The sequence below is a fragment of the Caproiciproducens galactitolivorans genome (genome assembly GCF_026672255.1).
Lineage (GTDB): Bacteria > Bacillota > Clostridia > Oscillospirales > Acutalibacteraceae > Caproiciproducens > Caproiciproducens galactitolivorans_A.
In genome coordinates this window covers 57,672-115,342 of record NZ_JAPOHA010000007.1, presented here as the reverse complement: position 1 = coordinate 115,342, position 57,671 = coordinate 57,672, and the positions used below count along the sequence as shown (strand labels likewise).

The window sequence follows — 57,671 nt, the reverse complement described above, 5'->3', positions numbered from 1 at the left end:
CAGCTTACGGCGGAAGCGCAGGCACCGGTCCCGCAGGCCCATGTTTCGCCTGAGCCGCGTTCCCAAACGCGCATTTTCGCTTCGCCGGAATTCAATACCTGTACAAATTCGATATTTGCCCTGTCCGGAAAAATCGGATTATGCTCCATTTTGGGGCCGATTTTTTCAATCGCAATCCTCTCAACGTCGTCTGCAAACAAGATACAATGCGGGTTGCCCATAGATACACAGGTTATTCGGTATTCGACTCCGTCAACGGTAATCGGCTCATCAATCACCGTTTCTTTCGGAAACTGAACCGGAATCGCAGCGGAACGGAAAACCGGTTTCCCCATATCGACTTTTACGGAACGCACGATTCCGTTTTTTACGTCCAGATACAGCGTTTTCACGCCGCTCATGGTATCGACTTTCAGCACGTCCTTTTTTATAAGGCCGCGTTCGTAAACATACTTTCCTACACAGCGTATGCCGTTGCCGCACATCATTGCACGGGAGCCGTCGGCATTGTAGATATCCATTCGGCAGTCGGCCCTGTCGGACGGTTCAATTAAAATAATCCCATCGGAGCCAACGCCAAAATGACGGTCGCTTAGTTTTATCGAAAGTTCGGATGGATTTTCAATTTTCTCCTCAAAGCAGTTAAAATAGAGATAATCGTTTCCTATTCCCTGCATTTTGGTGAATTTCATTCGTATCCTCCTTACATATCCAGAATAATCATTGCCGTTTCAATCATTTTTTTCCCGGAATCCATGCTTTTTTTCTGTATAAACCGATGCGCCTGCGCTTCCGTAAAATGATTGCGCGCCATAATCCGGTTTTTCGCCTGCCCGATCACCTGTTTTTCATCAAAATTTCCTTCCGCCAGCTTCTTTTTGATGGTGAGGCTGCTGGAATCGGAGAGATTCAAAAGCATATTCACGGAGGAAATCAAATCCATACGGTTAACCGGCAGGATCAGGCTGGCGCAGGAAAGCGTTTCGGAAACATTCGCCTGCTGTGATTTCAGCAGGAATAGAAAATCATAATTCGGCCCTATAATCTCCGGAAGGTTCAGCGCGGACATATCCGTTAATTTCGCGCTGCAAACAATCACCCCTCCATGATAATGCCGGTTGGCAAAATCGATTGTCTGTGAACCGGTTGTACAAACGCAGCCGACATTCAAACCGGAAGTCCGGAGTACGGCGGCAATTTTTTTAGCGCTATCCGCGATGGCATTCGCTACAAGAACACTGCTCATATGCCGTCAAAATTTATTCAGATATTGGTCAAGCTCCCATTGCGTAACCGTGGTTGAATATTCATACCATTCCTTTTCCTTCGCTTCAACATATTTGTTGAAGACATGGTCTCCCAGCACTTCACGGATAAACGGGTCCGCCTTCATTTCATCAATTGCATTTTTCAAATCAGAAGGCAGCGCGTCAATTCCCGCGGCCTTTCTTTCCTGCTCATCAATATCGTAAATGTTGGTTGTCACCGCATCCGGGGGCGTCAGATTGTTTTTGATTCCGTCAAGCCCCGCCGCCAGAAGGACGGCAAGCTCCAGATAAGGGTTGCAGGCTGAATCCGGATTGCGCAGTTCCACGCGGGTGCCGAGGCCTCTTGTGGCGGGCACGCGGATTAATGCGCTGCGGTTGCTTAACGTCCACGCAATATTGCACGGCGCTTCATAGCCGGGAACCAGCCGTTTATAGGAATTAACCAGCGGATTCGTAAGCGCACACATGCCCTTAATATGCTTCATAATGCCCGCGATAAAATGATAAGCAATCTGGCTCAGTCCGGACTCGCTTTTCGGATCGTAGAAAACATTTTCTCCGTTTTTAAACAGAGACATATTCGTATGCATTCCGGAACCGTCGCGGCCATAAACCGGCTTCGGCATAAAGGTAGCGCAAAGCCCGTGCGAATCCGCACAGGATTTTACAACCATCTTAAAGGTAAGGATATTATCCGCGGCGGAAAGCGCCTCGCTGTATTTAAAATCGATCTCATGCTGCGCAATCGCCACTTCATGGTGGGAAGCTTCAATCTCAAAGCCCATTTCCTCAAGGTTCAGGCAGATATCCCTGCGCGCGCTTTCCCCCAAATCGGAGGGGCCAAGGTCAAAATATCCGGCGGTGTCGTGGGTAATGGTCGTAGGATGTCCGAATTCATCCGTGTTAAACAGGAAGAACTCACACTCCGGCCCGACATTGAAGGTATAGCCCATGTCCGCCGCTTCTTTAAGCGCTCTTTTCAGAACATAACGGGGGTCGCCCTCAAACGGGTTCCCGTCGGGGGTGTAAATATCGCATATCAGGCGGGCGACTCTGCCGTGCTGGGTATGCCACGGAAAAATAACAAACGAGTCAAAATCCGGCCTCAGGTACATGTCCGACTCTTCAATCCGCACAAAGCCTTCAATAGAGGATCCGTCGAACATACATTTATTATCCAGAGCCTTTTCAATCTGGCTGGTTGTAATCGCAACATTTTTCAAGGTACCGAATATATCCGTAAACTGAAGACGAATGAATCGTACGTTATTCTCTTCGATCATACTGATAATATCATTTTTTGTATATTTACTCAAACCGACACCTCCCCAAAAATAAAATAACAAGGCTGGTCTTTTGCGAAAACCTCCTTGTCATCGTAATTTGATATTAGTTATATTCTATTCTATTTGGCATTACGTGTCAATCATTTTTGAATTGAAAGGTTCATTTCATTTTTATGCACAAATTTTTTATTGATACCGATGATTTTCCGTCTTTTTGCAGTATTCAAGTTTGAATCTTGCAAATCAGAAGCTATTTTTAGGAAAAATCAGCAAAAAAATATTGAAATATACAATTTAATGTGCTAAACTATTCAATTGAAAAAGGTATTATGCTTTGAATAATATCGTTTCCTAAATTTTATATAGGAGGATATTCCCATGTCTTACGTTGACGAACAGCTCGCAAATGTAATCCGGTTAAATGCAAACGAACCTGAATTTATTCAGGCGGTAACGGAAGTTTTAAAGTCTTTGGCCCCGGTTATTGAACAAAACCCACAGTATGAAAAGGCCGGCATACTTGAAAGGCTGACGGAGCCGGACCGGCAGTTAAAGTTCCGTGTTTCCTGGCTGGATGACAACGGCAATGTCCGCGTGAACCGCGGTTACCGCGTTCAGTTCAACAATGCCATTGGGCCTTACAAGGGCGGCCTTCGCCTGCATCCGTCTGTAAACATCGGCATTCTGAAATTTTTAGGATTTGAGCAGGTCTTCAAGAACTCTCTGACAGGTTTGCCGATCGGCGGCGGCAAGGGCGGTTCCGACTTCGACCCGAAAGGCAAGTCCGACCGCGAAATCATGACGTTCTGCCAAAGCTTTATGACGGAGCTTTACAGACATATCGGCCCCGATACCGACGTTCCCGCAGGGGATATCGGCGTAGGCGGACGTGAAATCGGATACCTGTTCGGGCAGTATAAGCGCCTTCGCAATGAGTATACCGGCATCCTGACCGGCAAGGGGCTTCCTTACGGCGGCTCGCTTGCGCGTACGGAGGCAACCGGCTTTGGTCTGCTTTATTTCACCGACGCCATGCTCCGTAAAAACGGCAAATCCATTGAAGGCAAGACAATCGTAATTTCCGGCTCCGGCAATGTTGCGATTTACGCATGCCAGAAGGCACAGGAACTGGGCGGCAAGGTTGTTACTATGAGCGACTCCACCGGCTGGATTTACGACGCCGAAGGAATTGATCTGAAAGCCATTAAGGAAATCAAGGAAGTCAAGCGCGGCCGTCTCTCCGAATACAAATCCTACCGTCCGAACGCCGTATACCACGAGGGCAAGGGTGTTTGGAGTACTCCCTGCGATATCGCTCTTCCGTGCGCAACGCAGAATGAACTGCTCATTGATGACGCGAAAATGCTCGTAAAGAACGGCGTGTTCGCCGTTGCGGAAGGCGCCAATATGCCGACCAGCATTGAAGCGACCGAATACTTTCAGGCAAACGGCGTCCTGTTTGCACCGGGCAAAGCGTCCAACGCGGGCGGCGTAGCGACATCCGCTCTTGAAATGAGCCAGAACAGCATGCGCCTTTCCTGGACATTTGAAGAAGTTGACGCGAAACTGAAGGACATCATGGAAAATATCTTCCATAATGCATCCGACGCTGCGGAACAATACGGTTGCCCGAAGAACTATGTTGTCGGTGCCAACATCGCAGGCTTCGTAAAAGTTGCCGATGCCATGCTCGCACAGGGTGCTGTTTAACTCAAATTTACTTGCATATAAAAACCGGCTGGAAATTCAGAAATTCTGAAAATCCAGCCGGTTTTTTATTTATGATATTTTCCATGACTGTTAATCTGAAACGCACGGTATACCTGTTCACAAAGCATTACACGCGCGAGCTGATGCGGAAAAGTCATCGGCGACATGGATAATTTAAAATCGGCTTTTTTCTTTAATTCTTCGGAAAGCCCGAAGGAACTTCCGATAATGAAAGAAATCGTACTGGTTCCGTTCACTGCAAGACCGTTTATTTTTTCGGCAAGCTGTTCCGAGGAAAGCAAGCGGCCTTCAATACAAAGCGCGAACAGAGATGAATTTCCAGCCACAGAAAGAATCTTCTCTCCTTCTGTCTGCAATGCGGCGGTAATCTGCGCCTGGGACGGACTGTCCGGCAGGCGGCATTCCGGAATTTCATGAATGGAAAAAGTGCAGAATGCATGAAGCCTTTTTTCATATTCCGCGCAGGCCTGCCGCCAATAGGCTTCCTTTAATTTTCCAACACAAATAATTTTTACGTTCAGCATAGCTTCCCCTAAAAAATCATAACTTTTCCCGCGGTATTCTCCTTTGGAGCAACGAAAAGCTGATAATCCACTCCTTCTTTCAGTCCCGCCAGAGAAAGAGAACAGAGCGAAGTCTGGTACGCAAGTTCCGGTGTATTATTTTCGGAACTGAGATGCGCAAGTACAAAACGGGTTGTCCCGGCCTGCGCAAGTCCATAAAGCTCGTTGGCGCACGCCTGATTGGAAAGATGACCCGTATCCGACAGAATTCTTCGTTTCAGCGGGTACGGATAAGGCCCGTTTTGCAGCATACCGACATCATGATTGGACTCCAATACCACCAGATCCGCTCCCGTCAGTTCCCTTCGCACCGAATCGGAGAATATCCCCAGATCGGTGGAAAACCCCACAATGCGGCCGTCGCGGGTCTGAATACGGTATCCCACGCTTTCCGCGCTGTCGTGTGAAGTGCGGAACGGTTTAATAAACATATCGGCACATTCCAGTCCTTTTTCATCAATCACATCGGCCGGAAATTTGTCGTTGATACATCCCATTTCTTCAAGCGCGCACAGCGTGCCGGAGGAAGCATAAACGGGAATATGGCGGCGCGACGCGAATACCCGCAATCCCTTTACGTGATCGGAGTGTTCGTGTGTAACAAAAATCGCCTTTACGGCGTCAAATTCAATACCGCAAAATTCCAGCATCGCATTGAGCTGCTTTGCGGTTCTGCCGGCGTCAATCAAAATTCCTGCAAACGCCGAACCTATGTAATAACTGTTCCCGCTGCTTCCGCTGAACAGCGGACATATTCTTGCCATATAAGGCCCCCTATGTATAAAAAAAGGGAAAGACCGCCGTCAATTCCCTTTCGAACGTCCTACTTATTTAGATTGCCTGAGCAACCGCCGGTTCCGGAATATGAACCCGCCGGATATCCGCACCCATGGAAAGGAGTTTCTCTTCCACATTTTCATAACCGCGTTCAATATGATTGATTTCTTCGATCTGTGTCGTACCCACCGCGGCAAGCGCCGCGATCAGCATGGCCGCTCCCGCGCGAAGATCCGTTGCTTTTACCGGAGCCGCATTTAAATGGTCTACGCCTTCGATTACCGCCAGTTTACCGTCAACCGAGATCTGCGCTCCCATCCGCTTTAATTCTTCCACATAGCGGAAACGGTTATCCCAAACGCTTTCGTTTATAATACTGGTACCGTTTGCAATGGAAAGCAGCACCGCAATCTGAGGCTGCATGTCGGTTGGAAAACCCGGATGCGGCATTGTTTTAATGTTGCATTTATTGAGGGCACCCGTGCGGCTTACACGAACCGCATCGTCGAATTCCTCAATCTGCACACCCATTTCCTCCAGCTTGGCGGAAATGGACTCCAAGTGCTTCGGTATTACGTTTTTTACAAGGACATCCCCACCGGTTGCAGCAGCAGCGACCATATAGGTACCCGCTTCAATCTGATCCGGAATAATCGAATACGTGGTGCCGATCAAGCGGTCCACACCGTAAATTTTAATGACATCGGTACCGGCGCCGCGGACATCCGCGCCCATTGAGTTCAAAAAGTTGGCAAGGTCTACAATATGTGGCTCTTTCGCCGCATTTTCAATAACGGTCATGCCTTTTGCCTTTACAGCGGCAAGCATGATATTGACCGTTGCGCCGACGGAAACGACGTCCAGATAAATGTTTGCGCCCTTCAGGGAATCCGCACGGACGTCAACCATTCCGCCTTCCAGTTTATACGTCGCGCCCAAAGCGGCAAAGCCCTTTAAATGCTGGTCGATGGGACGGACGCCGAAATCGCATCCGCCGGGCATGGTAACGACAGCATGGTTAAATCTGCCCAATAAGGCGCCTAACAAATAATATGACCCGCGTATATGACGCGCAAGTTCGTAAGAAGCAATGTGGGTATGAATCGGTCTGGGGTCGATTTCCAAAGTAGATTTGTTTACATTTCGTATCTTTGCACCCATATCGTAAAGGATTCTTGTAATGGAAGCAACATCGGTTATATTTGGAACATTTTCAATAATACACACATCATCTGCCAGGATTGCTGCCGGTATAATCGCGATCGCGGCATTTTTAGCCCCGCTGATGTTGACTTCTCCGGTAAGACGATTGCCACCTTTAATAACGAACTTGTCCAATGCGGCACGCTCCAATCTAAAGTTAAACAATAATATTATTACATTTTTACGCGGATTATATGGCGTTTCTATTGAATAAATTATTGTAAATATTTTTTAATTAATTCTACTAATAATAGAAAAATATTTCTGTAAAAAAAGCATTAAGAAATTATCATTGCATACTTTATGATAATAATACACAAACTTTCAAAAGTCAAGAACTCGCGCTGGAAATAGCGGGTATTTCCAGTAATTCACCTTAATTTTCTAAGGAATAAAAGCTTTTTTCTTCACTTTAAAAAGAACGTTTACGAAAATCACCTGCCGACATACCCTAACGGATTCACTTTGGTACCGTTTTTAATCACTTCAAAATGGCAATGCGGACCCGTGGAATTTCCTGTACTGCCGATGAGAGCGATTGCTTGCCCCTTTGTTACCCGCTGCCCGGGCGATACCAAAACTCTGCTTGCATGGCCGTATAAAGTCACCAGACCGTTTCGGTGGTTGATTCTTACGCAGTTGCCGTAACCGCCGCTGTCCCAGCCGGCCGAAATAACAACGCCGCCGTCCGAAGCAACAATCGTCCTTCCGTAAGCACCGCCGCCGGAAATGTCGATTCCGGTATGGAAGCTTCCCCAGCGCCATGTGAAGTAGGTCGTAATGGTGTGCAGGGACGGCACCGGCCACATCAGGCTGCCGCTGCTGACCCCAAGGTCACTGATCGCGGGCCGCTTTTTGGTACCGGTAACCACAACCTTATCGACAGAAGGCGTTACGACTGTCCTGCTGATGATTTCCCGCTTCGATTCCATACCATTAATATAGTAAATTTTATCCACGCATTTCTGTACCCCGTTTACCCCCTCGGTTTTCAGTTTGGAGTAATCCGTGTACTGCGAATCATCGGAAATCGTAACGGTTTTATACGAGAGCGGAACCTGATAATCAACGGTTTTCACAAGCTGAACGTTCAGCATCGGAACCGCAACCTCAAGATTAATTAAATCACCCGGCATCAGGCTGTCCCCCAGCTGATTATTATTAATCTTGTTGAGCGCTGAAATCGTCGTATGGTTTGCTTTCGCAATGGAGGTAACCGTATCTCCTTCCTTTACCGTATAGGTCACCGGGGACTTAGACGTCCCGGTGATGATTTTATTCAAAGCTTCCGTCTTCATAATGGACGTGGTCGGAAACAATCCGTTTATGGTTTCCACATCCTGCGTAAACGCAGCCGTTGCGTTGTTATCGGTTCCTTTTGCCTTATTCAGAATATTCTGAAGCATATAGCGCAGGTCCGCGCTGCTCTTGACCGCGCCGACCAGTTCGCCGTTAACATAGAGGCCGCTCGCTTCTTCTATAATACCGTTCGACTGCTGTATGATCTTGTCGCAAACGGTATTGACCGGCGAAACGCTCCCGGCATCCACAACGGTAAGATGAAAAGTCGGCGTAATATTGATTTTGACATCGCTGTCCGCCGTATCATGAACCATGCGCTGGCTCACCATTTCACTCGCCTGCTCGAAAACCTTTTCATTTTGAATTGCGGCAACTTCTTTCCCGTCGTAAGCAAGCATCAAACCATAGTTCAGGCCCGTCCAGTACTGGACGGTAAATCCAAGCAGGAAAACCGCGCCGACCGGGGCCGCTATATTAAGGATAGAGCACACAAAGCCTTTATGGCGAATAAAGCTTTTCGCCGTAACGATGATATACTCGTGAAAAACATGGGATAGCCCAACTTTTTTTGCCTCTTCAATCCTCTTACGGGCAATGGAAAAACCTTCCCGTATGGATGAAAATTCTTCCTTTAACTCTGCAATACGCTTGCCGATAAAGGCAGCGTACAAGGATTTAACAAGGTTGGTAAAAGGCCGAAAAAAGCGGGATAGCCTGCGGCGTACACGTTTTAAAATCCGAACAGACTGTATGCCGGTTATATATAGGAAATCAATTGCATTTTCAGTTGCCCCACGGCAGGTAAATCTGCATGATTTGTTTGACAAATCGATTAGCTGAGGGAGCTGCATGAAACAAAATCCTTTCGGGTAGTTAAATTGTTACAGGTTTGTAATACGTTCAACTTATGATATAACAAAAGTAACAATTTTGCAACCCATTGGTAATTAATTAACAAATAAGGCCTATTTCCATATCTTGGAACTAGCTTAAATACCTAAGCTTTTCCTCATTCCATCCCTCAATTTTTGGAAGAAATTCCCTCGCTTCCTTTCTTGCGCCTTCCAGGTCATGTTCCAGATAATTTCCGCATTCTTTGGCTGTGGCTCCGGGAATCGCCCCTTCAAAATCCGCAATAAACGCGAAAGCGTCTTTTATAAGCCGGATAGCTTCTTTATAATCCATGTTTCTTACTAAAAAATAAAATCCGGTGCGGCAGCCCATCGGCCCGAAATAAATCACCTGCTCCCTGTATTCCCCGTTCCGGGCAAAGGTTGCAAACAAATGCTCAATGGTGTGCATGGCGGCATTTGGGAGAAAAGGCGGAACATTCGGTTTTCTCATACGAATATCATAGGTTACAATATCACCGTCAATACGGGAAATATAAATTCCGGGTAAAAGTTTATTATGATCAATGCAAAAACTCGCTATTTTTTCCATAATGTGTCTCCTTAATAATAAAAGGGGATTTCCCCTGTCATCCTTCCATAATCGTTCGTTTTAAAAAAATCATCGATGAATTTTACGCTTTCCGCAACGGATTGCTCGTAAAGCTCCAGAAAACTCTCATTCCGCTTGATTCCGCCGTCTCTGGGCCAGCACCATTGGGAATGCTGAATATTCGCGTAATCGAACCCATCCCCTTCGCTGATGCTTCGGATATGAGCGGAATAGGTTCGTTTGCCGCTTCGCTTTTCCAAATGCTCCAGCAGCGCTTTTTTCATCGTTGTCCGGTCATTTAAGAGGCCAAAGGCTTTTCGGCAATCCGAGGTGGCCTGCAGCAGCGGAACATTCGAATCCGCAAGGCCGTATAAACGTTTCAGCACAAAGGCATATAGATCCGCGATTTGCGCCTGCACCTCATCGTTTTTCGGCACGGTCTTTTTTAAACGAAACTCGACCGGCAATAAACCCAATTCATAGCGAAGGATAATCACGTCGAGGATGGATTCGATTTCGGTATGCAGAATGCTTTCATTCTGATCCGGCTCCTTTTCCAGAAGGATGGAAGATTCAAACCGGATAAACGGATGGCCGGTCCGGTCCAATGAATAATGACACAGGAAACCGTATAAATAAGACCGGACGATCTCCTTTTGACCGGACGCCTCAAAATATTCCCGCATTGCGGCAAACAGTTTGGAAGGCTTGCCGCGGTGGAGTTTCGAACCGTATCCTTTCAGGCTGCCGCTTTTCTGCCAGGGCAGAAAGCGATGGCAGTAAAGGAAATCCGGCCCCTGCGCTCCCCAGAGGAAAGCATCCCGTACAACCGTAAATTTCGGATTGTCCTTTTCAATTTCTTTCAAAACCCTTTGCGCATGTAAAAAATGCGTGATTGCAGCCGGCATGACGCAATACCTGCCTTAACAAAAATAGAGCACGGTAAACCCGTGCTCTTTATTTTATCATATTCGAATTGATTTTTAAAGAACTTTCGATAAAAAGTCCTGAAGTCTTGGATTTTTCGGATGTTCAAAAAATTCCTGCGGTTCCGCTTCCTCTAAAACCTGCCCGTCATCCATAAACAGAACGCGGGTAGCGACTTCACGCGCAAACCCCATTTCATGCGTAACCACCACCATGGTCATTCCGTCTGCGGCAAGCTCTTTCATAACCTGCAATACTTCGCCGACCATTTCGGGGTCGAGCGCACTGGTCGGTTCATCGAACAGCAGCACGTCCGGATTCATTGCAAGCGCACGCACAATTGCGATACGCTGCTTTTGTCCGCCGGAAAGCTGTACCGGGTAAGCTTCCGCCTTATCGGCAAGGCCCACGCGCTCCAAAAGCTGTACGGCGGCCTGTTCGGCTTCCTGCGGTGTCTTTAGCTTTAAAGTAACCGGCGCAAGCGTAATATTCTGAAGCACCGTTAAATGCGGGAACAGATTGAAATGCTGGAACACCATGCCCATTTTCTGGCGCAGCAGATTGGTATTGCAGTCCGGTGCATTGGTTTGTTCTCCCTCAAACCAAATTTCGCCTTCCGTGGGCTGCTCAAGAAGGTTCAGGCAGCGCAGAAAGGTACTTTTGCCGGAGCCGGACGGACCGACAATGACCACCTTTTCGCCTTTTTCAATATTCTGATCAATCCCTTTTAAAACATCCAGATCTCCGCCCAGCGTATGAAAGGTTTTATGCAGATTTTTAACGGTAATCACTTCTGTGCAGCCTCCTTTCCAGCTTTCCGAGCAGCGTTGTCAAACCCATAACAATCAGCAGATAAATCGCCGCGACGGCTATCAGCGGAGTAAACGGATCATATGTAATGCTGCGAATGGTATCGCCGCCCTTTGTCAAATCCGGAATCGCGATATAACCGGCCACGGACGTTTCCTTCACCAGCGCGATAAACTCATTGCCGATTGCGGGCAGTACATTTTTTAAAGCCTGCGGAAAAACGATTTTCACCATGGTATCGTGCTGGCTCAGCCCCAGAGAACGGCCGGCTTCCGTCTGCCCTTTGTCCACAGACTGAATTCCGCTGCGGATGATTTCGGCAACATACGCGCCGGAGTTAATACCGAACGCCAAGATTGCGGCAAGGATACGATCCAGATTGGGTGACTGAAAGACAATGTACCACATAATCATTAACTGAACAACGATTGGCGTTCCGCGGATGACGGTCAGGTAGACCGTACAGATTGCATTCGAAATCCGCAGTTTATTCGGGTTGTTTGCGTGCCCCGTCTTAACCAAAGCGATGATCGTTCCTAAAACAATGCCGATGATAATTGCAAAGAAAGTAATCATCAGCGTGTTTCCCAGTCCGTTTACAATGTATTTGTACCGGTTCTTTTCAATAAAAGATTCATAGAATTTCTGAGGAAACTCTGAAAAATAAGAGAGCGGAAGTGCCGCAGCCAGAGAATTCATATTTAACCCCCGTTTTGTAAAATGAGAAAAGCAGGGCAGCATACCGTCCGCTGACCCTGCGTTTCTTCAGTTGAATACATTAAGCGCCAAGAGCCGCCTTATATTTATCGATGATTTTGTTCAGTTCACCGCTTGATTTTAATTCGCTAAGGACGTCGTTTACCGCTTTCAGCATCTCTGTATCGCCCTTCGGAACGGCAATTGCGTATTTCTCAACCGTTAAAGCGTCGTCCAGCTTCACCAGTTTGTCGGGGTTTTTCTCAACAAACTTCTTGGCGGGGAAATCATCAATGACGACCGCATCAATTTTGCCGTTGATTAAATCGGCTATTGCATCAACGCCCTTGTTATACCGCTCGGTAGAGGCAACCTTTACATCGCTTGTTCCTTTTTCGTCGGTGCAGTAGGTGTCGCCGGTTGTACCCTGCTGTACGCCGACCTTTTTGCCGGTCAGATCCGCGCGGGTTTTAATCGGGCTTCCCTTTAAGGTAATGATGGACTGCGAAGCGTCAAAATACGTATCGGAGAAATCCACATTTTTCTTTCTGTCTTCGTCCGCCGTCATGCCTGCCGCGACAAAATTGGTTTTTCCCGTCTTGAGTTCTGTTGTCAGCGAATCGAAAGCAACGTCGTTTATTTTCAGCTTAACGCCCAGTTTCTCAGCAATTTTATTGGAGATATCAATGTCAATGCCAACAATTTCTTCGCCGTCTTTGTATTCAAACGGTTCGAATTCCGCGTTCGTGGACATGGTTACAAAACCGTTCGCCTTAATTTTATCAACACTTGTGGAAGCGGCGCCCTTGCTGTTTGCCCCGCTCGCCGTCGTTCCGGACTGGGCGCATCCCGCCATAGAAACCGTCATCGCCATTGCAAGAAAAAGTGCCGTAAGCTTTGAAGATTTTTTCATCATATTTATCCTCCATATCAATTGATTTTTATCCGCTTTTTAATATGGTTGTATTATATCGCATAAATATACATAAATCAAGCATATTATAAATAAAAATTCATTTTTATAAATTGATATGGTGTGGATGCGATTTTGCGTTCGTTTTTTGTCTACTTTACCATACCGCTCAATTCCAGCAGGTGTTCCATGTCTTTGGGCAACGCGCAGGAAAAGCGCATTGCCTGCCCGGAAACCGGATGGACAAACTGTATATTTGTGCAGTGCAGCGCCTGCCTTGCAAGGATATCCAGATGGCCTCCGTACATGTCGTCCCCCGCGAGCGGGTGCCCAAAATGCGACATATGCACACGAATCTGGTGCGTGCGCCCGGTTTCAATTTGCAAGGAAACCAAAGTATATCCTTTTCCGGCGCAAAGCACACGCCAGTTTGTCACGGCATATTCCCCGGATTCCGTAACAGTGCGCTGGATTCTGTGTCCCTCTTTTAAGCCGATCGGCTCATTAATCGTACTGCATCCGGTAAATTCGCCTTCGCATACTGCCGTATACTCCTTCTCAATACCGCCCGCAAGACGCGCCGCGCAAAAGGAGTTCTTGGCCAAAACGACAAGGCCGGTTGTATCTTTATCCAACCGATATACCGGCCGAAACGTCCGCTTTTCCTTCCTGCGAAGATCGTAAGCGGCGACAGCGTTTGCCAGACTGTCCCGGTCATGGCCGGGCGCAGGATACATCGGCATGTTCGCAGGCTTATCGATAATAAGAAGATCATCATCCTCATAAACAACCGAAAGCGGCCGTTCCACCGGTTCGATCTGTTTTTTGTCGTCCGGCATCCGTATCCTTACTTCATCACCGGCTCGCAATGTCTCCGTAACGATGGCGTGCAGATGATTCTTTGTAATCCCCATCGGTTCCCGCTTCAGCCTGACCATCAGTCTTGCGGAGATTCCGCAGTATTTGCGAAGAAAGCTTTTCAGGGTTATCCCGTCATATTTATTTGGAACGGTAAATTTCAGTTCACGCATAACATCTAAAAATAAGAAGCGGCGACAAAAAGCCGCCGCCACCTTCCTTTTCCCTTGCTAAATTATTTCACTTCTACAGTCCAGCCAAAGGTATCTTTGATTTTACCCCATTGAATACCGGTGAGCGTATCATACAGGCGGCGGGAAATCGGCCCGATTTCGCCCTTATTGATATTCATGATATCATCGCCCCATTTTAAATGGCCGATCGGAGAGATAACCGCAGCCGTTCCGGTTCCGAATGCTTCCTTGAGCCGGCCGTTTTGGGCAGCCTCGGCAAGTTCATCAATGGAAATCCTGCGTTCTACCACATTCATTCCCCAGGATTTCAGCAGTTCAATGGAAGACATACGGGTTATGCCGGGAAGGATGGAGCCTTGGAGCTCCGGCGTAACAATTTCGTCGTCAATGACAAAAAACACATTCATTGTCCCGACTTCTTCAATGTACTTCCGTTCCACACCGTCGAGCCAGAGGACCTGCGTGTAATTTTGTTTCTCCGCTTCATCCTGTGCTTTCAGGGAAGCCGCATAGTTGCCAGCCGTTTTTGTGTAGCCCATGCCGCCCTTTACAGCGCGGACGTAATTTTTCTCAACATAAATCTTAACCGGATTCAGGCCTTCCGGATAATATGCGCCAACCGGGCAGCAAAGGATGATAAATACCAGATGCTGTGCCGGGTGCACGCCGATGTGGGGATCTACGCCGATAATAAACGGACGGATATAAAGGGAGGTTCCTTCCGCAGATGGAATCCAGTCCTTTTCAACGGAAACCAGTTTTTCAATTGCTTTCTCGCAGAATTTCTCATCAACCAGCGGAATACAGAGACGGTCGTTGGAAGAATTCAGGCGCGCCATGTTTTTGTCCGGGCGAAAAAGCAGAATTCTGCCGTCTACCGCGCGGTAAGCCTTCATTCCTTCAAAAACAGACTGGCCGTAATGCAGGCACATGGCCGCCGGTGATAGCTCGATCGGTCCAAACGGGACAATTCTGGCGTCATGCCAGCCCTCTCCCTCGTCATAGTTCATTAGAAACATATGATCGGTGAATATCGTACCGAATCCAAGCTTGCTCGTATCCGTCGGCTTTGGCTTCGGATGGTCTGTCAATTCAACTCTGATTTCCTGCATGATAATGCCCTCTTTCAAATTAATTACCGATTATTATAGCATTGTTTTCCCGCAATTTCAAGCTTTAGCGTCTTAAAGCGACGGAAAGGACAAGGGTACTCACTTATTCCGTAATCCTTTCGGGTAATGATTTTTCAGCCGGCCGTTCGAGCATTTTCCAAAACCGGTCAGCACACCGTCCGCCGCAACGCCGGTATAGCCTTTGCAGCCCGCATCCACCGTAATTTCCTCCCCGCGAAGAAACGCATCAATTTCCGGTGAATCATGCGGCAGGTTGATTACGGAGCGCAGCTCTTCCGGCTTTGCCGCCATAAACGCCGCATGCGCGGGTTCAATGCGGTTGGTTTTGGCCTCTCCCAGAAGAAGTCCCGCCCGGATTACCCCCAGGCCTTTTAAATCCGGCAAAGCCTCCGGTAACAACAGAATGTTTTTCCCGATCTGTTCCATAGAATTTTGCAGTTTCGTTTTATAAATCTGAGAATAAAAATCCTGTACTTCGTTTTTCACGGACGGACTTCGGCAAGGATAGGGTTTTGGATACGCATCATTTTTTGACGTCCTTTGCAGGACGGCAACAAAATGCCCCTCCCCTTTATCCATCGGGAAAATACGGCGCGCTTCCGGTAAAAACGCCGGACGTCCGAATTTCAGATTCCGGTCAATCAGCGTAAAATCGTCCCGCTGCTTTAAGAAAGCCGATACAACGCCTTCGTTTTCTTCCCTTGAAAAAGTGCAGGTGGAATAAACAAGAATGCCGTTTTCCTTCAACGCCTGCGCGGCGCTCATAAGGATGGCCAGCTGCCGGACGGCACAGGCTTCGACATGCTCGGGACTCCAGTCCTGAACCGCCTGCTCATCCCGGCGGAACATGCCCTCACCCGAACAGGGCGCGTCGACCAGAACCTTGTCGAAATAGCCGGCCAGCCCTTCGCAAAGCGTTTCCGGATGGCAGGAAGAGATCACCGCATTTTTTACGCCCATGCGTTCGATATTCGAAAGCAATATATTTGCCCTGTTCTTTACGATTTCGTTGGACCATAGCAATCCCTGACCATTTAAAAGGGAGGCAATCTGTGTCGATTTTCCCCCGGGAGCGGCGCATAAATCCAAAACGAACTCCCCCGGCTGCGGATTTAAAGCCGTTACCGCGCTGGCGGCCGAAGGTTCCTGTGAATAAAAGGCGCCGGCATGATGCATGGGCAGCTGCCCGATTTTCGGCGCATCCGCCGGTATATAGTAAGACATCGGCGAAAACGGAGCAGGCTGAATCGGAAAAGGAAGCGCCGCTTTTAACGTTTCCAGACTGCACTTCAGCGAATTTAATCGAATTCCACGATAATGCGGTTCGTTATAACACGATAAAAATGCATCATATTCCTCTCCGAGAAGCTCTTTCATTTTCTCTTTGAATTTCTGAGGAAGCTCCATCAAATTCCATCAGCTCCTAAATTAAATGGTATATTTTGCGTATAAATACAAATAATAGGTTCCAAAGGGGGTGAATACCTTGGATAAACAATCTTCAAAGCAGAGCAACAACAATCGCACTTCCAGTACTGACAGCAACCGTACTTCCAGCACCGATATGAACCGCACTTCCAGCACAGATAAAGAAAATTACGGCGGTGGTTCCAGTCGCACCAACAATAATGCTACACAATCAACGAAAACAACTTCCAGCAACTGCAGAGACAACTAAACGCGTCAGAGCAGCATACTATGGAAACAGGCGGTTTTGTATGATGTACAAGCCCGCCTGTTTCTTATTTCTTTTTAATATGCTGGATTAATTCTTTTAAAGTCTTATCTTCCGCTTTCACTTCGCGGAATCCTTCTCCGGAAATCTCACCGGCTTCGCCGACAATCATGAACGCATCCTTATCATGAGAACGCACAATATCTTTTACCTTCACGACTTCATACCGGCGAACCGCACAAAGCAAAACTTCGCCTTCCCTGCCGCTGTAGGCACCGCGTGACTTTAAAATGGTGACTCCGCGGTCCATTTCCAAAATATCATGCGTAATTTCATCGTTCGCGGTAGAAATAATGAATAAAAGCTTTCCGGTTCCCGTATCCGTACCATAGAGAATCGAGTCAATCAATCTGGTGGAAACAAATATGGCAATGACCGCATAAAGTGCGCTTTCAATGCTGTGATAAACGACAGCGGAAGAAAGAACCACCACTAAGTCGATTCCCAGCATCAGCTTCCCCATGGAAAAACTCCGCAGTCTTCTGCCAAGCAGTCTGGCAATCATATCCGTACCGCCGGTTGTTCCTCCGCGCATGAAGACCAAGGAAAGGCCGATTCCTTCTATAAGCCCGCCGAAAAGCGCGGCCAGCATCTTTTCGCCGGTATAGTGCGGCAGCATTTTTGCGATTACATCAATCGATACGGATACAAACACAGTTGCAACGATCGTTTTTCCAACGAGCTTGTACCCGATTTCCACAATCGCCCAAATAAAGATCGGAATATTGAACAGCAGGCTGGTCATACCGATCGGCCAATGCCATACATAGTTAATCATCGTGCAGATACCGGTAATCCCACCCGGTGCAATACGGTTTGGCGCGGCAAAAACGTCGACTGAAATGGCATAAATAAGACTGCCGGCCAGAAAAAACAAGTTGTCCTTTAAAATTTTTATGATTTTCCCCTTTGGCACATCAGGAAACATGGCATCCCCTCCCCGTACTATTCACTACACATAATTTTAAAGATTTCACGAAGCCGTTCCATGTTTCCGGTTAAATAAATATAGCCGAAAAGCGCTTCAAAAGCGGTTGCCGCGTGGTAATCGGCTACAGATGAATTTTTAGGTACATGGTTCGTGTGGGCATTGCGGCCCCGCCGAAAGATTTCCGCTTCTTCTTCCGTTAACAGCGGAAGAAGCTTTTGGGAAGCTTCCGCCTGCGCGCTGCAGCAAACCTGCGTAACCGCGCTTTTATGCAGGGAATTCACCGGGCAGTTTCCCCGGCAGACAAGCCGTTCCCTTACAAACAGGTCAAAAACCCCGTCCCCGATAAAAGCAAGCGTCAAAGGACTTAACTGCTTTGGGTCGCATTCCGCATTATATAATCGTTCCAAATAAACACCTCAAACCCATAATTCTGCCTGTTTTTTATATGGTAGACAGATTACTCCATAAAGTCAAATTCAATATCATAAATGCTGACGGTGTCTCCCTCCTGAATACCGGCCTCGCGCAGCGCGTCGATCACTCCTGTATTTATCAGAACGCGCTGGAAGTACTGAAGGGACTCGTAATCGTCAAAATTCACGGAATTAATAACCTGAACAAGCCATTCGCCTTCCACAACAAATACCCCGTCGTGGTTGGTCACCTTTACCTCATGCCGGCCGATTTCCTCCGCCGGCGTCAAAGGCATGGGTTCCGGCTCGAAATGCTTAACCGGAGGAAGCTTACTGAGCATTTCCGTCACCCGTTTCAGCAAAGGGTCCACCTGGTAGCGGATCGCTGCCATAATCGGGAAAAATTCATATCCCTGTTTCTCTGCGAAGTTCTTGAAATCCTCGATTTGCTCGTCGGTCGCCAGATCACATTTGTTTCCGGCAACAAGCATCGGCCTTTCCGCAAGCTCCGGGTTAAATTTCTTTAATTCCGCGTTGATTGTCTGAAAATCCTTTTTCGGATCGCGGCCTTCGCTGCCGGAGACATCCACAATATGCACAAGCATTCTGCACCGCTCCACATGGCGAAGGAACTGGTGGCCCAGACCGGCACCTTCCCCGGCGCCTTCAATCAGCCCGGGTATGTCCGCGATGACAAACGATTGGCCCTCCCCCATACGGACCACGCCGAGGACAGGGGTAATCGTTGTAAAATGATAATTCGCGATCGTCGGCTTCGCTTCGCTGACAACGGAAACCAGCGTGGATTTCCCCACATTGGGATAACCCACCAGTCCGACATCCGCCAAAAGCTTTAATTCCAGCTGAAGCTCCATTGCTTCCCCCGGCATACCGGGCTTTGCAAAGCGCGGGGTTTGGCGCGTAGCGGTTGCAAAATGGATATTTCCCCAGCCCCCGCGGCCGCCTTTGGCAATAACCTGCGGTTCGTCACCGGACATGTCGGCTACCAGTCTGCCCGTTTCGGCATCCTTCAGAAGCGTTCCTCTGGGGACTTTGATAATAAGGTCGTCCGCTTTTTTCCCGTAACAACGGCTTCCCCTGCCGTCTTCCCCGTTTTTGGCAACATACTTTCGCTTATAACGGAAATCCGCAAGGGTGGAGAGGTTGTCGTCTACCTGAAAAACAATATTTCCGCCCCTGCCGCCGTCGCCGCCGTCCGGCCCGCCGGACGCGACATATTTTTCGCGGTGAAAGGCAACTTTTCCGGCGCCGCCGTTACCGGCTTTAATCGTAATTTTCGCACTGTCTATAAACATCCTCAGCTTACCGCCATTCTTTGAAACTCATAAAATTAGTATATCATAATTTTTGCCAATAAGTCAAAAAATCCCGGGCAAATCAGCCCGGGATTTTCATTCACCTTATTGGCTTACTGCTCAACTGCGTAAACGCTGACCCTCTTGCGGTCACGGCCAAGGCGCTCGAACTTCACACGGCCGTCAACCAGTGCGAAGAGGGAATCATCGGAACCTTTGCCGACGTTCTCGCCCGGGTGAATATGGGTGCCGCGCTGCTTCACAAGGATGTTGCCGGCAAGTACAAACTGGCCGTCGGCGCGCTTTACACCAAGGCGCTTAGACTCGGAGTCACGGCCGTTCTTGGTGGAACCCATTCCTTTTTTATGAGCAAATAACTGAATATTTATCTTTAGCATTCTTTACACCTCCGTATAACTTACGTGAATATTCTGAGGATATTGTTCCTCAAGTTCCTGCAAGTGAAGTTTGAAACCCGCAAGAATACTGCGGCAGTTCTTAACTTCCTTTGATGAAATTCGGACAAGCATATACCCGTCTTCAACAGCGACCTGAGCATCCGCTTTCAAAATTTCGGTTATGGTGTTGGCGGTCATATACGCAGCGGAAGAAACCGATGCGCAGACAATATCCTGACCCGCCTCCCCATTATGGCCGGTAATGGAAAAACCCATCAATTCACCGTCCGGCCGGGTAAAAAACTCTGCACTAATCATGATATTCACGCATTAATTGCGGTAATCTGCACTTTCGTGTAAGGTTGTCTGTGACCTATCTTGCGCTTTTCGCATTTCTTGGATTTGTAAGTTAAGACCGTAATCTTCTTCGCCTTACCGTTTTTAAGTACTTTACCGGTAACTTTCGCCCCATCAATATACGGAGCGCCGATTTTGAGTCCGTCATCGCCGTCAAGTGCAATCACTTTAAAGTCGACTGAGGAGTTTTCTTCCGCTGCAAGCTTTTCGATATAGATGACGTCGTCATTCTGTACCTTATACTGCTTGCCGCCTGTTTCAATCACTGCAAACATGAATAAAAGGTCCTGCCTTTTCTATAATCTCGCTACTGCCGGGCGGGTTTCCCACTTTTAAGAGCCCGTAATATGCGGCCTAACAATCATAGCATACGCCGTCAAATTTGTCAATATTTACGGGAAATTTCTATTTATCACGCGACACAAGTGCCCGCGCCAGCTGGGACAGGGTCTCCGTACCGCTTTCAAAGCCTTCCAGCGCTTTTACAGCGGCGTCCGTCAGCTCAAGGGCCTTTATTTTTGCGTTATCCAGACCCATGAGGGTTACGTAGGTGCACTTGCTGTTTTCATGATCACTTCCGACCGGTTTTCCCAAAGTCTCCGAATTGCCGGTAACGTCCAGAATATCGTCAACCACCTGAAAAGCCAGCCCGATCGCTTTGGCATACTTTTCAGCCGCTTCTATCTGGCTTTCGTTCGCCCCTGCAATAACGCATCCCATTTTCGCCGCCGCTAAAATCAGCGCCCCGGTCTTGCACTCGTCCATTTCTTTCAGGGTATTGAGGTCGATTACCCGTCCTTCGCTCATAAGGTCGATCACCTGTCCGCCGACCATACCGTATGCCCCTGCCGCGCGGGCAAGGATTCCGGCCGCAGCCGCCGCCCGTTCGGCTCCGGCCATACGAACCGATTCTTCCGAAAGCATGGTTTCAAAGGCCATCGTAAGCAGCGCGTCCCCCGCGAGAAGGGCCGTATCTTCCCCAAACACCTTATGGTTCGAAGGATGTCCCCTGCGCATGTCGTCGTCGTCCATGCAGGGCAGGTCATCGTGAATCAGCGAGTAGGTGTGTATCATTTCGACCGCACAGGCAAACGGAAGCGCCGCGTTGACATCGCCGCCGCAGATTCTGCAAAATTCCAGCACCAGAAGCGGACGGATTCTTTTTCCGCCGCCCAAAAGGCTGTAGCGCATGGCATTGATTAAATCCGCCTGCATAACATCTTCCTGCGGAAGGTATTCTTCCAGCTTCCGATCCACCATTTCGATTGTTTCGTTCATTTGCTGATTAAGCATCTTTTTCACCGCCGGCTTCTTTCATTTCCGTTATCTGCTTGATTTTCTGCTCCGCGTTCTGTAATTTGCCATAGCAAAAAGCCGCGAGCGCAGAACCTTCTTCAAACAGGCTCAAAGAGGTTTCCAGCGATTCATTTCCGCTTTCCATGCGGCCGACAATTTCATTTAGTTTCGTCATGGCTTCTTCAAAAGTCATCTTCTTATTCATGTTTTACCTCCATGCCTTCCACCAGACAATGCAGCTTCCCGTCTTTTAAAAGCACTGAAATTTGTTCACCTGTTTGCATACCGGAAATTTCCGAAACGATATGCCCCTGATGATCGTAGGTAATGGTATACCCTCTGGAAAGGGTCGCCAGCGGACTGAGGGCATTCAGTTTCCCGCTCGCCGTGCGCAGCTCCAGTTTTGCCTCCGCGGCCTTTTGGCTAATGCAGACCCGTAACCGCTCGTAAAGCTGATCGGTTCGGATTCGCTCCAGCTCCACCAGATTCTGCGGCCTGCGAAAGGTATAGGAGGATGTCAGCGCATCAAGCCGCCGCTTCGAATCGGCTAGCTGATATTCCATGCATTCTTTTAAACGAACGGCACTGCCGCTGATGAAAGCCTTCAGTTCGGCGGCGTCGGGAACGGCCAGTTCCGCGGCGGCTGACGGCGTGGGAGCCCGCAAATCCGCAACGAAATCACAGATGGTAAAGTCTGTTTCGTGTCCGACCGCCGAAATAACCGGTATGTCGGAAGCGGCAACCGCCCGCGCAACACATTCTTCGTTAAAGGGCCACAAATCTTCCAGTGAACCGCCGCCGCGTCCCAAAATGATCATGTCGGCGCACGAAAGACGGTTAAAGCGTTCCAGCGCGGCTGCGAGCTGGGGAGCAGCCCCTTCCCCCTGTACCAATACCGGGCAGAAAACAATTTCCGCAAGCGGATACCGCCGGGCCAGAATCGTGGTAATATCGTGTACCGCCGCTCCCGTCGGCGAGGTGATCACGCCGATCCGTTTCGGGAATTTGGGAAGCGGTTTTTTCCGCTGTGCGGAAAACAAACCTTCCGCGTCCAGCTTTGCCTTAAGCTGTTCAAACGCCATATTCAGCGCGCCAAGCCCGTCGGGCTGCATATCGTCGATATAAAGCTGATACTGCCCCGTCGCTTCGTATACGCTTACCCTGCCGCGGACAATCACCTTCATCCCGTCCTTCGGCAGGAAGCGGAGCCGGCGCGCGCTTTGCGCGAACATAACGGCACGAATCACGCATTTATCATCTTTAAGCGATAAATAAAAATGGCCGGATTTATAGTGATTGGTGAAATTGGAGATTTCACCGCTGACAAATACATGGTTCAGACGGGTATCCCCGTCAAACAAAGACTTGATATACGTATTCAATTGTGTAATGCTGAGCACAACCGGGGAACCCATCATTATTATGCCCCCTTTATAGAGGTTAAAATCGCAATTCCCGCCGCATTGTCCGCTGAAAAAGCCGGTTCGGCGAAATAGGCGCCGTACTTTCCGGTAAGCGCCTTGCGAATCATCCCGTTCGACATCACGCCCCCCGCGAATAACAGCGGAAGTTCGCCGTATTGTTTCAGCAGTTCCTCCGCCATTCCGTCCAGTGCGGAAAGAATCGCCTGCAAACAGTAGGACGCGATTTCTTCCTTGGGCTTTCCCTTGCGAAGCAACTCCCCGCATTTATTTTCAATACCGGATAACGAACAGTCCGCTCCTTTGAGCGACGGCTTTATTTTAAAATGAATCTCCGTTTCCTGCGCCAGCCGTTCCAGTTCCCTTCCCGCGGGAAAGGAAAGACCCAGCATGGCGCCCACCCGGTCGACAGCCTGTCCGCCCTTTAAATCGAGCGACCGGGCAAGCAGTTCCGTATGGAACACCGACTGTTCGTCCGGCGTAACCAGAACCGCCTCCGTCGTGCCGCCGGAAACATGGAACGCGATAAACTTTTGATGGATCAGGGAAAGCTTTCCGGCAGAATACAAAGCGGCGGCAATGTGCCCCGCCTGATGGGAAAAAGTACGCATGGGAACGCCGAGGGCTTTGGAAACCGCCTTCGCCGTACCAAGGCCGACCGTAAAACAGGGCATATAGGAGCCTTCCAGATCACGCGGGCGGCTCGAAGCGCCAACGGCTTCGATCGGCTGCTTTTCGGAAAGCAGGGTTTCCAGAATAACCGGAAGCTGCTGTACATGGTGAAATACGGCGTCGCTCTGCCGAAGGCCAAGCTCGCCTTCTTTTACGGGCAGCAGCATTTTCTCCTGCTTTATCGCCCCGTCCCGGAACAGCGCCGCGGAAGTGGTGTAATTGCTGGTGTCGATGCCGAGCGTATTATTCACGGCCAACTTTATCACCAAGATCTTTTGCAACGGAGCCCAGAACGCCGTTTACATAGGAAGCGTCGTCGGAACCTCCGTATTTCTTCGCAAGGTTGATCGCTTCATTGATGGACACACTGACCGGAATATCTTTTTCAAACAGCATTTCATAAATTGCCATTTTTAAAAGAGCAAGGGAAACCTTTGAAAGGCGGTTCATTTTCCATCCGCGGATATTTTTTTCAATGAGAGCATCGATTGCTTCTTCGTTTTCTTCCACGCCCACGGCGATTTTCTCGGCGAAATCATCAATAATGATATCGCTGCATAAACCAGCCGCGTCAATAATCTGCTCGGTCGTATCGTGGCTGAAGCTTCTTTCAAAGATCAGAACGAATGCCTGTTCCCTTGCCTCACGTCTTTTCATTTATTTTCCTCCGTACCTTACCTCAATTTAAAATAAAAACCCTCCACGAATTATGTGGAGGGTTTATTCGCTGATTATATTTTCAAACATCCACGCTAACATTATACCACAATCTTTACCAGAATCAAGATTTTATCCGGACAGAAAGGGATTGAACATTCTATGTACGGTACTACAAAGCAAAGCAAGGGAATTACTTTACTTCCACAATTTTGATCTTGTCATACGCGATTCCGCTTTGACCGGAAACAATATCCTTAATAACGATTGCGTTATTCTGCGTTGAATCGTTCATTTTTACCGCAACGCTGCATTCCGAATTTTGAATGAACACCATGCAGTCCTGAAAACCTTTCGCCTTAATGAGGTTTTCGGCATTGTTTTCCCGCAGCGTGTTTTGCGCGATCAGGGCAGCCTGATTCACCGCTTCCTTTTTGGCGGCTTCATTCGATTTTGAATCCGCAATAACCTTTTCCAGAAGTTCAACCGCCTGATCCCTTGTCTTCTGCCGGGATAAACGCGCTTCCGTGAAATATGTTTCCGCGTTTGCACTTGTCTTCTGGGAAGGCGAAACAGACGACGCCGATTTCCCTTTTCCCGATACCGGTGCCTCCGCAAGCTGTGCTTCGCCCAGTTCATGGCCGGCCGTTGATGCCACCGCATTGGTTGCAATCAAAGGACTGTTGCCGGAAAACTGCCAATTCAGATAAACCGCCGCGCCAAGTGCTACAATTAAAGCCGCAAGAACAAGCTGTCGCTTTCCCATAGTCATAGAAAGTATTCCCCCTGTTTAAAATTATTTTGCTTTTACTACACATACTCGCACAGAAGTAATGTCCAGTGCTGTTGTAACAGCCGATATTACATTTTGCTGAACGACCGGATCGTCACCTCCGTCACAGACTACAACCACACCCTTTATGATGGGCTGAACCTCGGTAACCGCAAGCGCCTTCTGTGCGCCGTCGGCGCCTTTCACCAGTATATAGGTGGTTTCCGTATTGTCGTTTGCCTCGTTTTTGGTTGTGGTGCCGTCGGATTTATCCTGCGTTGTCTGATTGCTTTTCTTTTCCTCTGTCGCGTATACATACTGCGTGCTCCGCTCAAGAGTAACCAAAACCTTTGCGGAACCCGTACCCTTAATCCGCATAACAATATCCGTTAGTTTGCTTTCAAGCTGCGCCGCATACTGATCGGCGGATACTTCCGTTGGAGAGGAAACGGTTTTCGCTTCTGTATGGTCACTTTTAAAAAGCCCGGAAAGGAAAATGAAAGCAATCCCGATTAATCCGACTACAATAATGATTTTGCGATAGATTTCATTTTCCGCAAGCTTCGTAAAAAGAGATTCTTTTTCTTCTTTTGAACCGCTGTTATCGATTTTCATCAGCGATTACCTCCATTTTAAGTCCCAAAACCTTTTTCAAATGAGCCGAAGCCTTTTCGCAATCCGAGCTGTACCCTTTTGCCAAAGTTACAACAACCTTGTTAATTGATATGCTGCCATCTTCGTTTGTATCCATAAACACACGAACATTTTTACATTTCACACCGATATTGTTTAATTCCGTAATCACCAGATTTTTAATGCTGGCCTGTGCCGCTTCGGAAATCTGCTTGTCAACCGTCCCCTCAAGCTGACTGTTTGCCCGGCTCGGCGCATCCGTTTGAAATTTCGTCCCGATCTGGGGCGCTATTTTTGCGAGCGGCACGATAATCGCGCAGATCATAAACGCGCCGACTACAAACCGCACCATCCGTTCCATGGACCCGCCCGGAACTAGGCTTTGCAGAAGCGTCGCCACGAGCGCGGCAAGGCAGATCGCCGCAGACCATTCCCTTACCGCATTCATGACACACCTCCGATAATCAGCATGGCGACGGTGGAAACCGTCAGGATTGCCATACAGCATAAAAGAATACCGAGCAGGGTTTCGATTACATTCACTACCGCCTTTAAAAGGGTCGTGATTTCCTTTAGTTCAAAAATCGTCCCGATTCCCGCGCAGACATGCATGGTGATCAGCCAGATAATACACTCGATGAGGATGGGCAGAAAAATGCATAATCCGGCAAGCAGGCCAAAGGCACTGACGCCTGATTTCAGCATTTTAACGCAGCCGTTAATGGTATGCAGCGCTTCGCCCAGAGCGTTTCCCACCACCGGAACAAAGCTGCTCACAATAAACTTTGCGGCGCGGGTTCCCGTTGTGTCCAGCGCGGTGGCGACAATGCCGTGCAGGGTGAGCAATCCCGTAAAGACCGTCATACAGAAGCCCATAATCCATTTCGCCGACTTGCTGAACGCTTCGCACAGCCCGCTGAGGTTCATATTCGGCGAAACAGCCGACACGATGGAAAGGGCCAGAAAAATATTCATTAAGGGCATCAGGATATTTGCGGATAAAAGAGATATCACGTTCCCCGCCGCAACCATCAAAAGATTGTAGGAGCTCGCCGAAGCGGGCTGACCCGCCGCTACCATAATTCCGGCAAGAACGGGTACACAGGCTAAAAGGAACTCCGCTGCCGTACGGATTACGGCAGCCACATTGGCAATACAGGTTACAATCGGATTGATTACAATAATGCTGATGCAAAGAGTGGCAACCATTCCGATTACGCCGCCCAGTGCTTTTTCTCCGAAAGACAGCTTCATTCCGTTCAGCAGGGCGCACAGCAGCATAACGGCAATGACGGAAACCGCCGCTTTGAACGGCGCGTCGGTTTTCCCTCCTGCTACGGAAAAAATCTGCTCAAAAAAGTTCTGTGGAGTAATCGACGTGATACTTTTCCAATCAGCACCCTCAATGCCAAGGTTTTCCAACGCTTTTCGGGTTTCTTCCGGAAGCTTGGAGGGCAAGTCCTCCGCTCCGCTCTGTTCCATCTGCTGTTTATAATATTTCTTCTGATTTTCCGCCGCGTAGGCCTGCGGAAGAAAGGCGGAAACCAAAAACACCGCCAGAAGAAGGCATACAATCTTTTTCATTTTCATCCTCCAATCAAACCGACCGCCGTACTGGCGATCTTCTCAAAAAGAGGAAGCGATAAAATAACAATGGAAACTTTCCCGGCAAGCTCCACTTTCGAGGCGAGTGCGCTTTCGCCCGCGTCGCGGCAGGAATCCGCCGCAAACTGCGCCAAAAAGCAAATGCCGAGTGACTTCAGCAGGATCGCGGCATATTCGGAGGAAATCCCCGCATTGGCAAGCAGGGTATGAATCTGATTTACAGCGGGTGAAATATTAGCCAGTATTTCAAACAGGATGATGATTCCGGCGCAAATACTGATGATAACGGAATATTCGTGATGGTAGCGTTTCATCATCACGGACAGAATCGCCGCGATGATGGAAATTCCTGCTATTGCTACGATATTCATAATTTATAAACCGAATATGGATTTAATAGACTTAAAGAGCAGGTCTATTTGCTTTACAATCATCATCAGTACGACAATGAGTCCGGCAATGGTCGTCATCATTGCCTGATCTTCCCGGCCGGAGCGAATCAGCAGTTGATTTAATACGGCAACAATGATCCCGATCGCCGCAATTCTAAAAATTAAATCCACATCCATTTTTCATTCCTCCAATTTCAGCATAGCAGCAGCGCCGCCGCCATCCCGGAAAATATGCCAAACATTTGGTATAGTTTTGATTTCCTGTCCTTTTCTTCCTTTGCCTCTTTCAGGCTGAGAGAAGTCAGTTCATAATACAGGGAACAATGGGAAATCTGCCCTTCCGTATCGCTTGTTCCAAACCCCCGGCCAAATCCGTTCAAAAGGTCTTTGTCCTTGTCGCTCATGCCGCTGCGGTCTACCCCGTCCTGCCAGACGGTAAAAAAATCCATACCGTTCTCAAAGCAGGCCCCGCACGCTTTTAAAAAGGGAAGGCCGTTTCCGTGTCTTTTTACGATCTGGTCGACCGGAAGGGCGGAAAACCGGATTTCCGTCTGTGCCGCGGAAAGGAATTTCAAAAATTTTTCCAGCTGTTCCACCCTCAGCGTCAATCTATGCGACTCCATATATCCCGCCATCGTTCCTGCCGCAATCAGGAACATAGCCCCCACGAATTTTAGCAAGTAACTCACCCGCCTTATAAATTCCCGCGATTTTTCCCGGCTGCATTTGTCCATTTAATATGGCGACACTGCCGAATGCGCCTGTTTCCAAAAGGCTGACCGCCTGTCTTTTTTTTAAAAATTCCTCCAGGCTGCCGGCGTGAATCGACGAAATCATGATAACTCCCGCGTTCAGGCTCTGCTCCACCGCGCTGACCTCGTCGTATCCGCCCAGCTCATCGCAGACAATGTACTCCGGGGAAAGGCAGCGGATTGCCTGCATAATTCCCTGTGCTTTCGGATAGCCGTCCAATATGTCGCTGCATACACCCAAATCATTCTGCGGTACGCCCATGCAGGTACCCGCCAGTTCCCCCCGTTCGTCGATTACGGCGACCTTCCGGATATTTCCAAGCACGCCGCTTGCAAGCTGACGGGCAATGTCCCGCAGCAGCGTTGTTTTTCCGCTTACCGGCGGCCCTGCGATCAGCAGGCCGGTGGAAACATTGTTTTTTAAGCTATCCAAAAGCTCATTCGCAGAACCGGCAATTTCCCGCGCAATCCGGATGTTAATGGAAGAGATATCGCGTATGCCGCTGATTTCCCCGTTATCCATAACAGCGGTTCCGCTGATTCCAACCCTGTGCCCTCCAACCAGCGTGACATATCCGTTCCGTATTTCGTTCTGGTGGCTGTAAATCGAATAACTGCATATATTTCGGAAGCATTCTTCAATATCTTCTTTTGTAGCAATCAGAGTATTGCTGCCGGGCCGGCAGGCCAGCGAACCGTTTCGGTCAAAAAAGTAGATTCCTTTGACGCAGCAGATCGAAACCGGCTTATTGACACGAATCCGCAGCTCCTGCACCTGATTTTTAATTTCCAGCGGCAGCTGTAAAAAATATTTGCCGATTTTTCCGTATACGGCCTTCGCCGCGGAATCGAATCTTGGGTTGCCATTGTTCTCCATTACCTTGTCCTCCCTTTCACTACCATAGATATGGACAACTTGGGCGTGTTAGAACAAAAAAAATGCCCCGCGGGGGGAAAGTCCCGCGGAGCATCTGTATCTCTGTATCTTTATATTGTAAATCCTTATTGGATCATTTCCTGAAAATCTTCTTCGGTAATCACCGTAATACCGAGCTGCTGCGCCTTTGTCAGCTTGCTTCCGGCATCCTCACCGGCTAAAACATAATCGGTCTTCTTGGAAACACTTCCGGAAACCTTGCCGCCCAGCTTCTCGATCACCGCGCCTGCCTGCATTCTTGTTAATGTGGGCAGGGTTCCGGTAAGAACGAAGGTCTTTCCGGCAAAGCGGTTATCTTCAACGACTGCTCTGCTCAGCATATTGACGCCCGCGTCCCGCAGCCTTCCGATTAAATGCGCGGTATTCGGCAACTCGAAAAAGCGCCGGACGCTTTGCGCCATGATCTGGCCGAAGCCGTCGATTGCGGATATTTCCTCCTCTGTCGCTTGGAAAACCGCATCCATACTCTTAAAATAAGCGGAAAGGAGCTTTGCGGCTTTCAACCCGATATTGGGGATTCCCAGCGCATAGATCAGCCGGTAAAGGTCATTATCCTTCGACCGTTTGATGGCGTCGATTAAATTCTGGGACGACTTTTCCCCCATCCGGTCAAGGGATTTCAATTGTTCTATCTCCAGATTATATAAATCTGCCGGTGACGAAAGAAGGTTGTTTTTAACCAACTGCTCGATGACAGCTGGACCAAGCCCGTCAATATCCATTGCGTCCCGGCTGGAAAAATGGATCATATGCCGCAGAAGCTGCGCCGGGCACTCCGGGTTCGTACAGCGCGTTGCGGCTTCCCCTTCCGCGCGCGTTACCTCCGCACCGCAGGAAGGACAGACATCGGGCATAACAAACGCCTTTGAGTCTTCGGCATGGGATACAACGGAAACGACCTCGGGAATAATTTCTCCGGCTTTTCGTAAAACGACGGTATCCCCTATCCGGATCTCTTTCTCCGCGATAAAATCCTGATTATGGAGCGTTGCGCGGCTTACGGTCGTTCCTGCAAGCGTAATGGGTTCAAATACGCCGGTGGGCGTAAGTACGCCGGTGCGGCCGACGTTGATTTCAATATCCACCAGCTTGGTCTGCTTTTCCTCCGGCGGATATTTAAACGCCTCCGCCCATTTCGGAAATTTCGCGGTGCTGCCCAGAAGTTCTCTCTGGGAAAAGGAGTTTACTTTCACCACCGCGCCGTCAATGGAATAATCCAGCGTTCCGCGCATCTCGCCGATTCTCTCCACCTCATGGATGACTTCCTCCATAGTGGTGCAGGCGGTAAAGAAAGGCGGAACGGTAAAGCCGAGTTCTTTTAAAAAGCGGAGCGCTTCGTCGTGGGCGTGAAGTTCCGCCCCGACAACCTGCTGAACGTTAAAAACAAAAATATCCAATTTGCGCGAAGCGGTAACGCCGGCATTTTTTTGCCGCAGGGAACCCGCCGCCGCGTTGCGCGGGTTCTTAAATGGCTTTTCATCATTCAGTTCCTGCCGCTCGGAAAGCTCAAAAAAGCTTTTGTGAGACATGTAAACCTCGCCGCGCACTTCAATGAAGGGCAAAGGTTTGGTAAGCTTCAGCGGAATTGTGCGGATGGTACGAAGGTTTTCCGTGACATCCTCGCCGACAAGGCCGTCTCCCCGGGTGGAACCACGGAAGAAAAGGCCGTCCCGGTACTCAAGAGAAACGGAAAGGCCGTCAAACTTCGGTTCAACGATATAAACCGGGTTCTCTGCCGCCGCGCGTACTTTGCGGTCGAAATCCATTAATTCCTCCTGCGAAAAGGAGTCGTGAAGGCTCTCCATCGGCATTTCATGCGTAACCGGCTGGAACTTGTTCAGCGACGCGCCGCCGATCTTCTGCGTAGGGGATTCCGGCGTAATCAGGCTGGGGAATTCCGCCTCCAGCTGCTGGAGTTTCCGGTAAAGCATATCGTATTCGTAATCGTCAATCTCCGGCGCATCTTCCGTATAGTATTTTTTATTATGATAATGAATCTGTTCAGCCAGTTCTTTGTGCTGAATTTCCGCTTCTTTCACGTCCATAGAAATTGATCCTCTCGTTCTGTTAAATCTGCTTTTATAAACAAGGTTATGCTGAGAAACACTGGAAATAAATCTCGATATATACTATAGCAAGATCAGTTAATATTTGCAACAACCTGAGGGACTTCGCCGATTATGATTGTTTCAGCGACAGGAATCGAGGTCTGCACTTCCGTAGTCGTATCAAATCCCGGTATATAGGAATAAATGCTGGTATGTATGTATAAAAGAATCTGGTGCTTCGTCTGGTTTATCCCCGCGGATTCAAAGGTACTTTTGAACTCCGCGCTCACAGAACCGGAAAGCGTTAACCGAAGCGGTATATTCGGCCCCCGCCCATGCACCAAATCGTTTCCGAGGAGGGTTCCCAGAGGAACACCCATATCTATATGGGAATCGTCGCCGAGTTCTTTCTGAACATCCGCAATCACAGCGGATTTCAACTGGTTCATTCGAACCATCTGCGTCGTAATGGCAAGCACCTTTCCGCTGCTGTCGCGGTCTATCGTTACCAGATCGTTGTAGGAAACGGCATTTTTGTTTAACTCTTCGGAAATGGCGCGATTGATTACCTCAACCGACTTCATGCGCGCCTGATTCGTCGTAATAGATTTAATGACCGGACGAAATGCACTGTCCAGCATTAGTATAAACGCTGAGATCAGAACTATGAAAGTTAAAAATTTTAAACCAAAATGCGAACGGGTTCCGTATCTGTGCCACCTTCGCATAATCTCACCTCCAAATCACATACCTTATAATACACAGGAGGAATAAAAATGTGCAAAGGCGGAAAAAAGCGCAGAGAAGCAAACGTCCTCTGCGCTTATATCTTTCAGGTATAAAAATTATTCAGCGGGTGTTTCTTCCGTCTGCTCTGCGGGTTCGAGAAGAGCGCGAATTGAAAGGCTGACGCGTTTTTTGTCAAAATCAATATCGGTGATCTTGGCTTTGACGACGTCGTTTATCTTCAGAACATCCTGCGGTTTTTCAATTCTGTGGTCGGCGATTTGAGAAATATGTATCAAACCGTCGATACCAGGGATAACTCTGGCAAATGCGCCGAATGCGGTCATGCCGACGATCGTTACGTCCGCAACCGTTCCGACGGGATAATCACGCTTTAAGATTTCCCACGGGTTGTCCTCCGCGCGTTTATAGCCGAGTGAAATTTTCCCTTTTTCTCTGTCAAGGCCTTTAATATATACATGAACCGTATCGCCGACATTGACAACCTCGGAAGGATGCTTGATTCTGCCCCAGGAGAGTTCGGAAATATGGATCATGCCGTCGATGCCGCCCAAATCAACAAAGGCGCCGTATGCGGTCAAGGATTTTACAACACCGTCGTATTCCTTGCCCTCTTCAGCCGTCTCCCAGAATTTATCGGCTAATATCTTACGCTCGTCTTTCAGGACGGAACGGATGGAACCGACCGCACGTCTGCGGCTGCGGTTCACTTCGATAATGCGGAACTTTACTTCCTTCTTCAGCAGCTCGTCCAAAGAGTCGCCGCGGGAAGCGGTTGCCTGTGAAGCGGGAATAAAAACACGGACGCCGTTGGAAACAGCGATTAAGCCGCCTTTAATAACCTCGGTAACAACGCCGGTAAGAACCTCCTGGCTTTCTTCCGCGGCGGAAACGGTTTCCCAGCCCTTTGCCGCGTCCAGGCGCTTCTTGGAAAGCATAATCGTGCCTTCCTGATCGTTTGTACGCATAATGAGAAGATCCATCTCGTCGCCTACTTTAACGAGATCCTCCGGACGAGCATTCGGATCCGCGGAAAGCTCCGCAGCCGGAATAAAACCAGCCTGCTTTCTTCCTACATCGACATACACTTCACTGGGAGTAATGCCGACAACTACACCGTGTACCTTCTCATCTGTATTTAAATTCTTTAGGGACTCCTCGAGCATTTCCTCGAAGTTTCCCTCGGCATTATTCTCCGTTAAGTTTTGACCAGCACCCTCGTTGATTTCTGACATGGTATCAAGTACCTCCTTTATAATGCTTGCCGGCGTGGAAGCGCCGGCAGTAATGCCAATACACTCGGCCCCTTTCAGGGCCGCCAGCGGCAGCTCGTCCGCTGTTTCTATAAGATATGTGTTGCAGTTTTTTCCGCACACATCACGTAATTTCGCAGTATTCGAACTTTGTCTTCCGCCAATTACAATCATTGCATCACAACACCGGGACAGGGAAGCCGCCTCGGATTGACGCATAGCAGTAGCATTACATATTGTATCAAAAATTGTTGCATTTGTATATACCCTTTTGATGATTTTCAAACAATTTTCCCATTCCGATACGCTGAAAGTCGTTTGAGCCACCACACAGGGAGCATTTTTATTATCATGCGGAATATTTTGGAGGATATTCCGCAATTCTTCGGCGTTTTTAAATACGTAGCAGTTTCCGGAACAATGCCCTTTTATCCCCTGTACTTCCGGGTGGCTGCAATCCCCTGCAATCAAGACTGTTCTTCCCTCGGAAGCCGCATTCGATACAATCTTGTGTATTTTGGCAACAAATGGACAGGTCGCATCGACACAGTCGATCTTTCTTGCAAGAATCGCATCCTGTACGGTATTCGGCACGCCGTGAGAGCGAATGACGATGGTCGCATCCGGAGGTACTTCGTCGGGCGACTCCACTATTTTCACCCCGCGTGCTTCCAGTTGGGCAAGCGTCTGGGGATTGTGAATAATCGGCCCGAGCGTACAAACCTTTTTCCCTTTGCCGAGAAGCCCGTTCACCATTTCGATCGCCCGGTTTACGCCGAAGCAAAAGCCTGCCGAACGGGCTACGATAATCTTCAATTCTTTTCCTCCAGCATCTGATTTATTTTTTCCGCAATCACTCCCGCCGCCGCGCGGACGGAGGCGGTGGATTTCGGATTGATTTGCAGTTCCTCCGGCGAAATCGGCTTTCCAATGCGGACCGTTACCCTTTTAAACGGTTTAATAACCCCGTCGCAGTAAATGGAAACCGGCAATACCGGCGCCTTTGACAGTCCGGCAATCATGGCGGCGCCGGCCTTGGGTTTAAACGGCGTATTGTCAAAAACACACTTACCCTGCGGGAAAATTCCCAGCAGACCGCCCTCATCCAAAATCTGCACAGCGGTTCGTATGGACTGCGCATCGCCCGAATTCCGTTTGACCGGGAAAGCGCCCAAATGGTATAAAATCCAGCGAAAAACAGCGCCGTGATCTTCAAACAGCTCGGATTTTGCCATATACCGGATTTGCCTTTTGAAAGGCGCCGCCAGAAAAAGCGGATCCATTACCGATTTGTGGTTACAGCAGACAATCAGCTTTCCCTCGCCCGGTATATTTTCAATTCCCTTGTATTCAATTTGAAAGAACCGCCGTGCAAGAAAGGAAAAAAAGCGAAGGCAGGAAAAATAAAACATAAAATCAGGCCTTATCGTTTTTCGAATGCTTTCAAATCACGCTCGCGAAGTTCAATAATCTTACTCATTACGATACGGGAGGCATTTCGAAACTCGCTGCCGGTCCCCTTTTCGATCCCCAGCTCCTCCGGCTGGATCAGATTTCCAAACGACACCATGCATTTTTCAAAGGTTTTCGGAACACCGCCGCCTTTTGCGGTAATACAGCACGGAAGGATGGGCGCTTTGTTTTTGTAAGCCAGCATGACCGCTCCGGCCTTCGGCTGTAAAGGTTCTCCCGTTTTTGAACGCGTCCCTTCAATAAAAACGCCAAGCGCCTGCCCATTCCGCAAAAGCTCGTACGCCCGGTTGATTGCGGTCATGTCCCCTCTTCCTCTTTGGACGGGGAAAGCGCCGAGCCCGGAAAGGATCGCGCCAAGAGCTTTGTTTTCAAACAATTCCGCTTTTGACATATAAAAAATCTGGCGGTGCAGTGAAAAAGCAAGCCGAACCGGGTCGGAGTTGCTGATATGATTGCAGCAGACAACCACCTTCCCGGTAGGAGGCATGCGGTCACCGTCGTTAATCTTATAAGGCATAAAGAATTTTGCGATAGGCTGAACAAGTATTTTTCCAACATTATATAGGGGTGTTCGCTCCATTTGTTTCACCAATTCCATTCATTTTCGTTCAAATTACTCTTAATAATGGATAGAAGCTTTTCAACCGACTGCTCCAATGTATTGCCCGTAGTATCCACCACAATCGCCGTTTCCGCCGGAACAAGCGGCGCAACGGTACGGTGGGAATCGTTATAATCCCGTTTCTTTAAATCGGCCAGAACCTCTTCAAATACAACCGGTTCTCCTTTTTCCTTCATCTCCGCAAATCTTCTTTTCGCGCGCTCCTCCGGAGATGCCGTCAGAAAAATTTTTACCTGTGCGTTCGGCAGAACAACCGTTCCTATATCACGGCCGTCCATAACAACATTGTTCGTTTTGGCAATGTTCTGCTGTAAGGAAAACAAAAACGTCCGTACCTCCGGAATGGCGGAAACGTCGGAAGCCGCCATGGAAACCTCCGGCGTACGGATTTCTCCCGTAACATCCCCGTTCCCCAAAAGGACTTTTTGCTCCCCGTTCTGAAAAGCAAGCCGGATTTGCACCTGCTCCAGAAGCGGACAAACCGCCGCCGAATCGGACGGGCTTATCCCTTTTTTGATCATAAACAGGCCGACCGCGCGGTACAAAGCGCCGGTATCAACATAAATATAGCCAAGCTCCGCCGCCGCCCGGCGGGCGATTGTGCTTTTACCGGCTCCCGCCGGCCCGTCAATTGCAATTGCTATCATTCGTACGATTCTCCCCTGTCTAAAGAGTTAGCCGCAAGACGGCCGGTGCTGAACGCAATCTGTAAATTAAATCCGCCGGTGTAGGCGTCCACATCAATTACTTCACCGGCAAAATAGAGGCCGTTCACCAGTTTGGACTGCATGGTTTTCGGATTGATCTCGCTGACCTTAACGCCGCCGGAAGTCACGATCGCTTCTTCGATCGGACGAAAGGCCGTTACCTGCAACTCATAGGATTTTAAAAGGCCGGCGAAAGAACGGCGCATTTCCTTTGTAATCTGATTGCATTTCGTTTCGGGCGGTATCCCGGATTTCGAAACCATCACAGGAATCATCTTCCGCGGCAGAAGCGCGGATAAGGAATTGGCAAAATCCCGGTTGTGATTCTGTTCAAAATCGCGTTGCAGCCGCGCGTCAAGCTGCTCGATACTGAGCGCCGGTTTCAGATCGATCAGAATATGATAACGGCCGGGCTCCATATCCCGCATATGCGCGCTGGCGCTTAATATCATCGGGCCGGATACGCCGAAATGGGTAAAAAGCATTTCACCAAAATCCGTATAAATCGTTTTTTCCTTTTTTGTATCCATTACGGTAATGGATACATTTTTCAGCGACAGACCCATCATCTCGCGGCACTCATCGCCGGAAACGACGAGGGGAACCAGCGAAGGCCGCAGCGGCGTTACCGTATGCCCCGTCTGCTTTGCAAGGCGGTAGCCGTCGCCGGTGGAACCGGTCGCGGGGTAAGACGCGCCGCCGCAGCAGACGACCACATTTTTCGCTGAAATCTGCGTTCCGTCCGCAAGCTGCGCTCCATGCACCGTATTCCCTTTCAATATAAGCCGCTTTGCCTCCCCCGTAACAAGGTCGGCGCCGTTCCGTTTTACAAAATTCGTAAGAGCGTCCACAACATCAACCGATTTGTCGGATTGCGGAAAAACACGGTTTCCCCGTTCCACCTTGGTCGGTACGCCGAGATCCTCAAAAAAGCGGATGGTATCCTGCGGCGTAAACTGTGTGACGGCGCTGTAAAGAAAGCGTCCGTTCGACGGAACCGAAGCGATTAAGGTCTGAACATCGCAGGCGTTGGTAAGGTTGCATCTGCCCTTTCCGGTGATGAGGAGTTTTCGTCCGGGCCGGTCCTTTTTTTCGAGCAGGCAAACGCGCAGGCCGTTCTGCGCAGCTGTTCCCGCCGCGAGCATACCCGCCGCGCCGCCGCCGATTATCAGTGCATCATAAGGCCGATCCACTTGATTTTTCATCTACCTTTTCATATACTTCATATTCATCCCAAATATCTTCAAGGCGTTTAAACACCTGCGTAAGCTCTCCGGATTTTTTTAGGGAGGTGGTCACAATCAACGCGTTGATCAAACTGAGCGGCGCCACGAGCGAATCTACGATCGACGCAATATCGCTGCGGGCAAGCAGCGTGTAGTCCGCCTCGTTTGCAAGGGGCGAAAGCAAGCTGTCGGTAATGGCAATAACCGTCGCTCCGCGCTTGTGAGCAAAATTCATGGCATTGACGGCTTTGCGGGAATAACGGGGAAAGCTGATCCCGATCACAACATCCCGCTCGTCAACCCGGATCATCTGTTCAAAAATTTCTCCTTCGCTGGTTGACTTTACTAAAAGGACATTTTCAAAAATTAAATTAAAATAATTGTAAAGGAACGTCGCCAAGGCAAGCGAACTTCTCGCACCGAGAATATAAATTTTGCGTGCGGCGACGATTGCGTCTACCGAACGGTAAAAATCCTCGTGCGGGGTTTCTTCCATCGTTCTGCGGATGGTTTCGATATCCTGATTGAATACGGAATCAAGAATATCCGCATCTCCGATTCGGCTTGCGGTAACTTCCATTCTTTGTACGGAAGTCAGTTTGTTGCGAATCATTTCCTGCATGGCCTGCTGTAGCTCCGGATAACCCGTATAGCCGATTTCCGTTGCAAAACGTACAACCGTCGACTCACTTACTCCAACCGTCGCCCCCAGTTTCGAAGCCGTCATAAACGCAACTTTATCGTAATGCTCCTCGATGTATTTTGCGATTAATTTTTGTCCTTTGGAAAATTCTTTCATCTTGTTTCTGATTCTGATGATTAATAAATTATTCATTCAACCAACTCCTAATATTCATATTAATTCGAAACCGCATAAAAATCAAGTATATTTCCGTTTATTTGCAGGAAGGAGCCATTTTTAATTCATTTATTTCGATTATTCATAAAAAAAAGCCCCCATAGGGGGCAAAGCTTTATTTTGACCATTTGCTGAAATATGGATGAAAGCGCTGGAAATAGGAAACGACCAGCAAGGAAAGGGCGTAATCATAAACAGCGAAAACAAAATTTCCCAAAAGCAGGAACGCCCACGGAAGATAGATTCCCCTGACGGTAAAACTGTCCTTCGGCACGGAAAGCAGCTGAATGCCGATAAAAAAGCCCAGAATCATCGATACGTTGAAAACTGCGAATTTTAGCAGGTATACGGTTGCCCGATTATGAATTTTTTCAATTTGTGACTTCAAAATCGGGTAATATCCAAAGAAAAGAATAAACAGCATCGCGGCTTCCTTATCCCCCGCAAGAAGCAGGGACAGCACCGAAACGGCAATATAAACCGGCCATGCCCAGCTCTTCCCGAACTCAATCACTACCGCAATGAGCAATACGCCCGACAGGGCGGGCAAAGCGTAGGTTCCAATGGATATCAATCCGGTTAAAAACATCAGCACCGTGCATAACGCTGTAATGATTCCGCAGAAAGCCAAGCGGAAACTTTTCTTCAAATCGATCCCCCCCGAATGCCGTTAACAGCATGGGATTAAATCGCCGCCCATGCATTCACAGCAGCAGTCCGTGCAGATCAGCGACGAACAGATATCACAGCCGCTGCAGCCGTTTGAATACCGGACGTTGGGATTATATCCGCCGTAGGCGCCGTTGCGCTGGTTGACCACCTGATTCATGGCCGCGCGGTATTCCCCGTTTCCCGGGTCCATCTGGCACGCTCTTGCAAAGCTGTTGTAGGCCTCTTCCAGCCAGCCGCGTTTATAAAGGACGGTGCCCTTCAAAAAATACCATTCCGCATTTCTGTTTTCCGACGGCACCCCGTCCAAAATTTGTTCCGCGTCCGCAATCCGGCCAACCATGATTAAATTGCGAATGTCGCTGAATCCTGAATTCGAATAAGTATATGCATAACCCGGATTCGTATATCCGCCGCCCGATGAATTATAAGCGGAATATTCTCCGTTTTTTTGCTGTTTACGCTGAGCGACGATGGTATCGTAAGCCTCGTTAATCTCTTTCATCTTTTCACCGGCTAAATCGGCGATCGGACTTCCGGAATAATTATCGGGGTGATACTTTTTTGCAAGCTCACGATAAGCGTTTTTAATTTCAGCATCCGTAGCGCTTGGTGAAACTCCTAATATCTTATAAGGATCCGACATGCATTTTCTCCTTCTTAAACAGTATTTCTTTTTGAATCTCCGGCAGGCCTTTTTTTACAACATTATCAATTATAGGCCTGAAATGATTTAAATCCAAGATATTTAATGCGGCAATGAGTTGAGAAAGTGTATGATTTAAAACCTGATTGGCATAATTTTGTACTTTGTCCAATTCTTCCTGCGTACTCGATTGACTTAATTGAAATTTCAATATAAAAGGATTAAAGGAAGCAGATCGAAGATCCTTTCCAATATCATCCGCGGCATCGATTAAATAGACCCACCGTCCAAGATAATAGCCAAACTGACGCAGAATGCGGGCCTCCGCGCTTTCCGGATCTTCCGGTTTTCCGGCAATGGACGCAAAGACCTGTCTGAGCATTTCCGAAGTAGGTTCCGCGCAGGCGTCAATACAGGGGTTGTCTCCCTGCTCGGTTTTATTCTGCTTTTCAATGGACCGGGAAACAACCGCGTCCATCCAGGGGAAATCACGGGCCGCTCTTTTTCGCGCATGTGCCGCAAAAGGCAGCAGGAAAAACGAACGAAGCTTCCCGAAGAAATGGGAATCTGCAATGTCATCCTTTATTTTATAATACGTCATAATAACCGATAATGCGGAAGCGGCAATCAATTCTTTTTCGCCTACGTTACAGTATGCGCATTTTTTCAGCGGATTCACAACACACCGCCCGGCATGGAAGCCGGGACATTCCGTACCGACTGCAAACTGCATCAATGCATAAAAGGTACAGTCGTAACTTAAGGTAAGCCGCGCCATCATCCCGTAGCTTTTCCCCAACTGGCGGCAAAGCGAACAATATACCGCCTTGTACTGATCATATTCCCGGACAAGCAATTCCGACTTTTGCGGCCTTATATAACCAAACACCAAAACCATCCTTATAACAGCTTTTCTATACGTTATCTACTATTTTACTATAACTGACAGCATGATTTAATTAACAATATGTGAATTTTAAGAAATCGGAAGCAAAACATGAAAAGTAAACCGTTTAATTCCATATTTGACTTAATTTTTTCAATATTCGGCAATTATCGGGTACTGTATTTGTAAATAATGCACACGAATATGAAACTGTAAATGCAAAATACCGAATGGATTTAGAATTATACCAAATAAAGGAAAGATGGATTGTATTTCTTGAATTTCCATGGTATAATCTGCTCACAAGCAGATCGAAAAACAGGAGGTTAGAAATATGAAACTTTACGACATTGACGTAGTGAAACTGATCGAACTTTTGGACAAGGCCAAAGGAAACGTATATCTTATTACAGAAGACGGCAACACACTGAATCTGAAAAGCAAACTCTGCCAGCTTTACGGTGTCCGCGCACTTCTGGAAGGCGCGAAAAACTCCACGGTTTCCGCGGAGCTGAACGTAGAAAATCCGGAAGATGAATTAATGTTTATCAACTATATGATGAGTAAATAAATTTCACGAGAATATGCAAAAGCCGCTGCAATACAGCGGCTTTTGTTTTTATGCTTTGTGCGTTTTAAAGCATTTTCCGGTCTGTTTTCAGTTCAAATTTGGCCAACCGTTCCTGAAGAAGATTTGCCTGAGCGGAAAGCTCTTCGGAGGACGCCGCGCTCTCCTCCGCCGTCGCGGAGTTTGTCTGGACAACGGAGGAAATCTGTGAAACGCCGACATCGATCTGCGCAATCGAACTCGCCTGTTCATTGGAAGCGTCCGCGATCTCCGTTACCAGGTTGTTGACATCCGTGAATTTTTGAATAATCAAATTCAAAAGTTCCGCCGTTTTCGCTGCTATTTTTGTCCCGTTTTCTACCGCGCTGACGGAATTATCGATCAAGGCTGTCGTATGTTTGGCGGCTTCCGCGCTCTTGCTCGCGAGATTCCTGACCTCATCGGCCACAACGGCGAATCCCTTTCCGGCGGTACCCGCTCTTGCCGCTTCCACGGCGGCGTTCAGCGCCAAGATATTGGTTTGGAAAGCGATGTCGTCAATCGTCTTAATAATCTTTGTAATCTCCATGGAAGTATCGCGGATCTGATCGATCGCTAAGATCATTTCACCGGTTGTATCCTTGCCGATTTGCAGCTCTCTTTCGGCATCTTCCGCAAGCGTTTTCGCATGATTCGCATCGCCGGCATTTTGTTTTACCTTCCGGGATATCTCATCGATCGAGGCGGAAAGTTCTTCCAAAGAACCGGCCTGCTCGGTTGCGCCGTTGGAAAGGGACTCGGCGCCATTGGCGATTTCATTCGCACCGGTCGAAACCTGCATGGCGGCGGTGCCGATTTCGGAAAACGCCATATTCAGCGACTCGATAATTTTCAGCAGGGCCTTTTTGATCGGAGCAAAATCCCCTACGTAATCGCGTGTAACATCCACTTTCAGATTTCCATTGGCTATTTCCGTTAAAACCTGCGATATTTCCCCCACATACTCACTCAGCCTCTGCGAGGTCTCTTTGGAAATGGCCGCCAGTTCCCCAAGCTCGTCCTTGGTTTGGACATTAATTTCCGAATTCAGGTTGCCGTTGCCCATTTCTTTTGAAAGCGCAACAATCTTGCCAACCGGAGCAAGGGACCTCCGGATAATCAGGATAATGAGGAATCCGATCATGAGTATCCCGACGATTCCAACCATTGAAATCAAAAAGGTAAGCAGGGTAACATCCTTTAACGCCTCGGATTTTTGAACAGTAAAATTGCTGCTCCATTTATTGTCTATTCCATCAATTTTTAACGGCTGGCTCACTTTAAAAAGGGAACTGTCCTCTTTTGCCGAAAAAGCGGTACCGGACTTTTTCTTATCCGCCGTATCGGAAACATAGAGCGAACCGGTTGAAAGAATATAGTTGTCCGACGTAGTATAACCGCCTAAGTTATATTGAAGGTTATTAATCGTGTCGGTTAGAATATCCGCGGTTGCAACACCTAAAAACTTTCCGCTGCTGTCCAGAATCGGGCTGCTGATGGTGATAAGCCACACGGTGTTGCCGTTGGAAAGCTTATAGGAATACGGTTCCGTAATATGCGCTTTTCCGGTCTGTTTTGAAACGGCGTAATATTCCCCGTCTTTGTATGTATCAAAATCACTGTTGACGTCTAATTTTTTATTGCTTCCATCGCGGTATTCATAGTACGACCGGCCCTGCGGCGTATTGTCGAACAGCGAATTCGGTTCCAAGGCAACATAAGCGGAAAAGATGCGCTCGTCATCCAGATAGGAATCCAGGCTCTTGCGTATAAACTGATCCCTAAGACCGGCATCTAGCGATTTGTACTGATAGACCTGTTTTGAAAAGGATCCCGAAACGGTCTTTAAGTTATTCAGGTAATCGGACACAAGGTAAGCGTTGTTTTCCGCCACCGCGTTGATATTGTTCATTACCGATTTTTGCTGTAAATTTGATAAATAAATATTTAGAAAAATACAGATAAATACAATCATCATCACGACCGCAGAAATAATTTTCAGAGGAATTTTGAATGCCAGTTTCCCAGTGATATTCTTCTTCGATTCCATCATTTTCGATACCCTCTTTCTTCCGCTTGATTTGATAAAATAATTATATATTGTCGAACAAGAAAGTTAATTCTGTATAAAAATCATTGGTAATATTACGTAAATTTAACAAAAATTACTAAATTGTAACCGAATAAAATGTGAACTCATAGAATTGATAAAATCTTTCTTCAACAGATACTCACACCCTGATTTTTTGAAACAGGCGGAAGTATCTTCCCTGTATTAACCTGTTGATGCAAATAAAAAAGCGCTGCCGTAAAAATACAGCAGCACTCTCTTGTTTGTTTTTCTTTAGTATGCGGCACTAAGCGGATTTAAAATGCCATAGCCTTTATTCTGTATATCATCAATAAACTGAATTGCTTTACCAGCACCCAGTGCAACGCATATTTGTGAATCCTCCGCAATATGGACGGCCATTTTCGCTTTTTTCGAGATCAGTGTATCAAATCCGGCAAGCTGCGCCGATCCGCCCGTTAAAATAATGCCGTCGGAATAAACGTCCCCCATCAGTTCCGGAGGCGTTTTTTCGAGCATTTCCTGAATGGTGCGAACAATCTGCATCGCCGGTTCAATCAAAGCTTCCAGCATTTCGTCACAGCTGATATCGGCCCACTGCGGCAAACCGGTCATCGCGTTGCGCCCTTTTACCCTGTGGGAAACCAGTTCCTTTCTCGGGTATACGCAGCCGATTGCAATCTTTGCGTCTTCTGCCGTACGCTGGCCGATAATCAGGTTGTATTTCTTGCGGATATATTTGATAACAGCCTCGTCAAACGCATTTCCCGCAACCTTAATGGACCGGGAAATCGCAATCCCGCTCAGGGACAGCACGGCCATATCCGTCGTACCGCCGCCGATATCCACAATCAAAGTTCCGTGCGGCGTTGCGATGTTTACCCCGGCGCCCATTGCGGCCGCAACCGGTTCTTCAATTAAACAGATCTTCCGTACGCCTGCCGCGCTGATGGCATCTACAACCGCGCGCTTTTCCACTTCGGTAATCTGGCAGGGCACGCTTACAACCACGCGGGGCATAAAAACCTTACTGCCGCTGATTTTCTTTAAATATGTGCTGATTAAATGCTGCGCTAAATCAAAGTTTGAAATTACCCCGTTGCAAAGCGGATGAACAACATCTATTTTATCCGAAGTCCTGCCAATCATTTTATACGCTTCTGATCCGGTCGCTACGATTTCGTCTGTTTCTACATTTACGGCAACAATTGCCGGTTCGTTAAGTATAATGCCCTTCCCGTCAAGATAAATTTTGACGGCCGATGTACCCAAATCGATCGCAATATCTGTTCCCAACACACAACCACATCCAATCTTTATGTCCCAAATATTATATTACATAATACGAGATATTTCAACTTTTTAAACTATACTTCCGCAACTGTTGCGCAGGCCACAAATTTGGCTCCATTCTGATAAAGCATTGCGGCGCATGCGCTGAGCGTTGCTCCCGTAGTAACAATATCGTCAATTAAAAGGACGCTTTTCCCAGATATTTTCTCCGTGTTTTTAGCCTGATAAACGCCTAAGACATTTTTTAAACGTTCTTTTTCACTCAATTTATGCTGTTCCCTGTTGTTTTTTATTTTCACTAAACAGTCGTCATAGGGAACGGATAAGCATTGGGAAACCGATCTTGCCAGAAGTTCGGATTGGTTGTAACCCCTTATCTTTCGTCTTTCCGAAGAAATCGGAACGGACGTTATGAAATCAAAAGAAATTTCCGGAAACTGATTCTGAACCAGCTCCGCCATTTTTTCCGCATAAATGCCCGCAAAATCCCTGTGTCCGTGAAACTTAAACTGAAGAATGGACTGCCGGATTTTATTTTCATATGCGAACGGAGATACGCAAGAAATAGTTTTTCCCGAAGCCGGCAGAACAATGCATTTCACACGATTGATCTGTGTTATTTCTTTCGCGCATTTCTTGCAAACCTTTGCCCCGGGCAAAAGAATTTCATTGCAGAAAACGCATCGCGGCGGGAAAATCATATCCAAAAGCGCAGCGAAAATCCCTTTATTCTTCATTTTCCGCTCCTTCCGTCAAAAAGTAAGAGAGCCCGGTATACCGACGCGTTTTTTTATTATTGTCGATCATTGTCTGGATGGTCCTTCGTGTACCCACAAGGATTAATAAAGACCGCGCGCGGGTAATCGCCGTATACAGCAGATTCCGGTAAGAAAGCTGGGGCGCCCCCAGGTACATGGGCATGACGACCGCCGGAAATTCATTGCCCTGGCTCTTGTGGACGGTCATTGCATAAGCGAGTTCCAGTTCGGCCGCGGTTTCCAGTTCATACAGTACGACGCGGTCATCCATCAGCACCGTTAAAGTGGAAGCTCTCCGGTCAACGGCGCAAAGGATGCCCAGATCACCGTTAAAAACCCCTTCGCCGCAGGAGCCGTCTGATTTGGACCAGGAAAGATTATAGTTATTCTTCACCTGCATCACTTTATCGCCTTCGCGGAAAAGAATGCCGTTAATGCTAACCTCCTTCTTGGACTTATCCGGCGGATTCACCGCCGCCTGAATTCTCTTATTCAGCTCCATGGTGCCAAGCTCCCCTTTTCTGCCGGGGGAAAGCACCTGAATATCGGTCAGCGGGGAATACCCGTAACTGGCGGGCAGACGGGTTACGCACAGTTCAACAATCGTTCTGCGGATTTCCGAAGGGTCGTTGCTGGGCAAAAAGAAAAAGTCGCTGCTGTGGTCGGCAAGCTCCGGCATCTGCCCCTTTACGATCCGATGCGCGTTCGTAATAATCAGGCTCTGCATGGACTGTCTGAAAATCCGATCAAGCTGTACGACCGGAAAACGGTTGGTCACTATTAAATCCCTCAAAACATTGCCCGGGCCGACGGAAGGAAGTTGATCGCAGTCGCCGACCATGATCAAGCGGCTTCCAAGCGGCAAGGCGCGCAGGACCGCTTCAAACAGATTTGTGTCCACCATGGAAAGCTCGTCTATTACCAGCGCATCGCATTCTAGTAAGTTTTTCTCATTTTTGGCAAAAACCGGCAGATCGTTTTCATCCCATTCCACCTGAAGCATGCGGTGGATGGTTTTTGCCTCCTGCCCCGTCAGTTCCGACATCCGCTTTGCGGCTCTTCCGGTCGGAGCGGCCAGCAGGACTTTCTCTCCTTTTTCCTCCAATATCTTAATAATCGCATTTAAGGTCGTTGTTTTTCCGGTGCCGGGGCCGCCGGTTAAAATCAGAATTCCCTTTAACAGTGCCTCTTTGATCGCCTGTTTCTGCCCGTCCGCATATTGAATTTGAAAAGCCTCTTCAATGGCGGAAATGGAATCATCAACTCCGATAATGGACTGCGCGGGATAGTGCAGCATCATCTGGAGCCGACCGGCGGAATAGACCTCGGAGCGATACAGTTTTGGAGTAAAGATATATTCCCTGCCGTTGAAAACGGCGGAAATAATTGAGGCGTCCGCCTTCAATTCCTCGAGCATTTCAGTTGCCAGTTCCATCGCAATGCCAAGCATTCTTGTAGATGTCTTCAGCAGCTTGTCCGCCGGCAGGCAGGTGTGGCCGTTTGCGATATTATGCTTTAAAACATGCAGTATCCCGGCGCGTATCCTGCACCGGTCGTCCTGCGGACGTTCCAGCGAGGCGGCGATGCCGTCCGCCCGGTCGAATTCGATCTCAATCCCGTCCCCGCACAGGCAGTAAGGGTCTTCCTGTACGCGTTCCGCCGATTCCGGTCCGAAATACTTCCAGACCCGCACGGATTCTTCCGGCGATATGCCGTAGCTTCCAAGAGAAAGCATTATTTCCTTAATGCCGTGCGTTTTTTGAAATTCCTCGCTTATTTTTTTTACTTTTGCCTTTGTAATCCCCTTGATTTCACACAGGCGTTCCGGTTCCTTTTCAATAATATCCAGCGTGTTCATTCCAAAAGCGTCCACAATCTTTCCGGCGGTACTCGGCCCGATTCCTTTAATCGCGCCCGAAGCCAGATATTTGAGCAGGGCAACCGTTGTGGACGGTTTTGAACGTTCAAAAGCCTCCGCTTTAAACTGCGTACCGTAGTTGGGATTGTTAATCCAGTTGCCGACTACCCGTAATTCTTCCCCCGCGCTTACCAGCGGCATTATCCCTACTACGGTTACCAGCTCTTCCCCATTGTTTATTTCAATAATTGCGTATCCGTTTTTCTCATTTTTAAAAATGACCTGCTCAACTGAGCCGGTCATTTCTAGCAAGTTTTCGTTCTTCATTAAACTCCCTCAGTTTATCATCTTATAAACTCAGTATAATACATGGGGTATGTATTTGCAAATTATTCTGCAAGAATATTCGCCAATTCCTCCGGCTTACAGATTACTACCCCGGGATTCCGGTTCGCTATAATTCCGCAGACCTTTCCGGTTTCCTCGTCCATTCCTTTGTCCAGACAAACCAGCGTCTTTTCTTCTCCGCGAATCCATTTCAGTTTTTCAATGCCGCTTTCCAGAAGCATTTCCGCTTCCTCATCATGCCCTTCGATCGGAATCACCAGATAAAGCTTTCCCGCATGATGCGTTGGACGGAGAAGCCAGGCAATAAAACTCCGGACAATTTCGACTGCTCCGAGGATCGCCAGAAACACGAAAAACAGTTTTCCTATTATTTCGAGCATAAAAATCACCTCATCACAGTTTATGTGACGAGGTGATTTTGTGCCATTTATTTTACCAAAGCCGCTTTTAAGGCATCCGCTTTATCCCGTTTTTCCCAGGAAACATGCTGGTCTTCACGCCCCATATGCCCATAATTGGAGACTGAGCGGTAAATCGGACGGCGAAGATTCAGGTCGCGGATAATTGCAGTCGGGCGAAGGTCAAACACCTTGGAAACGGCGGCGGCAAGCTCGTCGTTGCTGTATTTTGACGTTCCGAATGTCTCGACCATAACGGAAACCGGTCTGGCTACACCGATCGCATAGGCAAGCTGGATTTCACATTTTTTGGCTAAACCCGCCGCAACCACGTTTTTCGCAGCGTAGCGCGCCGCGTAAGCCGCGGAACGGTCAACCTTGGTCGGATCCTTACCGGAGAAAGAGCCGCCTCCGTGCCTGCCGTAACCGCCGTAAGTGTCAACGATGATTTTTCTGCCGGTCAGTCCGCTGTCGCCGACCGGTCCGCCGATTACAAAGCGGCCGGTCGGATTGACATAGAACTTTGTTTTATCATCGATCCACTTATCCGGAATAATCGGTTTGATAACCTTGGCAATAATATCTTTCCGGATTTGCTCCAGTGTAACGTCGGGGTCATGCTGGGTGGATACGACGACGGTGTCCACACGAACAGGCTCGTCCCCTTCGTATTCAACCGTTACCTGCGTTTTTCCGTCCGGCCTTAAATAGGAGAGTGTTTTGTCCTTGCGGACTTCACTCAGGCGCTTGGAAAGCTTGTGCGCAAGCGATATGGCGAGCGGCATCAGCTCCGGCGTTTCATTGCAGGCATACCCGAACATCATTCCCTGATCTCCCGCACCGATTAAATCATTCTCGTCGGTTGCGCCCTGCTTTGCCTCAAAGGACTGATTTACGCCCATGGCAATATCGGGTGACTGAACGTCGATGGAAGTGATCACGCCGCAGGTGTTTCCGTCAAAGCCGTAGGCCGGGTTATCATAACCGATGTCCCGCACCACCTGCCGGGCAATCGCGGGGATATCGACATAGCATTCCGTGGAGATTTCCCCCATCACATGGATAACACCGGTTGTAGCGGTAACTTCACAGGCGACATGGGCCTGCGGGTCCTGTGCGATAATTTCATCCAGCACGGCATCGGCGATCTGGTCGCACATTTTGTCCGGATGCCCTTCCGTAACAGACTCGGAAGTAAAAAAGTGTCTTGACATAATCTTTCCTCCTAGAATAGCAAGTATGAAATAAAAATAAAAACGCCGTTCGTAAAGTCCGAACGGCGTATATTATTACCTCATCTTTCGGCTTTACCGCAGGATTTGGCACCTTACACACTGTAGGTTGCCGGACATCATAGGGCCTGTTCCCTCCGTCACTCTTGATAAGGGCATATTTAATTTTACTACATCATTATAGCATATATCCTATGCGATGTAAATATACAAGTGAAAAATAAAAAGAAATGGATTAGGCCGCCGTAAACATATTTTTATTTTTACTGATAAACGGCGTTAATGCTTTGAAAACGACCCCGGCGATCACACTGTTTAAGCCTGCTTTAATCAAATTGAATGGAATAATTCCGGGGAGCAGGATGGCGTCGACAACCGCTTTCGGTGTTCCAAAGAAGTGCACTGTGAAAATATAGTTCATCGGAACCATGATGGCCGTCATCGCGAGGGTACCGAGCACCATGCCAACGACTGCATGGGAAAATTTATGGCTGTGATGATAGAACTGCCCGACCAGAACGACCAAAACACCGGATGCGACAAAATGCATTAAAAGACCGACCCAGCCATTTCCGCCGAATAAGAAAGCCTGTATAACCGATACGACAAAGAGAACGACGATGGAAGGAAGCGTACCGAACAGCATCGCCGCGATCAGGATCGGCGCATCCGCCATGTCGTATTCCAGAAAAGGTGCGGCGGGAATCAACGGGATGCGGACAAAAGCTACTAAAACAATGGAAACCGCCGCAAGCATACCCAATTGAGCCATGAAAATAACACTGTTTTTCTTGCTTGTTTTCATAATTTTCTCTCCTTTTGCGCTGCCAACGAAAAAAAGCCCCGCAGCAAAGCTACGGGACTACCTACGCAAATACGCGCGCTCTTCTTTCATCCGGACTATACCGTCGGCTTTGGAATCGAACCAAATCGGCTTTCGCTCGCGGGCTTGTCGGCTTTCGCCGCTTTACCGCCGGTGGGGAATTCCACCCCGCCCCGAAGACAGCTATTAAATTATTATCATTATAGCATTCTGTTCGTTTTTTGTCAATCAGCCTGTAAATATTCTTTCGGAATATTTTTATTGATAATGGACTGAATATAGTTCAGGCTGAAAGCAGGCGTGTATTTCCGCACACCATGGACGGAAGCAAGGGCGTCCGTATACTGGCTGAGCGGGTAAATGGTAATATTGGTGCATCTCTTACCGTATTGTGTGACGATCGGCTTAAACTTCATACCGGTAAATGTCGTTTTGTTTGTATTAAAGTCTTTCGTCATGGTAACCGTCAGAAGGCCGCTGATCATATTATCGCCCTTCTGCTGAGCGGAAACAAGGTTTCCCAAAGCAAAAATAACCGGGCATTTCGTCCCGTCTTTTCGCGTTAAAACAGTCAGCTTCTGAATCACATGGGGATGGTTTCCAAAGATGATATCCGCGCCCCAGTCAACCATATTCTGCGCTAGCGTTTTCTGCTTGTCCGTCAGGGTATACGTATTTTCCGTACCCCAATGAACGGAAATCACCACAACATCCGCCATTGTTTTCGCTTTTTTAATCAGCCGCTCAATCTGCGCGGTATTATCTGCGTAAAGAAGCCGATATTTCGAATTCTTAGGCAGATAAAGGCCGTTCGTCATTTCCGTTATCCCGATATGCGCGGTTTTAATACCCTTCGCTTCAACGATACGGATATTCTCAAGATCTTCGTCATTGCGATAAGCCCCAACGACTTTAACGGACGGTTTGGTTGCCCAAAAATCAAGGGTCGCCGCCAGTCCTTTTTCTCCCTGATCTAATACATGATTGTTCGCATGGTTAATAACATCAAATCCCAGATTGACGAGTTCATCCCCCAGCTGGGTTGGCGAATTAAACAGCGGATAGCCCGACGGCGGTGCTATCTTCCCCGCAATCGGTGTTTCCTGATTAATCACAGCGATATCCGCATTCTTTATATCCCCGGCTATGCGGGCGTAAACCGGCTGAAAATTATAACCCTTGCCCCCCGCGCGGGCATTTGCCTGTTTGTAGATCACATCATGAATCAAATCGTCCCCGGCGCCCAATATGGTAATGGAAACCGGCTTTTTTTCCGGCTGCGAAGGAGGGTCGTCCGATGAAACAGACGCCGCTTCCGACGACGGCAGAGAAGTAGCTTTTGTTTGATTCTGTTTTGCAGTCTGAAGAGAAAATACCAGTCCCGCCATACATGCGGCGACAATGAGAATCCCCACTGTTATTTTAACCAATCGGTTTGGCTGATTGCCGTTCTGCTCCATGTTAAAACTCCTGTTAAAAAAATGATAGGTACAGTATAGCATGAAATAAAAATAAAAGATAGAACCTGAATAAATCTCTGTTTCTTCCCCAACGGCAAAAAAGCCCTGTCCTTTTAGGGACAAGGCTTTTTATTCAAGCAAATCGCTTAGGAGTTAATTTTAATAACAACGCCGGAGCCAACGGTATGGCCGCCTTCACGGATAGCGAAACGAAGGCCCTCTTCAATAGCGATTGGGGTAATCAGTTCAACATCCATTTCAACGTTATCGCCAGGCATGCACATTTCTGTGCCTTCCGGAAGGGAAATAACACCGGTAACGTCTGTCGTTCTGAAATAGAACTGAGGACGGTAGTTGTTGAAGAACGGAGTATGACGTCCGCCTTCTTCCTTTGTCAGAACATAAACCTGACCGCGGAATTTGGTATGAGGATGAATGGTGCCCGGCTTTGCAAGAACCTGGCCGCGCTCAATTTCCGTTCTCTGAATACCACGGAGAAGAACACCGACGTTATCGCCAGCCTCAGCAAAATCAAGGGTCTTTCTGAACATTTCAAGGCCTGTAATAACAGACTTTTTACGCTCTTCGGTAAGACCGATAATTTCAATTTCTTCGCCAACCTTGGCTGTACCACGCTCAACTCTACCGGTTGCAACTGTGCCGCGGCCGGTAATGGTGAAGACGTCTTCAACAGGCATAAGGAAAGGCAGATCTGCTTTACGTTCCGGAGTCGGAATGAAAGAATCGACAGCATCCATCAGTTCTTTAATGCACTTGTACTCGGGTGCATCGACATCCGTAGACTTTGATTCAAGAGCAACCAAAGCGGAACCGCGGATAATCGGTGTATCGTCGCCCGGGAATTCGTATTCATTAAGGAGGTCACGAATTTCCATCTCAACCAGATCAAGAAGTTCCGGATCATCAACCTGATCCACTTTGTTCATAAATACAACAATATATGGAACGCCAACCTGACGAGCGAGCAGGATGTGCTCTCTGGTCTGAGGCATCGGGCCGTCAGCAGCAGAAACAACAAGGATTGCGCCGTCCATCTGAGCAGCACCGGTGATCATGTTCTTAACGTAGTCAGCATGGCCTGGGCAGTCAACGTGAGCATAATGACGTGTTGCAGTCTGATACTCAACGTGAGATGTGTTGATGGTGATACCGCGCTCTCTCTCTTCAGGAGCCTTATCAATATTTGCGTAGTCAACGAAATCAGCTTCACCGCTGAAGTTCAAAACTTTTGTGATAGCAGCGGTCAATGTGGTCTTGCCATGGTCAACGTGGCCGATGGTACCAATGTTTACGTGGGGTTTGGATCTGTCGAATTTTGCTTTTGCCATTGGAATTCCTCCTTTTTATTTACACTGATAATAATTTTTTAACATAAAGCTATGCATATCATTTTATCATAACAATGGGAAAAATCAAGCATATTTTGCAAGTTATTCGGACTTTTTGTTTCTGGCGGAAATGATCCCTTCGGATATCGATTTCGGTACTTCCATCGAAGTAGCCGGTTCCATAACGAACTGGCCTCTGCCCTGTGTTTTGGAACGTAAATCGGTCGCATAGCCAAACATTTCGGAAAGCGGCACGCTTGAACGAATCTGCTCTGCGCCGGAAACGGCGTCCATTCCTTCGATCATACCGCGGCGGGAATTCAGGTCGCCGATAACGTCGCCCATGTATTCCTCCGGAACGGTAACATTGACCTTCATAATCGGCTCCAAAATAACCGGATCCGCTTTCCGCATTGCCTCTTTAAAGGCCATGGAACCCGCGATCTTAAACGCCATTTCAGAGGAGTCGACTTCATGGTAAGAACCATCGTAAAGAGTAACCTTTACGTCAACTACAGGATATCCTGCAAGTACGCCGGTAAGCATAGCGCCCTGAATACCCATGTCAACCGCCGGAATGTATTCCTTCGGAATCGCACCGCCGACAACTGCGTTGACAAATTCATAGCCCTTGCCCGGATTCGGCTCAATACGGATTTTAACGTGACCGTACTGGCCGCGGCCGCCGGACTGACGTGCATATTTCGTATCGACATCCGCATTACCGCGAATGGTCTCTTTATAGGATACCTGCGGCTTGCCGACATTCGCTTCCACGTGGAATTCACGCATCAGTCTGTCGACAATGATTTCCAGATGCAGTTCGCCCATGCCGGCGATAATGGTCTGGCCGGTTTCTTCCTGCGTGTAAGCCTTGAAGGTCGGGTCTTCTTCCGCCAGCTTTGCAAGCGCAATACCCATTTTTTCCTGGCCGGCCTTTGTTTTCGGTTCAATCGCAACCTCGATAACCGGATCCGGGAAGTCCATGGATTCCAGAATAATCGGATGCCTGTCATCGCAGAGGGTGTCGCCGGTCGTGGTATTTTTCAGACCTACGGCAGCCGCGATATCGCCCGCGTAAACGGTTTCAATATCCTGACGATGGTTGGCGTGCATTTGAAGAATTCGGCCAATGCGCTCCGTTTTGTCCTTTGTTGAGTTATAAACGCTTGAACCCGCGTCCATCTTTCCGGAATATACGCGGAAGAAGCAGAGTTTTCCAACAAAAGGATCGGTTGCAATCTTAAATGCCAGAGCCGCAAAAGGCTCATCGTCGGAAGAATGGCAGTCCAATTCTTCGCCGGTTTCAGGGTTTGTGCCCCGAATTGCCGCGACATCCGTCGGTGCAGGCATATAGTCGACAATTGCATCCAGAAGCTTCTGAACGCCCTTGTTTCTGTAGGAAGTTCCGCAGCAAACGGGAACCATGTTGTTTGCAATCGTTGACTTACGGATTGTCTTCACAATTTCTTCGGTCGTAAGAGTTTCGCCGTTCAGGTACTTCTCCATCAGAGCGTCGTCCTGCTCAGCAACATGTTCAATTAATTCCGTATGATATTTATTGGCAAGTTCGAGCATATCCTCCGGGATATCCTCTGTTTTCATGTCCTTGCCCATGTCGTCATAGTACACATCGGCCTTCATTTCGACCAGATCGATGATTCCTTTAAAGGTATCCTCGGAACCGATCGGGAGCTGAATCGGCACAGCGTTGCACTTCAGACGATCTTTCATCATATCGACAACACGATAGAAATCGGCGCCCATGATGTCCATTTTATTCACATAAGCCATGCGCGGAACATGATATTCCTCAGCCTGACGCCATACAGTTTCAGACTGCGGCTCAACACCGCCTTTGGCGCAGAAAACTGTTACCGAGCCGTCAAGTACGCGAAGCGAACGCTCAACCTCTACTGTAAAGTCAACGTGGCCTGGGGTGTCAATGATGTTGATTCTATGGCCCTTCCAAAAGCAGGTCGTTGCGGCAGAAGTAATGGTAATACCTCTTTCCTGCTCCTGCACCATCCAGTCCATAGTTGCAGTACCTTCATGTGTTTCGCCAATCTTATGGTTAATTCCTGTATAATACAGGATACGTTCAGTGGTAGTTGTTTTACCGGCATCAATATGAGCCATGATACCGATATTACGAGTTAATTCAAGCGATACCTGCCTTGGCATAGTTTCCTCCTTAAAGTCTGAAAAAGGTTAGGATTTGTACATTACATTCGGCAAAATGACAAACAGGGTCGGATTACCATCTGTAATGAGCAAATGCCTTATTGGCTTCCGCCATCTTATGCGTGTCGTCACGCTTCTTAGCGGCGCCGCCAGCACCATTTACAGCATCAAGAATTTCACCGGCAAGTCTTTCTCTCATGGTCTTCTCAGATCTAAGTCTTGAATAATTTGTCATCCAACGTAAACCTAATGTTTGTCTTCTTTCAGGGCGAACCTCCATCGGAACCTGGTAGGTTGCACCGCCGACACGGCGGGCCTTCACTTCGAGAGACGGCATAATGTTTTCCATTGCTGCCTCGAAAACCTCCAAAGGATCTTTCCCTGTTTTCTCGCTGATAATATCAAATGCACCGTATACGATTTTTTGGGCTACACCCTTCTTACCGTCGATCATGACATTATTCACAAGACGTGTTACAAGCTTTGAGTTATAAAGCGGATCCGGCAAAACATCACGTTTTGCAATATTACCTCTTCTTGGCACTTTACTTCCCTCCTTCACATGAATGATATCATAGGTACTCGAAAGCGACAAACTCCCGTGGCCAATTCAGAGACGTCTTTATATATAAAGAACGCCGCCTTGCAGCCGTTCGGTTTCTGTCAATTTAAACTACCTTATTTTTTTGCTGCGCCGGCCTTCGGACGCTTCGCGCCATACTTGGAACGGGCCTGCATACGCTGTGCTACGCCTTGCGCATCAAGGGTACCGCGGATAATGTGGTAACGCACACCAGGCAGATCCTTAACACGGCCGCCGCGGATCATAACAACGCTGTGTTCCTGAAGATTGTGGCCGACTCCGGGAATGTAAGCACTGACTTCGATTCCGTTGGAGAGCCTGACTCTGGCGATTTTTCTTAAAGCAGAGTTCGGCTTTTTCGGTGTAGCAGTCTTTACAGTTGTGCAAACACCGCGTTTTTGCGGAGAATCCTGATCAATGGATACACGCTTCTTGGAGTTCCAGCCCTTTAAAAGCGCAGGAGCCTTTGCTTTGGAAACGGCGACTTCTCTGCCCGTATGGACTAACTGATTAAATGTTGGCATAAGACACCTCCTCACATCAAATTTATATATGTTAAGCGGATATATAGTATATCCGGCGTAACAACAAATTAATCTTTAAACAACTTAATCCTATCCGAAAGCAAAACTTCCGAATAGGAATTAAGCATTCAATTAACAAACCATCACAAGTTAGTATTATAATCCTATACGGCGTCGCTTGTCAAGTCTTCATTTGCAGGCTTGATTTCCACATCGCTGTAGCATTTCATACCCGTTCCTGCCGGGATCAGCTTACCGATAATAACGTTCTCTTTCAGTCCGAGCAGCGGGTCAACTTTACCCTTAATGGCGGCGTCCGTCAGCACGCGGGTCGTCTCCTGGAAGGAGGCGGCGGACAGGAAGGAATCGGTAGCCAGCGAAGCCTTGGTAATACCAAGCAGAACCGGGGTTGCGGTCGCCTCGCGCAGATCGGTTTCCCCTGCTTTGATACGGTCGCGGATAATCTGATTTTCCGCTTCCATTTCGCTCTTTTCAACCAGTGAGCTCGGCAGCAGGGTTGTATCGCCGGAATCTTCAATCTTAACCTTTTTCATCATCTGGCGGACAATAACCTCGATATGCTTATCATTGATATCAACACCCTGCATACGGTAAACGCGCTGCACTTCCTCGATCAGGTAGTCCTGAACGGCGTGCGTACCGCTGATGGCAAGAACATCATGCGGGTTGACGGAACCTTCGGTAACTCTGGTTCCGGCTTTGATCTGCTGGCCCTCCGCAACAATAATACGGGAGCCGAAAGGAACAAGGTAGGATTTCGATTCGCCTGTTTCATTGTTTGTAACAACAACATGACGGTTCTTCTTGATTTCCTCGAAGGATACCGTACCGGCAATCTCGCTGATGATGGCAAGATGCTTCGGTTTACGGCCTTCAAACAGTTCCTCAACACGCGGCAGACCCTGTGTAATATCCTCGGAGCTTGCAACGCCGCCCGTATGGAAGGTTCTCATGGTCAGCTGTGTGCCGGGTTCGCCGATGGACTGCGCCGCAATGATACCGACCGCTTCACCGACCGCGACGGTCTGGCCGTTTGCAAGGTTGGCGCCGTAGCATTTTTTGCAGACACCGTGCTTTGCGCAGCAATTCAAAACGGAGCGGATTTTAATATGCTCTACCCCGTGATCGACAATGATATCCGCATCATGGTCATTCATGAGCTTATCCTTGGATACAAGAACCTCGCCCGTTTTCTCATCGACAAAGTCTTCCACAAGATATCTGCCGAGAAGACGCTCGTGCAATGCTTCGATTGCTTCCTTGCCCTCGCGGATATCATAAACTTCCAGTCCGTCGTCCGTACCGCAGTCGTCTTCACGAATAATAACATCCTGTGAAACATCAACCAGACGGCGGGTAAGGTAACCGGAGTCGGCGGTACGAAGAGCGGTATCGGCAAGGCCCTTTCTGGCGCCGCGGGAAGAAATAAAGTATTCCAAAATGTTCAGGCCTTCACGGTAGTTCGCCCTGATCGGAATTTCAATGGTTTTACCGGACGTATTGGCAATCAGTCCGCGCATACCGGCCAACTGACGAATCTGGCTCATAGAACCACGGGCGCCGGAATCCGCCATCATGAAGATCGGGTTGTAACGGTCAAGGTTCTTCTGCAGCGCTACGGAAACGTCCTCGGTCGCTTTCGCCCAAGTGTTCAGT

Annotated in this window: 61 protein-coding genes and 2 riboswitches (2 of these 63 cut by a window edge); of the genes, 3 read left to right on the top strand and 58 right to left on the bottom strand. The window is 48.3% G+C overall.

Annotated features, from left to right (window positions below; translation table 11 throughout):
* The 3 genes in view from dapF to glnA are tightly spaced (at most 11 nt apart) and all read right to left on the bottom strand, a layout consistent with a single transcriptional unit that may run on beyond the window.
* A protein-coding gene (gene dapF / locus OUY18_RS08315; RefSeq protein ID WP_268058304.1) for a diaminopimelate epimerase crosses the window boundary here: on the bottom strand, positions 1–692 show its 5' portion. 148 nt of this gene lie to the left of the window's left edge; the window shows 692 of its 840 coding nt (coding positions 1–692); its start codon is at positions 690–692; its stop codon lies beyond the left edge, outside the window.
* Positions 693–703: 11 nt separating this feature from the next.
* On the bottom strand, positions 704–1,246 hold the full coding sequence (locus tag OUY18_RS08310; protein WP_268058303.1) for an ANTAR domain-containing response regulator: 543 nt from the start codon (positions 1,244–1,246) through the stop codon (positions 704–706).
* 6 nt (positions 1,247–1,252) lie between these two features.
* Positions 1,253–2,584, bottom strand: a complete 1,332-nt coding sequence (gene glnA, locus OUY18_RS08305; RefSeq protein WP_268058302.1) for a type I glutamate--ammonia ligase — start codon at positions 2,582–2,584, stop codon at positions 1,253–1,255.
* Positions 2,585–2,932: 348 nt separating this feature from the next.
* Between glnA and gdhA the strand changes: the two genes are divergently transcribed.
* Positions 2,933–4,264, top strand: a complete 1,332-nt coding sequence (gene gdhA / locus OUY18_RS08300; protein WP_268058301.1) for an NADP-specific glutamate dehydrogenase — start codon at positions 2,933–2,935, stop codon at positions 4,262–4,264.
* A gap of 65 nt (positions 4,265–4,329) precedes the next feature.
* On the opposite strand, the gene rlmH is transcribed toward gdhA, so the two are convergent.
* The 12 genes from rlmH to OUY18_RS08240 all read right to left on the bottom strand — a co-directional run bounded on the left by rlmH (position 4,330) and on the right by OUY18_RS08240 (position 16,511).
* Positions 4,330–4,809, bottom strand: a complete 480-nt coding sequence (gene rlmH, locus OUY18_RS08295) for a 23S rRNA (pseudouridine(1915)-N(3))-methyltransferase RlmH (protein WP_268058300.1) — start codon at positions 4,807–4,809, stop codon at positions 4,330–4,332.
* An 8-nt stretch (positions 4,810–4,817) separates the two neighbouring features.
* On the bottom strand, positions 4,818–5,612 hold the full coding sequence (locus OUY18_RS08290; RefSeq protein WP_268058299.1) for an MBL fold metallo-hydrolase: 795 nt from the start codon (positions 5,610–5,612) through the stop codon (positions 4,818–4,820).
* Positions 5,613–5,679: 67 nt separating this feature from the next.
* Positions 5,680–6,963, bottom strand: coding sequence for a UDP-N-acetylglucosamine 1-carboxyvinyltransferase (locus OUY18_RS08285; RefSeq protein WP_268058298.1), 1,284 nt, complete (start codon positions 6,961–6,963; stop codon positions 5,680–5,682).
* Between the two features lie 299 nt (positions 6,964–7,262).
* On the bottom strand, positions 7,263–8,801 hold the full coding sequence (locus tag OUY18_RS08280) for a peptidoglycan DD-metalloendopeptidase family protein (RefSeq protein WP_268058297.1): 1,539 nt from the start codon (positions 8,799–8,801) through the stop codon (positions 7,263–7,265).
* 313 nt (positions 8,802–9,114) lie between these two features.
* A complete protein-coding gene (locus OUY18_RS08275) occupies positions 9,115–9,573 on the bottom strand; it encodes an S-ribosylhomocysteine lyase (protein ID WP_268058296.1) in 459 nt (152 codons plus the stop codon).
* 11 nt (positions 9,574–9,584) lie between these two features.
* The gene (locus OUY18_RS08270) at positions 9,585–10,481 is read right to left on the bottom strand and encodes a zinc dependent phospholipase C family protein (protein ID WP_268058295.1); all 897 of its coding nucleotides are present in this window, start codon (positions 10,479–10,481) and stop codon (positions 9,585–9,587) included.
* 75 nt (positions 10,482–10,556) lie between these two features.
* Entirely contained in the window at positions 10,557–11,291 is a 735-nt protein-coding gene (locus OUY18_RS08265) for an amino acid ABC transporter ATP-binding protein (protein ID WP_268058294.1), read from the bottom strand.
* Positions 11,278–12,009 (bottom strand): amino acid ABC transporter permease, encoded by a 732-nt coding sequence (locus OUY18_RS08260; RefSeq protein ID WP_268058293.1) that lies wholly within the window; start codon positions 12,007–12,009, stop codon positions 11,278–11,280. Before OUY18_RS08260 ends, OUY18_RS08265 begins: the two co-directional genes overlap by 14 nt.
* Before the next feature lie 79 nt (positions 12,010–12,088).
* Positions 12,089–12,922: a basic amino acid ABC transporter substrate-binding protein gene (locus tag OUY18_RS08255; protein ID WP_326492987.1), complete on the bottom strand. Its 834-nt coding sequence runs from the start codon at positions 12,920–12,922 to the stop codon at positions 12,089–12,091.
* Between the two features lie 149 nt (positions 12,923–13,071).
* Positions 13,072–13,950: an RluA family pseudouridine synthase gene (locus OUY18_RS08250; protein ID WP_268058292.1), complete on the bottom strand. Its 879-nt coding sequence runs from the start codon at positions 13,948–13,950 to the stop codon at positions 13,072–13,074.
* A 62-nt stretch (positions 13,951–14,012) separates the two neighbouring features.
* Positions 14,013–15,083 (bottom strand): branched-chain amino acid aminotransferase, encoded by a 1,071-nt coding sequence (locus OUY18_RS08245; protein ID WP_268058291.1) that lies wholly within the window; start codon positions 15,081–15,083, stop codon positions 14,013–14,015.
* A gap of 99 nt (positions 15,084–15,182) precedes the next feature.
* Positions 15,183–16,511, bottom strand: coding sequence for an RsmB/NOP family class I SAM-dependent RNA methyltransferase (locus OUY18_RS08240; RefSeq protein WP_268058387.1), 1,329 nt, complete (start codon positions 16,509–16,511; stop codon positions 15,183–15,185).
* A 79-nt stretch (positions 16,512–16,590) separates the two neighbouring features.
* On the opposite strand from OUY18_RS08240, the gene OUY18_RS08235 reads away from it, so the two are divergent.
* Positions 16,591–16,782, top strand: a complete 192-nt coding sequence (locus tag OUY18_RS08235; protein ID WP_268058290.1) for a hypothetical protein — start codon at positions 16,591–16,593, stop codon at positions 16,780–16,782.
* Positions 16,783–16,846: 64 nt separating this feature from the next.
* Here the strand turns inward: OUY18_RS08235 and OUY18_RS08230 are convergent, their stop codons facing one another.
* From OUY18_RS08230 to OUY18_RS08085, 30 genes are all read right to left on the bottom strand, one after another.
* Complete coding sequence (locus OUY18_RS08230) at positions 16,847–17,767, bottom strand: YitT family protein (RefSeq protein ID WP_268058289.1); 921 nt, start codon at positions 17,765–17,767, stop codon at positions 16,847–16,849.
* 17 nt (positions 17,768–17,784) lie between these two features.
* Entirely contained in the window at positions 17,785–18,177 is a 393-nt protein-coding gene (locus OUY18_RS08225; protein WP_268058288.1) for a Mini-ribonuclease 3, read from the bottom strand.
* Between the two features lie 50 nt (positions 18,178–18,227).
* A complete protein-coding gene (obgE, locus tag OUY18_RS08220) occupies positions 18,228–19,499 on the bottom strand; it encodes a GTPase ObgE (protein ID WP_268058287.1) in 1,272 nt (423 codons plus the stop codon).
* Positions 19,500–19,612: 113 nt separating this feature from the next.
* Positions 19,613–19,897 (bottom strand): 50S ribosomal protein L27, encoded by a 285-nt coding sequence (gene rpmA, locus OUY18_RS08215; protein WP_268058286.1) that lies wholly within the window; start codon positions 19,895–19,897, stop codon positions 19,613–19,615.
* A gap of 3 nt (positions 19,898–19,900) precedes the next feature.
* On the bottom strand, positions 19,901–20,215 hold the full coding sequence (locus OUY18_RS08210) for a ribosomal-processing cysteine protease Prp (protein ID WP_268058285.1): 315 nt from the start codon (positions 20,213–20,215) through the stop codon (positions 19,901–19,903).
* Positions 20,216–20,220: 5 nt separating this feature from the next.
* The gene (gene rplU, locus OUY18_RS08205; RefSeq protein WP_268058284.1) at positions 20,221–20,529 is read right to left on the bottom strand and encodes a 50S ribosomal protein L21; all 309 of its coding nucleotides are present in this window, start codon (positions 20,527–20,529) and stop codon (positions 20,221–20,223) included.
* A gap of 130 nt (positions 20,530–20,659) precedes the next feature.
* Entirely contained in the window at positions 20,660–21,547 is an 888-nt protein-coding gene (locus OUY18_RS08200; RefSeq protein ID WP_268058283.1) for a polyprenyl synthetase family protein, read from the bottom strand.
* Positions 21,540–21,755 (bottom strand): exodeoxyribonuclease VII small subunit, encoded by a 216-nt coding sequence (xseB, locus tag OUY18_RS08195; RefSeq protein ID WP_268058282.1) that lies wholly within the window; start codon positions 21,753–21,755, stop codon positions 21,540–21,542. Before xseB ends, OUY18_RS08200 begins: the two co-directional genes overlap by 8 nt.
* The gene (xseA, locus tag OUY18_RS08190) at positions 21,748–22,968 is read right to left on the bottom strand and encodes an exodeoxyribonuclease VII large subunit (RefSeq protein WP_268058280.1); all 1,221 of its coding nucleotides are present in this window, start codon (positions 22,966–22,968) and stop codon (positions 21,748–21,750) included. Before xseA ends, xseB begins: the two co-directional genes overlap by 8 nt.
* Positions 22,969–22,970: 2 nt before the next feature.
* The gene (locus OUY18_RS08185) at positions 22,971–23,894 is read right to left on the bottom strand and encodes a peptidase M22 (protein ID WP_268058386.1); all 924 of its coding nucleotides are present in this window, start codon (positions 23,892–23,894) and stop codon (positions 22,971–22,973) included.
* Positions 23,887–24,300: a transcription antitermination factor NusB gene (gene nusB, locus OUY18_RS08180; RefSeq protein ID WP_268058279.1), complete on the bottom strand. Its 414-nt coding sequence runs from the start codon at positions 24,298–24,300 to the stop codon at positions 23,887–23,889. The genes OUY18_RS08185 and nusB overlap by 8 nt, the downstream gene beginning before the upstream one ends.
* A 193-nt stretch (positions 24,301–24,493) precedes the next feature.
* The gene (locus tag OUY18_RS08175) at positions 24,494–25,072 is read right to left on the bottom strand and encodes a SpoIIIAH-like family protein (protein WP_268058278.1); all 579 of its coding nucleotides are present in this window, start codon (positions 25,070–25,072) and stop codon (positions 24,494–24,496) included.
* Positions 25,073–25,096: 24 nt separating this feature from the next.
* The gene (locus tag OUY18_RS08170) at positions 25,097–25,687 is read right to left on the bottom strand and encodes a stage III sporulation protein AG (RefSeq protein WP_268058277.1); all 591 of its coding nucleotides are present in this window, start codon (positions 25,685–25,687) and stop codon (positions 25,097–25,099) included.
* On the bottom strand, positions 25,674–26,153 hold the full coding sequence (locus tag OUY18_RS08165; protein WP_268058276.1) for a stage III sporulation protein AF: 480 nt from the start codon (positions 26,151–26,153) through the stop codon (positions 25,674–25,676). The genes OUY18_RS08170 and OUY18_RS08165 overlap by 14 nt, the downstream gene beginning before the upstream one ends.
* A complete protein-coding gene (locus OUY18_RS08160) occupies positions 26,150–27,289 on the bottom strand; it encodes a stage III sporulation protein AE (protein ID WP_268058275.1) in 1,140 nt (379 codons plus the stop codon). The genes OUY18_RS08165 and OUY18_RS08160 overlap by 4 nt, the downstream gene beginning before the upstream one ends.
* 2 nt (positions 27,290–27,291) lie before the next feature.
* On the bottom strand, positions 27,292–27,681 hold the full coding sequence (locus OUY18_RS08155; RefSeq protein ID WP_268058274.1) for a SpoIIIAC/SpoIIIAD family protein: 390 nt from the start codon (positions 27,679–27,681) through the stop codon (positions 27,292–27,294).
* A 3-nt stretch (positions 27,682–27,684) separates the two neighbouring features.
* A complete protein-coding gene (gene spoIIIAC / locus OUY18_RS08150; protein WP_268058273.1) occupies positions 27,685–27,879 on the bottom strand; it encodes a stage III sporulation protein AC in 195 nt (64 codons plus the stop codon).
* 17 nt (positions 27,880–27,896) lie between these two features.
* Positions 27,897–28,325 (bottom strand): stage III sporulation protein AB, encoded by a 429-nt coding sequence (locus tag OUY18_RS08145; protein ID WP_268058272.1) that lies wholly within the window; start codon positions 28,323–28,325, stop codon positions 27,897–27,899.
* On the bottom strand, positions 28,312–29,331 hold the full coding sequence (locus tag OUY18_RS08140; protein ID WP_268058271.1) for a stage III sporulation protein AA: 1,020 nt from the start codon (positions 29,329–29,331) through the stop codon (positions 28,312–28,314). Before OUY18_RS08140 ends, OUY18_RS08145 begins: the two co-directional genes overlap by 14 nt.
* A 125-nt stretch (positions 29,332–29,456) precedes the next feature.
* Entirely contained in the window at positions 29,457–31,436 is a 1,980-nt protein-coding gene (gene ligA, locus OUY18_RS08135) for an NAD-dependent DNA ligase LigA (protein WP_268058270.1), read from the bottom strand.
* Positions 31,437–31,531: 95 nt separating this feature from the next.
* Entirely contained in the window at positions 31,532–32,167 is a 636-nt protein-coding gene (yunB, locus tag OUY18_RS08130; protein ID WP_268058269.1) for a sporulation protein YunB, read from the bottom strand.
* A gap of 117 nt (positions 32,168–32,284) precedes the next feature.
* Positions 32,285–34,255, bottom strand: coding sequence for a bifunctional 4-hydroxy-3-methylbut-2-enyl diphosphate reductase/30S ribosomal protein S1 (locus OUY18_RS08125; protein ID WP_268058268.1), 1,971 nt, complete (start codon positions 34,253–34,255; stop codon positions 32,285–32,287).
* A complete protein-coding gene (locus OUY18_RS08120) occupies positions 34,252–34,851 on the bottom strand; it encodes a lysophospholipid acyltransferase family protein (protein WP_268058267.1) in 600 nt (199 codons plus the stop codon). The genes OUY18_RS08125 and OUY18_RS08120 overlap by 4 nt, the downstream gene beginning before the upstream one ends.
* Positions 34,852–34,862: 11 nt before the next feature.
* Positions 34,863–35,429 (bottom strand): lysophospholipid acyltransferase family protein, encoded by a 567-nt coding sequence (locus tag OUY18_RS08115; protein WP_268058266.1) that lies wholly within the window; start codon positions 35,427–35,429, stop codon positions 34,863–34,865.
* Positions 35,430–35,497: 68 nt separating this feature from the next.
* Complete coding sequence (gene cmk, locus OUY18_RS08110) at positions 35,498–36,181, bottom strand: (d)CMP kinase (protein WP_268058265.1); 684 nt, start codon at positions 36,179–36,181, stop codon at positions 35,498–35,500.
* Positions 36,178–37,446, bottom strand: coding sequence for an NAD(P)/FAD-dependent oxidoreductase (locus tag OUY18_RS08105; RefSeq protein WP_268058264.1), 1,269 nt, complete (start codon positions 37,444–37,446; stop codon positions 36,178–36,180). The genes cmk and OUY18_RS08105 overlap by 4 nt, the downstream gene beginning before the upstream one ends.
* A complete protein-coding gene (locus tag OUY18_RS08100) occupies positions 37,418–38,302 on the bottom strand; it encodes a MurR/RpiR family transcriptional regulator (RefSeq protein WP_268058263.1) in 885 nt (294 codons plus the stop codon). Before OUY18_RS08100 ends, OUY18_RS08105 begins: the two co-directional genes overlap by 29 nt.
* Before the next feature lie 139 nt (positions 38,303–38,441).
* A complete protein-coding gene (locus OUY18_RS08095) occupies positions 38,442–38,975 on the bottom strand; it encodes a hypothetical protein (RefSeq protein ID WP_268058262.1) in 534 nt (177 codons plus the stop codon).
* Between the two features lie 21 nt (positions 38,976–38,996).
* Positions 38,997–39,641, bottom strand: coding sequence for a J domain-containing protein (locus OUY18_RS08090; RefSeq protein ID WP_268058261.1), 645 nt, complete (start codon positions 39,639–39,641; stop codon positions 38,997–38,999).
* The gene (locus OUY18_RS08085) at positions 39,625–40,539 is read right to left on the bottom strand and encodes a DUF5685 family protein (protein WP_268058260.1); all 915 of its coding nucleotides are present in this window, start codon (positions 40,537–40,539) and stop codon (positions 39,625–39,627) included. Before OUY18_RS08085 ends, OUY18_RS08090 begins: the two co-directional genes overlap by 17 nt.
* A gap of 322 nt (positions 40,540–40,861) precedes the next feature.
* Here OUY18_RS08085 and OUY18_RS08080 point away from each other — a divergent pair, with 322 nt between their 5' ends.
* Positions 40,862–41,098, top strand: a complete 237-nt coding sequence (locus OUY18_RS08080; RefSeq protein WP_268058259.1) for a hypothetical protein — start codon at positions 40,862–40,864, stop codon at positions 41,096–41,098.
* 64 nt (positions 41,099–41,162) lie between these two features.
* On the opposite strand, the gene OUY18_RS08075 is transcribed toward OUY18_RS08080, so the two are convergent.
* From OUY18_RS08075 to rpoC, 13 genes are all read right to left on the bottom strand, one after another.
* Positions 41,163–43,166 carry a methyl-accepting chemotaxis protein gene (locus OUY18_RS08075; protein WP_268058258.1) on the bottom strand — a complete coding sequence of 668 codons (2,004 nt, stop codon included), beginning with the start codon at positions 43,164–43,166 and terminating at the stop codon, positions 41,163–41,165.
* A 291-nt stretch (positions 43,167–43,457) separates the two neighbouring features.
* On the bottom strand, positions 43,458–44,483 hold the full coding sequence (locus OUY18_RS08070) for a rod shape-determining protein (protein WP_268058257.1): 1,026 nt from the start codon (positions 44,481–44,483) through the stop codon (positions 43,458–43,460).
* A gap of 68 nt (positions 44,484–44,551) precedes the next feature.
* Positions 44,552–45,214, bottom strand: coding sequence for a ComF family protein (locus tag OUY18_RS08065; protein ID WP_268058256.1), 663 nt, complete (start codon positions 45,212–45,214; stop codon positions 44,552–44,554).
* Positions 45,204–47,420: an ATP-dependent RecD-like DNA helicase gene (locus OUY18_RS08060; protein WP_268058255.1), complete on the bottom strand. Its 2,217-nt coding sequence runs from the start codon at positions 47,418–47,420 to the stop codon at positions 45,204–45,206. The genes OUY18_RS08065 and OUY18_RS08060 overlap by 11 nt, the downstream gene beginning before the upstream one ends.
* A 62-nt stretch (positions 47,421–47,482) precedes the next feature.
* Positions 47,483–47,821 carry a hypothetical protein gene (locus OUY18_RS08055; RefSeq protein WP_268058254.1) on the bottom strand — a complete coding sequence of 113 codons (339 nt, stop codon included), beginning with the start codon at positions 47,819–47,821 and terminating at the stop codon, positions 47,483–47,485.
* Positions 47,822–47,868: 47 nt separating this feature from the next.
* Positions 47,869–49,053: a methionine adenosyltransferase gene (metK, locus tag OUY18_RS08050; RefSeq protein ID WP_268058253.1), complete on the bottom strand. Its 1,185-nt coding sequence runs from the start codon at positions 49,051–49,053 to the stop codon at positions 47,869–47,871.
* Positions 49,054–49,130: 77 nt separating this feature from the next.
* Positions 49,131–49,227: riboswitch (SAM riboswitch) on the bottom strand.
* Positions 49,228–49,306: 79 nt separating this feature from the next.
* Positions 49,307–49,876 carry an ECF transporter S component gene (locus tag OUY18_RS08045; RefSeq protein WP_268058252.1) on the bottom strand — a complete coding sequence of 190 codons (570 nt, stop codon included), beginning with the start codon at positions 49,874–49,876 and terminating at the stop codon, positions 49,307–49,309.
* 74 nt (positions 49,877–49,950) lie between these two features.
* Positions 49,951–50,079, bottom strand: a riboswitch (FMN riboswitch).
* A gap of 39 nt (positions 50,080–50,118) precedes the next feature.
* On the bottom strand, positions 50,119–51,354 hold the full coding sequence (locus OUY18_RS08040) for a CapA family protein (RefSeq protein WP_268058251.1): 1,236 nt from the start codon (positions 51,352–51,354) through the stop codon (positions 50,119–50,121).
* Positions 51,355–51,500: 146 nt separating this feature from the next.
* The gene (gene tuf, locus OUY18_RS08035; RefSeq protein ID WP_268058250.1) at positions 51,501–52,703 is read right to left on the bottom strand and encodes an elongation factor Tu; all 1,203 of its coding nucleotides are present in this window, start codon (positions 52,701–52,703) and stop codon (positions 51,501–51,503) included.
* Positions 52,704–52,805: 102 nt separating this feature from the next.
* Positions 52,806–54,887 carry an elongation factor G gene (fusA, locus tag OUY18_RS08030; protein ID WP_268058249.1) on the bottom strand — a complete coding sequence of 694 codons (2,082 nt, stop codon included), beginning with the start codon at positions 54,885–54,887 and terminating at the stop codon, positions 52,806–52,808.
* Positions 54,888–54,960: 73 nt separating this feature from the next.
* The gene (rpsG, locus tag OUY18_RS08025) at positions 54,961–55,431 is read right to left on the bottom strand and encodes a 30S ribosomal protein S7 (RefSeq protein WP_268058248.1); all 471 of its coding nucleotides are present in this window, start codon (positions 55,429–55,431) and stop codon (positions 54,961–54,963) included.
* A gap of 134 nt (positions 55,432–55,565) precedes the next feature.
* Positions 55,566–55,994, bottom strand: coding sequence for a 30S ribosomal protein S12 (gene rpsL, locus OUY18_RS08020; RefSeq protein WP_268058247.1), 429 nt, complete (start codon positions 55,992–55,994; stop codon positions 55,566–55,568).
* Positions 55,995–56,158: 164 nt separating this feature from the next.
* Positions 56,159–57,671, bottom strand: partial view of a DNA-directed RNA polymerase subunit beta' gene (gene rpoC, locus OUY18_RS08015; RefSeq protein ID WP_268058246.1) — the final stretch only. The gene runs 2,030 nt beyond the window's last position; the window shows 1,513 of its 3,543 coding nt (coding positions 2,031–3,543); its start codon lies off the right edge, out of view; it ends in the stop codon at positions 56,159–56,161.

Coding starts and splice junctions, on each gene's coding strand:
- OUY18_RS08310 (WP_268058303.1), bottom strand. CDS start 1,246: ATGAGCAGTGTTCTTGTAGCGAATGCCATCGCGGATAGCGCTAAAAAA.
- gdhA (WP_268058301.1), top strand. CDS start 2,933: ATGTCTTACGTTGACGAACAGCTCGCAAATGTAATCCGGTTAAATGCA.
- rlmH (WP_268058300.1), bottom strand. CDS start 4,809: ATGCTGAACGTAAAAATTATTTGTGTTGGAAAATTAAAGGAAGCCTAT.
- OUY18_RS08290 (WP_268058299.1), bottom strand. CDS start 5,612: ATGGCAAGAATATGTCCGCTGTTCAGCGGAAGCAGCGGGAACAGTTAT.
- OUY18_RS08275 (WP_268058296.1), bottom strand. CDS start 9,573: ATGGAAAAAATAGCGAGTTTTTGCATTGATCATAATAAACTTTTACCC.
- OUY18_RS08270 (WP_268058295.1), bottom strand. CDS start 10,481: ATGCCGGCTGCAATCACGCATTTTTTACATGCGCAAAGGGTTTTGAAA.
- OUY18_RS08260 (WP_268058293.1), bottom strand. CDS start 12,009: ATGAATTCTCTGGCTGCGGCACTTCCGCTCTCTTATTTTTCAGAGTTT.
- OUY18_RS08255 (WP_326492987.1), bottom strand. CDS start 12,922: ATGATGAAAAAATCTTCAAAGCTTACGGCACTTTTTCTTGCAATGGCG.
- OUY18_RS08250 (WP_268058292.1), bottom strand. CDS start 13,950: ATGCGTGAACTGAAATTTACCGTTCCAAATAAATATGACGGGATAACC.
- OUY18_RS08245 (WP_268058291.1), bottom strand. CDS start 15,083: ATGCAGGAAATCAGAGTTGAATTGACAGACCATCCGAAGCCAAAGCCG.
- OUY18_RS08240 (WP_268058387.1), bottom strand. CDS start 16,511: ATGGAGCTTCCTCAGAAATTCAAAGAGAAAATGAAAGAGCTTCTCGGA.
- OUY18_RS08230 (WP_268058289.1), bottom strand. CDS start 17,767: ATGTTTCCTGATGTGCCAAAGGGGAAAATCATAAAAATTTTAAAGGAC.
- obgE (WP_268058287.1), bottom strand. CDS start 19,499: ATGTTTATAGACAGTGCGAAAATTACGATTAAAGCCGGTAACGGCGGC.
- rpmA (WP_268058286.1), bottom strand. CDS start 19,897: ATGCTAAAGATAAATATTCAGTTATTTGCTCATAAAAAAGGAATGGGT.
- OUY18_RS08210 (WP_268058285.1), bottom strand. CDS start 20,215: ATGATTAGTGCAGAGTTTTTTACCCGGCCGGACGGTGAATTGATGGGT.
- rplU (WP_268058284.1), bottom strand. CDS start 20,529: ATGTTTGCAGTGATTGAAACAGGCGGCAAGCAGTATAAGGTACAGAAT.
- OUY18_RS08200 (WP_268058283.1), bottom strand. CDS start 21,547: ATGCTTAATCAGCAAATGAACGAAACAATCGAAATGGTGGATCGGAAG.
- xseB (WP_268058282.1), bottom strand. CDS start 21,755: ATGAATAAGAAGATGACTTTTGAAGAAGCCATGACGAAACTAAATGAA.
- xseA (WP_268058280.1), bottom strand. CDS start 22,968: ATGATGGGTTCCCCGGTTGTGCTCAGCATTACACAATTGAATACGTAT.
- nusB (WP_268058279.1), bottom strand. CDS start 24,300: ATGAAAAGACGTGAGGCAAGGGAACAGGCATTCGTTCTGATCTTTGAA.
- OUY18_RS08175 (WP_268058278.1), bottom strand. CDS start 25,072: ATGACTATGGGAAAGCGACAGCTTGTTCTTGCGGCTTTAATTGTAGCA.
- OUY18_RS08170 (WP_268058277.1), bottom strand. CDS start 25,687: ATGAAAATCGATAACAGCGGTTCAAAAGAAGAAAAAGAATCTCTTTTT.
- OUY18_RS08165 (WP_268058276.1), bottom strand. CDS start 26,153: ATGAATGCGGTAAGGGAATGGTCTGCGGCGATCTGCCTTGCCGCGCTC.
- OUY18_RS08160 (WP_268058275.1), bottom strand. CDS start 27,289: ATGAAAAAGATTGTATGCCTTCTTCTGGCGGTGTTTTTGGTTTCCGCC.
- OUY18_RS08155 (WP_268058274.1), bottom strand. CDS start 27,681: ATGAATATCGTAGCAATAGCAGGAATTTCCATCATCGCGGCGATTCTG.
- spoIIIAC (WP_268058273.1), bottom strand. CDS start 27,879: ATGGATGTGGATTTAATTTTTAGAATTGCGGCGATCGGGATCATTGTT.
- OUY18_RS08145 (WP_268058272.1), bottom strand. CDS start 28,325: ATGGAGTCGCATAGATTGACGCTGAGGGTGGAACAGCTGGAAAAATTT.
- OUY18_RS08140 (WP_268058271.1), bottom strand. CDS start 29,331: ATGGAGAACAATGGCAACCCAAGATTCGATTCCGCGGCGAAGGCCGTA.
- ligA (WP_268058270.1), bottom strand. CDS start 31,436: ATGGACGTGAAAGAAGCGGAAATTCAGCACAAAGAACTGGCTGAACAG.
- yunB (WP_268058269.1), bottom strand. CDS start 32,167: ATGCGAAGGTGGCACAGATACGGAACCCGTTCGCATTTTGGTTTAAAA.
- OUY18_RS08120 (WP_268058267.1), bottom strand. CDS start 34,851: ATGTTTTATTTTTCCTGCCTTCGCTTTTTTTCCTTTCTTGCACGGCGG.
- OUY18_RS08115 (WP_268058266.1), bottom strand. CDS start 35,429: ATGCCTTATAAGATTAACGACGGTGACCGCATGCCTCCTACCGGGAAG.
- cmk (WP_268058265.1), bottom strand. CDS start 36,181: ATGATAGCAATTGCAATTGACGGGCCGGCGGGAGCCGGTAAAAGCACA.
- OUY18_RS08105 (WP_268058264.1), bottom strand. CDS start 37,446: ATGAAAAATCAAGTGGATCGGCCTTATGATGCACTGATAATCGGCGGC.
- OUY18_RS08100 (WP_268058263.1), bottom strand. CDS start 38,302: ATGAATAATTTATTAATCATCAGAATCAGAAACAAGATGAAAGAATTT.
- OUY18_RS08090 (WP_268058261.1), bottom strand. CDS start 39,641: ATGTCGGATCCTTATAAGATATTAGGAGTTTCACCAAGCGCTACGGAT.
- OUY18_RS08085 (WP_268058260.1), bottom strand. CDS start 40,539: ATGGTTTTGGTGTTTGGTTATATAAGGCCGCAAAAGTCGGAATTGCTT.
- OUY18_RS08080 (WP_268058259.1), top strand. CDS start 40,862: ATGAAACTTTACGACATTGACGTAGTGAAACTGATCGAACTTTTGGAC.
- OUY18_RS08075 (WP_268058258.1), bottom strand. CDS start 43,166: ATGATGGAATCGAAGAAGAATATCACTGGGAAACTGGCATTCAAAATT.
- OUY18_RS08065 (WP_268058256.1), bottom strand. CDS start 45,214: ATGAAGAATAAAGGGATTTTCGCTGCGCTTTTGGATATGATTTTCCCG.
- OUY18_RS08060 (WP_268058255.1), bottom strand. CDS start 47,420: ATGAAGAACGAAAACTTGCTAGAAATGACCGGCTCAGTTGAGCAGGTC.
- OUY18_RS08055 (WP_268058254.1), bottom strand. CDS start 47,821: ATGCTCGAAATAATAGGAAAACTGTTTTTCGTGTTTCTGGCGATCCTC.
- metK (WP_268058253.1), bottom strand. CDS start 49,053: ATGTCAAGACACTTTTTTACTTCCGAGTCTGTTACGGAAGGGCATCCG.
- OUY18_RS08045 (WP_268058252.1), bottom strand. CDS start 49,876: ATGAAAACAAGCAAGAAAAACAGTGTTATTTTCATGGCTCAATTGGGT.
- OUY18_RS08040 (WP_268058251.1), bottom strand. CDS start 51,354: ATGGAGCAGAACGGCAATCAGCCAAACCGATTGGTTAAAATAACAGTG.
- tuf (WP_268058250.1), bottom strand. CDS start 52,703: ATGGCAAAAGCAAAATTCGACAGATCCAAACCCCACGTAAACATTGGT.
- fusA (WP_268058249.1), bottom strand. CDS start 54,887: ATGCCAAGGCAGGTATCGCTTGAATTAACTCGTAATATCGGTATCATG.
- rpsL (WP_268058247.1), bottom strand. CDS start 55,994: ATGCCAACATTTAATCAGTTAGTCCATACGGGCAGAGAAGTCGCCGTT.